The 57,288-nt window shown below is 71.9% G+C and carries 47 protein-coding genes, 2 tRNA genes, 1 other RNA gene and 1 pseudogene (2 of these 51 running past the window's edge); 26 read left to right on the forward strand and 25 right to left on the reverse strand.

Annotated elements, in window-relative coordinates; all coding sequences use genetic code 11:
• From ACPEH2_RS12090 to ACPEH2_RS12105, 4 genes are all read left to right on the forward strand, one after another.
• A protein-coding gene (locus tag ACPEH2_RS12090; protein WP_359919438.1) for a transglycosylase domain-containing protein crosses the window boundary here: on the forward strand, positions 1–1,145 show its 3' end. It extends 1,507 nt beyond the left edge of the window; only the last 1,145 of its 2,652 coding nucleotides appear in the window; its start codon lies off the left edge, out of view; the stop codon is at positions 1,143–1,145.
• A complete protein-coding gene (locus ACPEH2_RS12095; RefSeq protein WP_359919439.1) occupies positions 1,142–2,110 on the forward strand; it encodes a metallophosphoesterase in 969 nt (322 codons plus the stop codon). Before ACPEH2_RS12090 ends, ACPEH2_RS12095 begins: the two co-directional genes overlap by 4 nt.
• Before the next feature lie 16 nt (positions 2,111–2,126).
• Positions 2,127–2,200 (forward strand) — tRNA-Pro (locus ACPEH2_RS12100).
• 86 nt (positions 2,201–2,286) lie between these two features.
• Positions 2,287–3,051, forward strand: coding sequence for an HAD-IIB family hydrolase (locus ACPEH2_RS12105; protein WP_423718813.1), 765 nt, complete (start codon positions 2,287–2,289; stop codon positions 3,049–3,051).
• A gap of 6 nt (positions 3,052–3,057) precedes the next feature.
• Here ACPEH2_RS12105 and ACPEH2_RS12110 read toward each other — a convergent pair whose 3' ends face one another.
• The 4 genes from ACPEH2_RS12110 to sigJ form a co-directional block, all read right to left on the reverse strand.
• Complete coding sequence (locus ACPEH2_RS12110) at positions 3,058–3,696, reverse strand: thymidine kinase (RefSeq protein ID WP_423718814.1); 639 nt, start codon at positions 3,694–3,696, stop codon at positions 3,058–3,060.
• 9 nt (positions 3,697–3,705) lie between these two features.
• Positions 3,706–5,256, reverse strand: coding sequence for a malate:quinone oxidoreductase (locus ACPEH2_RS12115; RefSeq protein ID WP_359919445.1), 1,551 nt, complete (start codon positions 5,254–5,256; stop codon positions 3,706–3,708).
• A gap of 135 nt (positions 5,257–5,391) precedes the next feature.
• Entirely contained in the window at positions 5,392–6,462 is a 1,071-nt protein-coding gene (locus tag ACPEH2_RS12120) for an aspartate-semialdehyde dehydrogenase (protein ID WP_359919447.1), read from the reverse strand.
• Between the two features lie 121 nt (positions 6,463–6,583).
• The gene (sigJ, locus tag ACPEH2_RS12125; RefSeq protein ID WP_359919449.1) at positions 6,584–7,486 is read right to left on the reverse strand and encodes an RNA polymerase sigma factor SigJ; all 903 of its coding nucleotides are present in this window, start codon (positions 7,484–7,486) and stop codon (positions 6,584–6,586) included.
• Positions 7,487–7,550: 64 nt separating this feature from the next.
• Here sigJ and ACPEH2_RS12130 point away from each other — a divergent pair, with 64 nt between their 5' ends.
• Positions 7,551–8,294, forward strand: coding sequence for an SDR family oxidoreductase (locus tag ACPEH2_RS12130; RefSeq protein ID WP_359919450.1), 744 nt, complete (start codon positions 7,551–7,553; stop codon positions 8,292–8,294).
• 18 nt (positions 8,295–8,312) lie between these two features.
• On the opposite strand, the gene ACPEH2_RS12135 is transcribed toward ACPEH2_RS12130, so the two are convergent.
• Positions 8,313–9,599: an aspartate kinase gene (locus ACPEH2_RS12135; RefSeq protein WP_064003044.1), complete on the reverse strand. Its 1,287-nt coding sequence runs from the start codon at positions 9,597–9,599 to the stop codon at positions 8,313–8,315.
• 141 nt (positions 9,600–9,740) lie between these two features.
• Here ACPEH2_RS12135 and ACPEH2_RS12140 point away from each other — a divergent pair, with 141 nt between their 5' ends.
• Together ACPEH2_RS12140 and ACPEH2_RS12145 are read left to right on the forward strand one after the other, a co-directional pair.
• Entirely contained in the window at positions 9,741–11,132 is a 1,392-nt protein-coding gene (locus ACPEH2_RS12140) for a threonine/serine ThrE exporter family protein (protein WP_253035893.1), read from the forward strand.
• Positions 11,133–11,153: 21 nt separating this feature from the next.
• Positions 11,154–11,552: a DMP19 family protein gene (locus tag ACPEH2_RS12145; RefSeq protein ID WP_217530878.1), complete on the forward strand. Its 399-nt coding sequence runs from the start codon at positions 11,154–11,156 to the stop codon at positions 11,550–11,552.
• Here ACPEH2_RS12145 and recR read toward each other — a convergent pair whose 3' ends face one another.
• Both recR and ACPEH2_RS12155 read right to left on the reverse strand, forming a co-directional pair.
• Positions 11,553–12,146 carry a recombination mediator RecR gene (gene recR, locus ACPEH2_RS12150; RefSeq protein ID WP_064003041.1) on the reverse strand — a complete coding sequence of 198 codons (594 nt, stop codon included), beginning with the start codon at positions 12,144–12,146 and terminating at the stop codon, positions 11,553–11,555.
• Between the two features lie 3 nt (positions 12,147–12,149).
• Positions 12,150–14,288 carry a DNA polymerase III subunit gamma and tau gene (locus ACPEH2_RS12155; RefSeq protein WP_359919453.1) on the reverse strand — a complete coding sequence of 713 codons (2,139 nt, stop codon included), beginning with the start codon at positions 14,286–14,288 and terminating at the stop codon, positions 12,150–12,152.
• A 93-nt stretch (positions 14,289–14,381) separates the two neighbouring features.
• Between ACPEH2_RS12155 and ACPEH2_RS12160 the strand changes: the two genes are divergently transcribed.
• Positions 14,382–15,488, forward strand: a complete 1,107-nt coding sequence (locus ACPEH2_RS12160) for an FAD-dependent oxidoreductase (protein ID WP_423718815.1) — start codon at positions 14,382–14,384, stop codon at positions 15,486–15,488.
• Positions 15,489–15,490: 2 nt separating this feature from the next.
• On the opposite strand, the gene ACPEH2_RS12165 is transcribed toward ACPEH2_RS12160, so the two are convergent.
• The 5 genes from ACPEH2_RS12165 to ffs all read right to left on the reverse strand — a co-directional run bounded on the left by ACPEH2_RS12165 (position 15,491) and on the right by ffs (position 22,413).
• Positions 15,491–18,109 carry a glycoside hydrolase family 65 protein gene (locus tag ACPEH2_RS12165; RefSeq protein ID WP_423718816.1) on the reverse strand — a complete coding sequence of 873 codons (2,619 nt, stop codon included), beginning with the start codon at positions 18,107–18,109 and terminating at the stop codon, positions 15,491–15,493.
• 46 nt (positions 18,110–18,155) lie between these two features.
• Positions 18,156–18,878, reverse strand: coding sequence for an HAD family hydrolase (locus tag ACPEH2_RS12170; RefSeq protein ID WP_217531024.1), 723 nt, complete (start codon positions 18,876–18,878; stop codon positions 18,156–18,158).
• 31 nt (positions 18,879–18,909) lie between these two features.
• Entirely contained in the window at positions 18,910–20,133 is a 1,224-nt protein-coding gene (locus tag ACPEH2_RS12175) for an acetate kinase (RefSeq protein WP_423718817.1), read from the reverse strand.
• Positions 20,130–22,265 (reverse strand): phosphate acetyltransferase, encoded by a 2,136-nt coding sequence (pta, locus tag ACPEH2_RS12180; RefSeq protein WP_423718818.1) that lies wholly within the window; start codon positions 22,263–22,265, stop codon positions 20,130–20,132. Before pta ends, ACPEH2_RS12175 begins: the two co-directional genes overlap by 4 nt.
• Positions 22,266–22,316: 51 nt before the next feature.
• Positions 22,317–22,413: signal recognition particle sRNA small type (gene ffs / locus ACPEH2_RS12185), an RNA gene on the reverse strand.
• A 91-nt stretch (positions 22,414–22,504) separates the two neighbouring features.
• Here ffs and ACPEH2_RS12190 point away from each other — a divergent pair.
• From ACPEH2_RS12190 to ACPEH2_RS12200, 3 genes are all read left to right on the forward strand, one after another.
• On the forward strand, positions 22,505–23,536 hold the full coding sequence (locus tag ACPEH2_RS12190) for an AAA family ATPase (RefSeq protein WP_366213894.1): 1,032 nt from the start codon (positions 22,505–22,507) through the stop codon (positions 23,534–23,536).
• A gap of 76 nt (positions 23,537–23,612) precedes the next feature.
• Complete coding sequence (locus ACPEH2_RS12195; RefSeq protein WP_423718819.1) at positions 23,613–24,797, forward strand: DUF58 domain-containing protein; 1,185 nt, start codon at positions 23,613–23,615, stop codon at positions 24,795–24,797.
• Positions 24,787–27,027, forward strand: coding sequence for a transglutaminase TgpA family protein (locus ACPEH2_RS12200; RefSeq protein ID WP_423718820.1), 2,241 nt, complete (start codon positions 24,787–24,789; stop codon positions 27,025–27,027). The genes ACPEH2_RS12195 and ACPEH2_RS12200 overlap by 11 nt, the downstream gene beginning before the upstream one ends.
• 55 nt (positions 27,028–27,082) lie before the next feature.
• Here the strand turns inward: ACPEH2_RS12200 and ACPEH2_RS12205 are convergent.
• The 3 genes from ACPEH2_RS12205 to ACPEH2_RS12215 form a co-directional block, all read right to left on the reverse strand.
• Positions 27,083–27,174: transfer RNA gene (locus tag ACPEH2_RS12205), tRNA-Ser, on the reverse strand.
• A 60-nt stretch (positions 27,175–27,234) separates the two neighbouring features.
• Positions 27,235–28,011: an isocitrate lyase/PEP mutase family protein gene (locus tag ACPEH2_RS12210; RefSeq protein ID WP_423718821.1), complete on the reverse strand. Its 777-nt coding sequence runs from the start codon at positions 28,009–28,011 to the stop codon at positions 27,235–27,237.
• A gap of 73 nt (positions 28,012–28,084) precedes the next feature.
• Positions 28,085–28,531: an SRPBCC family protein gene (locus ACPEH2_RS12215; RefSeq protein WP_064003028.1), complete on the reverse strand. Its 447-nt coding sequence runs from the start codon at positions 28,529–28,531 to the stop codon at positions 28,085–28,087.
• A gap of 148 nt (positions 28,532–28,679) precedes the next feature.
• On the opposite strand from ACPEH2_RS12215, the gene ACPEH2_RS12220 reads away from it, so the two are divergent.
• Positions 28,680–29,480 carry a hypothetical protein gene (locus ACPEH2_RS12220; RefSeq protein WP_423718822.1) on the forward strand — a complete coding sequence of 267 codons (801 nt, stop codon included), beginning with the start codon at positions 28,680–28,682 and terminating at the stop codon, positions 29,478–29,480.
• 19 nt (positions 29,481–29,499) lie between these two features.
• Here ACPEH2_RS12220 and ACPEH2_RS12225 read toward each other — a convergent pair whose 3' ends face one another.
• Positions 29,500–30,018 (reverse strand): N-acetyltransferase family protein, encoded by a 519-nt coding sequence (locus tag ACPEH2_RS12225; RefSeq protein ID WP_423718823.1) that lies wholly within the window; start codon positions 30,016–30,018, stop codon positions 29,500–29,502.
• 92 nt (positions 30,019–30,110) lie between these two features.
• Between ACPEH2_RS12225 and ACPEH2_RS12230 the strand changes: the two genes are divergently transcribed.
• From ACPEH2_RS12230 to ACPEH2_RS12250, 5 genes are all read left to right on the forward strand, one after another.
• Positions 30,111–31,343 carry an ROK family transcriptional regulator gene (locus ACPEH2_RS12230; protein ID WP_423718824.1) on the forward strand — a complete coding sequence of 411 codons (1,233 nt, stop codon included), beginning with the start codon at positions 30,111–30,113 and terminating at the stop codon, positions 31,341–31,343.
• A 109-nt stretch (positions 31,344–31,452) separates the two neighbouring features.
• Positions 31,453–32,814 carry an extracellular solute-binding protein gene (locus ACPEH2_RS12235; RefSeq protein WP_217530850.1) on the forward strand — a complete coding sequence of 454 codons (1,362 nt, stop codon included), beginning with the start codon at positions 31,453–31,455 and terminating at the stop codon, positions 32,812–32,814.
• 4 nt (positions 32,815–32,818) lie between these two features.
• Positions 32,819–33,763 carry a carbohydrate ABC transporter permease gene (locus ACPEH2_RS12240; protein ID WP_423718825.1) on the forward strand — a complete coding sequence of 315 codons (945 nt, stop codon included), beginning with the start codon at positions 32,819–32,821 and terminating at the stop codon, positions 33,761–33,763.
• The gene (locus ACPEH2_RS12245) at positions 33,760–34,650 is read left to right on the forward strand and encodes a carbohydrate ABC transporter permease (protein ID WP_311285461.1); all 891 of its coding nucleotides are present in this window, start codon (positions 33,760–33,762) and stop codon (positions 34,648–34,650) included. Before ACPEH2_RS12240 ends, ACPEH2_RS12245 begins: the two co-directional genes overlap by 4 nt.
• Positions 34,651–34,693: 43 nt before the next feature.
• Positions 34,694–37,690 carry an alpha-mannosidase gene (locus ACPEH2_RS12250; RefSeq protein WP_423718826.1) on the forward strand — a complete coding sequence of 999 codons (2,997 nt, stop codon included), beginning with the start codon at positions 34,694–34,696 and terminating at the stop codon, positions 37,688–37,690.
• 12 nt (positions 37,691–37,702) lie between these two features.
• Here the strand turns inward: ACPEH2_RS12250 and ACPEH2_RS12255 are convergent, their stop codons facing one another.
• The 4 genes and pseudogenes from ACPEH2_RS12255 to ACPEH2_RS12270 all read right to left on the reverse strand — a co-directional run bounded on the left by ACPEH2_RS12255 (position 37,703) and on the right by ACPEH2_RS12270 (position 40,902).
• Positions 37,703–38,782 carry a DNA glycosylase AlkZ-like family protein gene (locus ACPEH2_RS12255; protein WP_423718827.1) on the reverse strand — a complete coding sequence of 360 codons (1,080 nt, stop codon included), beginning with the start codon at positions 38,780–38,782 and terminating at the stop codon, positions 37,703–37,705.
• A 32-nt stretch (positions 38,783–38,814) separates the two neighbouring features.
• Entirely contained in the window at positions 38,815–39,546 is a 732-nt protein-coding gene (locus ACPEH2_RS12260) for a sulfurtransferase (protein WP_423718828.1), read from the reverse strand.
• Positions 39,547–39,587: 41 nt separating this feature from the next.
• Entirely contained in the window at positions 39,588–40,526 is a 939-nt protein-coding gene (locus ACPEH2_RS12265; protein WP_359919480.1) for an aldo/keto reductase, read from the reverse strand.
• Between the two features lie 65 nt (positions 40,527–40,591).
• Positions 40,592–40,902, reverse strand: a pseudogene (locus ACPEH2_RS12270) (winged helix-turn-helix transcriptional regulator).
• Positions 40,903–41,030: 128 nt separating this feature from the next.
• On the opposite strand from ACPEH2_RS12270, the gene ACPEH2_RS12275 reads away from it, so the two are divergent.
• From ACPEH2_RS12275 to ACPEH2_RS12285, 3 genes are all read left to right on the forward strand, one after another.
• Complete coding sequence (locus tag ACPEH2_RS12275; RefSeq protein WP_359919483.1) at positions 41,031–41,891, forward strand: NmrA family NAD(P)-binding protein; 861 nt, start codon at positions 41,031–41,033, stop codon at positions 41,889–41,891.
• Between the two features lie 75 nt (positions 41,892–41,966).
• Positions 41,967–43,007, forward strand: coding sequence for an LLM class flavin-dependent oxidoreductase (locus ACPEH2_RS12280; RefSeq protein WP_311285455.1), 1,041 nt, complete (start codon positions 41,967–41,969; stop codon positions 43,005–43,007).
• 48 nt (positions 43,008–43,055) lie between these two features.
• Positions 43,056–43,880, forward strand: coding sequence for an HAD-IIA family hydrolase (locus tag ACPEH2_RS12285; RefSeq protein ID WP_217530835.1), 825 nt, complete (start codon positions 43,056–43,058; stop codon positions 43,878–43,880).
• Positions 43,881–43,893: 13 nt separating this feature from the next.
• Here the strand turns inward: ACPEH2_RS12285 and ACPEH2_RS12290 are convergent, their stop codons facing one another.
• Complete coding sequence (locus ACPEH2_RS12290; protein WP_359919486.1) at positions 43,894–44,391, reverse strand: DUF427 domain-containing protein; 498 nt, start codon at positions 44,389–44,391, stop codon at positions 43,894–43,896.
• 72 nt (positions 44,392–44,463) lie between these two features.
• Here ACPEH2_RS12290 and ACPEH2_RS12295 point away from each other — a divergent pair, with 72 nt between their 5' ends.
• The gene (locus ACPEH2_RS12295; protein WP_064003012.1) at positions 44,464–45,093 is read left to right on the forward strand and encodes a helix-turn-helix transcriptional regulator; all 630 of its coding nucleotides are present in this window, start codon (positions 44,464–44,466) and stop codon (positions 45,091–45,093) included.
• A 7-nt stretch (positions 45,094–45,100) separates the two neighbouring features.
• Here the strand turns inward: ACPEH2_RS12295 and ACPEH2_RS12300 are convergent, their stop codons facing one another.
• The gene (locus tag ACPEH2_RS12300; protein ID WP_359919488.1) at positions 45,101–47,311 is read right to left on the reverse strand and encodes a serine hydrolase; all 2,211 of its coding nucleotides are present in this window, start codon (positions 47,309–47,311) and stop codon (positions 45,101–45,103) included.
• A 145-nt stretch (positions 47,312–47,456) separates the two neighbouring features.
• On the opposite strand from ACPEH2_RS12300, the gene ACPEH2_RS12305 reads away from it, so the two are divergent.
• From ACPEH2_RS12305 to cydC, 4 genes are read left to right on the forward strand one after another with little or no spacing between them, the layout of a single operon-like run.
• Positions 47,457–48,884 carry a cytochrome ubiquinol oxidase subunit I gene (locus tag ACPEH2_RS12305; RefSeq protein WP_359919489.1) on the forward strand — a complete coding sequence of 476 codons (1,428 nt, stop codon included), beginning with the start codon at positions 47,457–47,459 and terminating at the stop codon, positions 48,882–48,884.
• Between the two features lie 9 nt (positions 48,885–48,893).
• The gene (gene cydB, locus ACPEH2_RS12310; protein WP_217530831.1) at positions 48,894–49,928 is read left to right on the forward strand and encodes a cytochrome d ubiquinol oxidase subunit II; all 1,035 of its coding nucleotides are present in this window, start codon (positions 48,894–48,896) and stop codon (positions 49,926–49,928) included.
• Positions 49,929–49,950: 22 nt separating this feature from the next.
• A complete protein-coding gene (gene cydD, locus ACPEH2_RS12315) occupies positions 49,951–51,591 on the forward strand; it encodes a thiol reductant ABC exporter subunit CydD (RefSeq protein WP_423718829.1) in 1,641 nt (546 codons plus the stop codon).
• The gene (cydC, locus tag ACPEH2_RS12320; protein WP_423718830.1) at positions 51,588–53,243 is read left to right on the forward strand and encodes a thiol reductant ABC exporter subunit CydC; all 1,656 of its coding nucleotides are present in this window, start codon (positions 51,588–51,590) and stop codon (positions 53,241–53,243) included. The genes cydD and cydC overlap by 4 nt, the downstream gene beginning before the upstream one ends.
• Before the next feature lie 4 nt (positions 53,244–53,247).
• On the opposite strand, the gene ACPEH2_RS12325 is transcribed toward cydC, so the two are convergent.
• Positions 53,248–54,786, reverse strand: coding sequence for an SDR family oxidoreductase (locus ACPEH2_RS12325; protein WP_423718831.1), 1,539 nt, complete (start codon positions 54,784–54,786; stop codon positions 53,248–53,250).
• Between the two features lie 190 nt (positions 54,787–54,976).
• Between ACPEH2_RS12325 and ACPEH2_RS12330 the strand changes: the two genes are divergently transcribed.
• A complete protein-coding gene (locus ACPEH2_RS12330; RefSeq protein ID WP_423718846.1) occupies positions 54,977–56,407 on the forward strand; it encodes an MFS transporter in 1,431 nt (476 codons plus the stop codon).
• On the opposite strand, the gene ACPEH2_RS12335 is transcribed toward ACPEH2_RS12330, so the two are convergent.
• Together ACPEH2_RS12335 and ACPEH2_RS12340 are read right to left on the reverse strand one after the other, a co-directional pair.
• Positions 56,402–57,007, reverse strand: coding sequence for a GNAT family N-acetyltransferase (locus ACPEH2_RS12335; RefSeq protein ID WP_253036180.1), 606 nt, complete (start codon positions 57,005–57,007; stop codon positions 56,402–56,404). The two genes, ACPEH2_RS12330 and ACPEH2_RS12335, sit on opposite strands and share 6 nt — an antisense overlap.
• A protein-coding gene (locus ACPEH2_RS12340; protein ID WP_423718832.1) for a helicase HerA-like domain-containing protein crosses the window boundary here: on the reverse strand, positions 57,004–57,288 show its end. 1,626 nt of this gene lie beyond the right edge of the window; 285 of the gene's 1,911 nt are visible here — the last part of the coding sequence; the start codon falls outside the window, past its right edge — the gene reads right to left on this strand; the stop codon is at positions 57,004–57,006. Before ACPEH2_RS12340 ends, ACPEH2_RS12335 begins: the two co-directional genes overlap by 4 nt.

Raw genomic sequence — 57,288 nt, forward strand, 5'->3', positions numbered from 1 at the left:
ACCGGGGCTACACCGGCACCGTCGCCCGCTTCACGAAGGACTCGCTGAACTCCGGCTTCCTGACCATGGCGGAGAAGATCCCGGTCTGCACGACGAACAAGGTGGCCGGCGACCTGGGCGTGACGCTCGGCAACGGCCAGCCGCTCGACCAGAACAACAACCCCTACGACGTCCTCGGCTCGCAGGATGTCGCGCCCATCGACATGGCGAACGCGTACGCCGCGATCGCCTCGAACGGCACGCTCTGCGCCGCGAAGGCCATCGACCGCGTCGTCGACGCGGACGGCGAGGAGCAGCCGATCCCCGACACGAAGTGCGAGCGCAAGCTCAGCGAGGACGTCGCGGCAACTGCGGCCTACGTCCTGCAGAGCGTGATGACCGGGAGCGGAACCGGTAGCGGTGCCCGCACGTTCGACGGCGTGCCGATCTTCGGCAAGACCGGCATCCACCAGTTCCTCCACACCTGGATGATCGGCTCGAGCACCGAGGTCACCACTGCGGTCTGGGTCGGCAACGTCAAGGGCAACGAGCGCCTCGAGAACCACTACGAGAGCGGCTACCGACTCTCCCGTATCCGCAACTCGATCTGGCCCGCCATGCAGCGAGCCGCGAACGCGGAGTTCGGTGGCTCGAAGTTCCCCGAGCCGTCGAAGGAGCTCACCAAGCGCAGCTATGCGCGGCTTCCGAGCGTCATCGGTCTCGACGTCGATGCCGCGACCGAACGGATCGAGGACGCCGGCTTCAGCGTCGTCGTCGGCCGGCCCGTCTCCTCGCCGGAGGCCGAGGGCACGATCGTGTCGCAGACGCCCGGCGCGGGCCGCGTCGTCTCGGGCACCACGGTCACCATCAACCCGAGTGACGGCGAAGGCGTCGTGGTCCCGGGTGTGAGCGGCACCCCGGAGCAGGCGGCGCGGGCACTGTCCGACGCCGGCTTCCGCAACGTCGCGCAGACGTGCGAGGACAACGACGGCGCGCCCGCAGAGGGTGTCGTCACCGGCACGGATCCCGCCGCCGGCGAGACCGTGAGCCGCGACGCCACGATCACCATCGAGTACCAGTCCTCCGACTGCGACGGCAACGGTGACGGTGACGGCGGCGGCAACGGGGGCGGCGGCAACGGTCGCGGCAACGGCAACGGTCCGTGAGGCCCGCCGGTCACACCGCCCTCACCGCGCTCGGCGCGGTGGGTGCGGTCGGCGTCGCCGCCGGCATCTGGGGCGTCGGGATCGAGCGGTACCTCTTCACGCTCCGGCGTCATGAGCTGGCCGTCCTGCCGCCGGGGAGCCCCTCGGTCACCGTCCTCCACCTGTCCGACGCCCACATGGCGCCGTGGCAGCACCGAAAGCAGCGCTGGATCGCCGACATCGGGGACCGCATTCAACCCGACCTCGTCGTGAACACGGGCGACAACCTGGGGCACGTCGACGGTCTGCGCGGCATCCGGGCGGCGTTCGCGCCCCTCCGCGGCGTACCCGGGTTCTTCGTGCACGGGTCGAACGACAAGGTCGCCCCCAGCGCCCGCAACCCGATCAAGTACCTCTTCGGCCCGTCGGGACCGCAGAACCACGAGTCCTTCACTCCGTCGCTCGACACCGACGCCCTCGACGACTACCTGATTGGCCTCGGCGAGACGCTCATCGACAACACCGCCGCCAGCATCCGCGTCGGCGGTGTCCGCATCGACGGCTTCGGGGTCGACGACGCGCACCGCGACTTCGACGACCTCGACGCCTCCATCGACGCGCTCCGTGCCCTCGGCGCCGGCGCAGACGTCCGCCTGGGGGTCACGCACGCTCCCTACCGACGGGTGCTGGACGCGTTCACGGATGCCGGTGCCGACCTCCTCATCGGCGGGCACACGCACGGCGGCCAGGTCCGCATCCCCTTCTCGAAGAAGGCGCTCGTGTCGAACTGCGACATCCCGCTCGAGAAGGCGCGCGGGCTCAGCTCGTGGACGCACGACGGACGCACGGTGCCGCTGAACGTCAGCGCCGGCCTCGGCCACTCGATCTACGCACCCGTGCGCTTCGCGTGCCGACCCGAGGCATCCGTCCTCGTCCTCCGCGCCCGACGCGCCGACGATTCGCCCGAGGGGCGGTCGGCAGGGTAAGCTTGGAGGGTTGCCACGGGGTGTGGCGCAGCTTGGTAGCGCGCGTCGTTCGGGACGACGAGGCCGCAGGTTCAAATCCTGTCACCCCGACCGCAGAGAGGCTCCGCCGGATTCCGGCGGGGCCTTTCGCATCCCTCCTCGGAGGGGCCATCGCACCTCCCACCGAACGGAGTCCCATGACCTCTCCCCGCCTCGTGGCCTTCGACCTCGACGACACGCTCGCACCCTCCAAGAGCGCCATCGATCCGCGGATCGGCGAGCAGCTGCTGCGCCTCGCGGAGCGCGTCGAGGTCGCGATCATCTCGGGTGGCCAGCTGCAGCAGTTCCGCTCGCAGGTCGTCGAGCGCCTGCCCGAAGCGGATGCCGGCCTGCTGGCGCACATCCACCTGATGCCCACGTGCGGCACGCAGTACTACCGCCTCACCGCGGACGGCATCGAGACGGTCTACGCCCTCTCCCTCACCGACGACGAGAAGCAGCGCGCACTCGCGGCCGTCGAGGAGGAGGCGAAGCGCCTGGGCCTGTGGGCCGAGCAGACGTGGGGACCGATCCTCGAGGACCGCGGGTCGCAGATCACCTTCTCGGCGCTCGGTCAGTCCGCTCCCCTCGACGCCAAGACGGCGTGGGACCCGACCGGGGAGAAGAAGAACACGCTGCGCGACGCGGTGGCCGCCCGCATCCCGGACCTGGAGGTCCGCTCCGGCGGGTCCACCTCGGTCGACATCACGCACCGCGGGATCGACAAGGCCTACGGCATGAGCAAACTCGCCGAGCAGACCGGCATCCCGCTCGACGACATGCTGTTCGTGGGCGACCGCCTCGACGAGCACGGCAACGACTACCCCGTCCTCGCGATGGGCGTGACCTGCCACGCCGTCGAGGGCTGGGAGGACACTGCCGCCTACCTGGACGAGCTGATCCCGACCCTGCAGGCCCGCTGAGCCGCCTCAGCGCAGCCTGCCGCCCGACTCGCGCAGGTAGCACCGGGCGCACATCGACTCGTACGTGACGCGGTCGGCGGACAGTTCGTCGATCGCGACCTGGTCGCCGTCGAAGACGAACCGGCCGCCCACCAGCCGCGCGTTGAACAGCGCCTTGCTGCCGCAGCGGCAGATGGTCTTCAGCTCTTCGAGACTGTGGGCGAGCTCCATGAGCCGCGCGGACCCCGGGAAGGCCCGGGTCTGGAAGTCGGTGCGGATGCCGTAGGCGAGGACGGGGATGCCGTCGTTCACCGCGATCCGCAGCAGGTCGTCGATCTGATCCGGCGCGAGGAACTGCGCCTCGTCGATGAGCAGGCAGGCGACGTCCGTCCGGGTGTCGGGCACGAGTGCCGCCTCGGCGTCGACCTGCACCCGCCGGCGATGCTCCGCGAACAGCGCGCGGGCGTCGTCCTCCGGCCCGATGAGGAAGTCGACCCTGCGCTCGACGCCCAGCCTGCTGGAGATCTGGTCGGCGCCCTTGGTGTCGATCTCGGGCTTGGCCAGCAGCACGTGCTGCCCGCGCTCCTCGTAGTTGAACGCAGCCTGCAGCAGCGCCGTCGACTTGCCCGAGTTCATCGCGCCGAAGCGGAAGTAGAGCTTCGCCACGGATGCGTCTCAGGCGTTGATCTTGAGGGCAGCCGCGGTCCTCTGCAGGACCTCGTGCGCCGTCTCCGGTGCGTCGTTGAGCGTCCGACCGTACGTGGGGATGAGCTCCTTGAGGGTCGGCTCCCAGGCCGGCAGGCGGTCGGCGAAGCAGGTCTTCAGCAGACCCAGCATGATCGACGCGCCGGTGGAGGCGCCCGGCGAAGCACCCAGCAGTCCGGCGATGGAGCCGTCGGCGGAGCTGACGACCTCGGTGCCGAACTGCAGCACGCCGCCCTTCTTCGGGTCCTTCTTCATGACCTGCGCGCGCTGACCGGCCTGCAGGAGCTCCCAGTCCTCATCGCGAGCGCTGGGCATGAAGTCGCGGAGCGAGTCGACCTTCTTCGCGTGACCCTTGAGGAGCTCGCTGACGAGGTACTTGATGAGACCGGGGTTGTCGATCGCGACCTTGAGCATCGGGAGGATGTTGCCGGGGCGCACCTGGGCGATGATGTCGGTCATCCGACCGTTCTTGAGGAACTTCGGGCTGAAGGTCGCGAACGGGCCGAACAGCAGCGACGCCTCGCCGTCGACGACGCGGGTGTCGAGGTGCGGCACCGACATGGGCGGGGCACCCACCGATGCCTGCGAGTACACCTTCGCCTTGTGCTGCGCGACGAGCTCGGGTTTCGAGGTCTTCAGCCACTGGCCGCCGATCGGGAAGACCCCGTAGCCCGAGATCTCGGGGATGCCGGAGCGCTGCAGGAGCTTGATGGCCCAGCCGCCGGCGCCCACGAAGACGAACCGCGCCCGCACTTTGCCGGGAGTGCGCCCGACGGTGCGGCGGTAGGTGATTTCCCACGTGCCGTCCTTCTGACGCTTCAGGTCGCGCACCTCGCGGTTGGTCTCGACGTCGACGCCCTGCGCGGCGAGGTGCTCGAACAGCTGACGGGTGAGGGAACCGAAGTCGACGTCGGTGCCCGCCGGGACACGCGTGGCCGCGAAGGGCTCGCCCTTGCGGCGCTGCTGCATGAGCAGCGGGGCCCACTGGTTGATGACGCGGGAGTCCTCGGAGTACTCGATGCCGGCGAACAGCGGCTGCTCCTTGAGCACTTCGTAGCGCTTCTTGAGGAACGCGACATCCTTCTCGCCGCGGACGAAGGTCATGTGCGGGGTCGCGTTGATGAACGTCGACGGCTCGTCGAGCACGCCGCGCTCGACGAGGGCGCTCCACAGCTGCCGGGACTGCTGGAACTGCTCGTTGATCCCGATCGCCTTCGCCGGGTCGATCGTGCCGTCGGGTCCTTCGGGCGTGTAGTTCAGCTCGCAGAGGGCCGCGTGGCCCGTACCCGCGTTGTTCCACGCGTTGGAGGACTCCTGCGCGACCTCGGAGAGACGCTCGAACACGCCGATCTTCCAGTCCGGCTCGAGCTGCTGCAGCAGGGTGCCGAGCGTGGCGCTCATGATGCCGCCGCCGATCAGCAGGGCGTCGTACACCTCCGTCGGACTCACCGCGGCGGGGCTGCTCGCGGCGGCGTCCTCAACGGCGTGATCGTCTGCTCCGGGATTGTCAGTCACGGTCATCCAGTCTACGTTGCCCGACCACCGGCGATCTCCGTCGGGGCGCCCCCGGCGGTGCAGGAAACACGCTTCTTTCCCCAGGTGAAACACGGATGCCGGGTGCCGCCGCGCGGGGACGGGGGCACCCGGCATCCGTCCTCAGACGCGGGCGGCCAGGTTCGCGGCGACGAGCTCGGCGATCTGGACCGCGTTCAGAGCGGCCCCCTTGCGGAGGTTGTCGTTGCTGATGAACAGGACGAGGCCCTTACCCTCGGGCGCGGACTGGTCGGCCCGGATGCGGCCGACGAGGCTCGGGTCGGCGCCGGCGGCGGCGAGGGGAGTCGGCACGTCGGCGAGGGCGACCCCGGCGGCGTCGGCGAGGACGTCTCGCGCACGGGCGGGCGTGATGTCGCGCGCGAACTCGGCATGGATCGACAGCGAGTGGCCCGTGAAGACGGGGACGCGGACGCAGGTCCCGGCGACGCGGAGGTCGGGAAGCTCGAGGATCTTGCGGCTCTCGTTGCGGAGCTTCTTCTCCTCGTCGGTCTCGTCCTCGCCGTCGTCGACGAGGTTGCCGGCGAAGGGGATGACGTTGAACGCGATGGGGGCGACGTACTTCTGCGGCGCCGGGAACTCGACGGCGGCGCCGTCGTGGACGAGACCGATCGCGCCGCCCTGGCCGACCACCGACTCCACCTGGCCGAGCAGCTCCTCGGCCCCCGCCAGACCCGAGCCCGACACCGCCTGGTAGGTGCTGACGGTCAGGCGGACGAGCCCGGCTTCGACGTGCAGGGGCTTGAGCACGGGCATGGCGGCCATGGTCGTGCAGTTCGGGTTGGCGATGATGCCCTTGGGCAGATCCTCGATCGCGTGCGGGTTGACCTCGCTGACGACGAGCGGGACCTCGGGGTCCATCCGCCAGGCGCTCGAGTTATCGATGACGACGGCGCCCGCCTCGGCGAACCGCGGCGCGTGGGCGCGCGAGCCCGTCGCGCCGGCCGAGAACAGCGCGATCTGGATGCCGGCGGGGTCGGCCGTCGTGACGTCCTCGACGACGATCTCGCGGCCGTCGACCTCGATCGTCGAGCCGGCCGAGCGGGCCGTCGCGAACAGGCGGAGCTCACGGATCGGGAACGCGCGCTCGACGAGGATGTCGCGCATCACCGTCCCGACCTGGCCGGTGGCGCCGACGACGGCGACGGAGAATCCCGAATCGGAGAAGACGGTCATGGTGCGGTTCCTCGGGGGTGCGGCGCCGCGCGACGAGGCGTCGCGACAAGGCGCAGGAGAGCGGGTTCCGGCGATTCTACCGGCGCCGCGGGTGCCGTGATCCGCATGTGTCGCCCGGGCGTCACACCCAGGCGCGCAGCTTGCCGGGGTGGCGCATCATCCAGACGTCCGTGATCCGCTGGCCGTCGGTCGCGAACGTCACGACCGCGGCGACGGCGCCGCCCAGGCGTATGACGAAACCGAGGCCGTCGCCGGTGACCGCCGGCTCGTACACCGCCGCGGGCTGCTTCTGAGCCAGCCCGAGCAGGAACCGCGCGACGTGGTCGGCACCGCGCACCGGCCGCCTGGCCGCGGAGACGACCCCGCCGCCGTCCGAGACGAGGACGACGTCGGGCGCGAGCACGCGGACGAGGGCGTCGAGCCGCCCCGTCGCACTCGCGGCGGCGAACGCGGCCACGACCTCGTCGTGCCGGCTGCGCGGGACGGTGGCCCCCGGGCGGCGGCCGACGTGACGACGAGCGGATGCCGCCAGCTGTCGGCACGCGGCGGGCGAACGCCCCAGCACCTCGGCGATCTCCCCGAACGGCACCGCGAACACCTCGTGCAGCACGAACGCCACGCGCTCGGCCGGGGTGAGGGTCTCGAGGACGAGCAGGAGCGCCGTCGAGACGCTCTCCGCCCCGGCGGCGGCATCGGCGGGGTCGCCGCCGGCGGACTCGGCGGGGACCGGCTCGGGGAGCCACTCCCCCACGTAGATCTCATGGCGCGCCCGCGCCGAGCCGAGCACGTCGAGGCAGATCCGACCCGTCACCCGCATGAGCCAGCCCGCGGGGTTCGCGATCTCCGTCCGCTCGGTGTCGCTGAGGCGCACCCAGCGGACGTACGCCTCCTGCACGGCGTCCTCGGCCTCGGCGAGCGTCCCGAGCATGCGATGGGCCGCGGCGACGAGGATGCGGCGGTGCGCGTCGACCTCGCCGGCCGCGGCATCCGGTCGCGTCGCGGCATCCGTCATCGCGATCTCCATCCCCGGCCTCACATTCGCGGAGGCTGCGTCGTCACCACAGTGACACACCTTCGGAAGGGGAGAGATGAAGATCGCAGTGGCAGGCGGAACGGGCACCGTCGGACGACTCGTGGTGGAGCGGGTGCGCGCGGCGGGGCACGAGCCCGTCGTCCTCTCGCGGGCGGCGGGGGTCGATCTGCGCGACCGCGCGGCGACCGATCGCGCACTGGTGGGCGTCGACGCCCTGATCGACGCGGCCAGTGTCGGGACCACCCGCGCGGCGACGTCGACGGAGTTCTTCCGCGCCGCCTCCGGGACGCTCCTCGCGGCGGCCCGGGCGGCGGGTGTGCCGCACGCGGTGCTGCTGTCGATCGTCGGGATCGATCGCAACCCGAACGGTTACTACGCCGGCAAGGTCGTGCAGGAGGAGCTGTTCGAACGCGACACGGTGCCCTGGACGATCCTGCGGGCGACGCAGTTCCACGAGTTCGCCGGGCAGGTGGCGTCGCAGGCACGACTGGGGCCGCTACAGCTCGCTCCGCGCGCCCGCGTGCAGCCGGTCGCTGCCGTCGAGGTCGCGGCACGACTGGTCGCCCTCGCCGTCTCGGGACCGCAGGGACGTGCGGCGGACCTCGCGGGGCCCCGCGAGGAACGCCTCGAGCGCATGATCGGGGCGTGGGTGCGACGGGACGGCTCGCGGACCCCCGTCATCCCCGTCGGCATCCCGGGGGCGCAGATGCGCGGCATGCGCGCCGGGCTGAACCTGCCGGCCGCGGGGGCGACACTCGCCGGGCCGACCTTCGACGACTGGCTCGCCGCGCAGGGATGAAGCCCGGCGGGCTCGTCGTCAGCGGCCGGTGCCGGCGTGGACGACGGCCTCGGTGTCGCCGTCGAGACCGTACGCGGTGTGCACGACACGCGCCGCCTCGGCGAGGTCGTCACCGCGGACGACGACCGAGATGCGGATCTCGGAGGTCGAGATCATCTCGATGTTGACACCCGTCGTCGACAGCGCCTCGAATAGGGTCGCCGAGACGCCCGAGTGGGTGCGCATGCCGGCGCCGACGACCGACAGCTTGCCGATCTGGTCGTCGTGGACGAGCTTGTCGAAGCCGACCGAGCCCTGCTCGACCGACAGGGCGCGCAGAGCCGTCGACGCCTCTGCCTTGGGCAGGGTGAACGAGATGTCGGTGCGCCCGGTGGCGGCGGCCGACACGTTCTGGACGATCATGTCGACGTTCGCGCCGGACTTCGCGACGATCTTGAAGATCTCGGCGGCCTTGCCGGGGACGTCGGGCACGCCGACGACGGTGATCTTGGCCTGGCTGAGGTCGGTGGCGACACCGGTGACGATGGGCTCTTCCATCTCTTCTCCCTCTTCGTGGTCGGGGGCGGTCATCCCCGGACCGAGAACGTACGTGCCGACACCCGAGCTGAAGGTCGAGCGGGCGTGGATCATGACGCCGTGACGGCGGGCGAACTCGACGGCGCGGATGTAGAGCACCTTCGCGCCGTTGGCGGCGAGCTCGAGCATCTCCTCGGATTGGACCGTCGCGAGCTTGCGGGCCTTCGGCACGACGCGCGGGTCGGCGGTGAAGATGCCGTCGACGTCGCTGTAGATCTCGCAGACGTCGGCGTTCAGGGCGGCGGCCAGCGCGACGGCGGTGGTGTCGGAGCCGCCGCGGCCGAGCGTCGTGATGTCGCGGGTGTCGCGGCTGAACCCCTGGAAGCCGGCGACGATGACGATCGCGCCCTCGTCGAGCGCCTCACGGACCCGGACGGGGGTGACGTCGACGATGCGGGCGGCGCCGTGCGAGCTGTCGGTGATCATGCCGGCCTGGCTGCCCGTGAACGAGCGTGCCTCGAAGCCCATCGAGTTGATCGCCATCGCGAGCAGCGCCATCGAGATGCGCTCACCGCTGGAGAGCAGCATGTCGAGCTCGCGCGGAGCGGGCAGCGGTGAGACCTGCGAGGCGAGGTCGAGCAGCTCGTCGGTCGTGTCACCCATCGCGCTCACGGCGACGACGACGTCGTGACCGGCGCGGCGGGCGTCGACGATGCGCTTCGCGACGCGGCGGATGCTCTCGGCGTCGGCGACGGACGAACCGCCGTACTTCTGGACGATCAGGGCCATGGTCGGATACTCCCGGGTGGATGCCGGGCGCAGCCGGCGGGCGGAGACTCACGCCCGCCGTCCATCCTACGGAGCGGCCCGTACCGCGACAGCCATGTGACGCGGGCGGACCGCCGGGAGGGCTCATTTAGGCTGGATCCCATGGGACGACGCCAGCTCTTCACGTCGCTGCAGGCCCTCGTCCGCACTCCCGAGAGCTCGGCTCCGCACACCGAGATGCTGCCCGTCATCGACGACGCGTTCGCGGTCGGGGTGCTCGATCTGGCCATCCGTATCGGCGAGTCCATGCTCGCCTCGGGCGCCCCCGCGAGCGAGGTGACGCTCACGATCGTCCGGGTCGCCGGGGTGTACGGCCTCGACCCCGTGCACGTCGACGTCAGCTACAACTCGATCACCGTCGCGCATCACCGCAGCGGCGCCGACCGTCCGATCACGCTCATGCGCGTCGTGCGGAGCCAGGCCCCCGACCACGCCCGTTTGCAGCGGCTGCAGGCCCTCGTCGCGGCGATCCGGAACGGGATGCCGCTGGAGTCCGCGCGCGCCGAGTTCCGGATCGTGCGCCGCACCCCCTTCGCCTATCACCCGCCGGTCATCGTCGGGGCGCAGGCGCTGCTCGCCGTCGGCGTCGCCCTCATGTTCGGCGCGAACTGGCTGGTCATCCTGCTCTCCTTCATCGCGGCGGCGGGGGCGGCGATCACGCAGTTCCTCCTCGGCCGCGCGCACGTCCCGTTCTTCTTCAGCCAGGTCGCCGGCGCCTTCGTCCTGACCCTCATCGCCGCCGTCGCCCCGCGCCTCGAGGCGACGGGATGGATGGCGGCGCAGGACATCCGACCGTCGGTCATCGTCGCCTCCGGCATCGTGCTCATGCTCGCGGGGCTCACCGTCGTGGGCGCCGCGCAGGACGCGATCGACGGCTTCGCGCTCACGGCGACCGGCCGCATCCTCGAACTCACGACCCAGACCCTGGGTGTCGTCCTGGGCATCCTCGCGGGACTCGAGACGGCGCGCGTCGTCGGGGCGGGGATGGACGCCCCGAACGACCCGCTGCCGTTCGGGCCGATCCCCCTGCAGTTCGCGGGCGCCGCGCTTATCGCCGTCTCGGTCACGATTTACAACGGCGCCGGGCTCCGGGTCGTCGCGGTCAGCGTGGCCCTGAGCGTCGTCGCCTGGGCGGGCTACACCGCGGCATCCGCCCTCGGCTTCGAAACCGCGGCCGCCAGCGGCGTGGGCGCGTTCGTGGGAAGCCTCATCGGCATCCTCGCCGCCTACAAGCTGCACGTGCCGTCGGTGGCGATCACGACGGCGGCGATCCTGCCGATGGTGCCTGGCGCGGCCGTCTTCCGCGGCCTCCTCGGCGTCGTCGAGTCCGGGCAGAGCACCGTGACGCTGCTCATGGGCTTCACGACCCTCGCCTCGGCGGCGACCGTCGGGATCGCGCTGGCCGTCGGCGCGTCGCTCGGCATCTACGTCGGTCAGCCGCTGCGCGCGACGCTCGGCACCGTCATCCGCGCCCGCGCGCGCGAGCGGTCCTGAGCTCTCCCCTAGGCTCTTCGCATGAGCTCTGCGAGTGACGCGATCTGGAACCGGGCCGTCGATTTCGACGCCGCCGCGACGCTGGCGGGCGACCTCGCCGCCCGACGGGTCCTCACCTTCCACGGAATGGTCCAGAACGGCGGATTCTGGTACGCGATCGAGGTGCACTCAACCGATGACGAGTTCCCCCTGAACGCGATCGCCGACGGCTACCGCACCCTCGGACTCGAAGCGACCGCCGAGGCCGTGGACCGAGCAGCGTCCGAGTACGACGAGACGGCGGGGGTCGGCGACGAAGAGGCGTGGGGCGAGGCCGAGGAGCGTGTGAACGGCGAGTACCGCCTCGAGGACGAGGACATCCTCGCGGCCATCGAGCGCACGCTCGCCCAGGAGCCGGAGCTGTTCGCCCCGACCGACTGACTAGACCGCGCGACGGCCTTCGAAGGCACGCCCGAGGGTGACCTCGTCGGCGTACTCGAGGTCTCCGCCGACCGGGAGTCCCGACGCGAGCCGGGTCACCCGGATCTCGAGGGTGTGGAGCAGGCGGCTCAGGTAGGTCGCGGTCGCCTCGCCCTCGAGGTTCGGGTTGGTCGCGAGGATCACCTCGGTGACGGTGCCGTCGGCGAGGCGCTGCATGAGCTGCGCGATGCGGAGGTCGTCGGGACCGATACCCGCCATGGGGCTGATCGAGCCGCCGAGCACGTGGTACAGCCCCCGGAACTCGCGGGTGCGCTCGATCGCCGAGACGTCCTTCGCGTCTTCGACGACGCAGATGAAGGTGCGGTCGCGTCGGGGGTCGCGGCAGATGGAGCACTGCGTCTGCTCCGACACGTTGCCGCAGATCTCGCAGAACCGCACCCGCTCACGCAGCTCGGACAGCAGCTGCGCGAGCCGGGAGACGTCGAAGGACGGCGTCTGCAGGATGTGGAAGGCGATGCGCTGCGCCGACTTCGGGCCGATGCCAGGAAGGCGCCCGAACTCGTCGATCAGGTCTTGGACGATGCCGTCGTACATGGGTCAGTTGAACCTCGTCGGCGGCGTGTACGGCTCCTCGCGGATGAACCGGGCGCCGAGCAGTTGGCGGACCGCCGCCTCGCCGACCCGCTCGATGCCGCCCGGACGCGGCGCGCGCGGCGGCTCGGCGGCGAGCCGCGTGGGCGGCGGGGTGTGGACCGGGACGGGCGCGTCGGCATCCACCGGCGGCGGCACGTCGTCCTCGTCGTCGTCGGGTGCCTCGGCGGGCAGAACATCGCCCTCCCGCGGCGCGGTGAGCGTGCGGACCGGCGCGGGGGCCGCATCCTCGGGCTCCTCGTCGACGGCGAACTGCGCGGCGGGCGCACCGTCGTCGGAGGGGATGGGAGCGACCGCCCACTCGGTGACGGGCGCGGCGGCTGCGGGGGCGGTCCGCGGGGCGGCGGACGGCGGACGGGATGCCGCGGGTGCAGCGGCGCCGCCGGGGCCGGACGAGGGCGTCGCGGCCGGCGGGGCCGTCGGGGCGGGCGGGACGTCGGGTCCGACGCCGCCGGGCGGCGGCGGGGTCGGGTCGGTGTCGTGCCGCGTGAGGTACTTCACCCGCACGCCGAGCACCGACAGGATCGCGGTGCGCAGATCCTCGCTCGGACCCTTGCCCGCGCTCAGCTTCTTGAACGACTGCACGTCGGCGTGGCTCTGGAACGACAGCGTGAGGATGTCACCCTCCGCATATGCCACCGGCCGGGACGCGCTCGCGATCATCCACGACGTGCGGCTGAGGTCTTCGAGCCGGCGGAGGATCTCGGGCCACGAGTCGCGGATCTGCGCGAACGTCACCGGCCCGGTCGGGACGGGCGGCTCGGGCAGGGCCGCCGGGGCCGGCTCGGGCGCCGACGGGGCGGGCGCCGCGGCGGCCCCTGCGCCGGGAGCGGCGGGAGCGGATACCGGGGGCGTCGCGCGGGGTTCCACCGCGGCGGGCGCCGGCGCCGCAGGTACCGGCGCCGCAGCGACCGGCGCGGAGGCGACCGGCGCGGAGGCGACCGGCGCGGGCGCCGAGGGCGCGGCCGCGGCGGGCGCACCGGCATCCGTCGCGGCGAGGACACGGGCCACGAGAAGCTCGAGCTGCAGGCGGGGCGAGGTCGTGCCGGTCATGTCGTCGAGCGCGGTGACGACGAGGTCGGCGATCCGCGAGAGCCGGTCGGTGCCGAACGCAGCAGCCTGGCGCCCCATGCGCTCGAGCTCGTCGGCCGGCACACCGCGCAGCACGGCGCGGGCGCCCTCGCCGGTCGCCGCCACGATGATGAGGTCGCGCAGGCGCTCAAGCAGGTCGTCGACGAAACGTCGCGGGTCCTGACCGGTCTGAACGACGCGGTCGACGGCGCCGAAGGCCGCGGCGGCATCGTGCGACGAGAACGCGTCGACGACCTCGTCAAGCAGTTCGGCGTGCGTGTAGCCGAGCAGGGCGACCGCGCGCTCGTAGCCCACGGCGCCGTCCTCGGAGCCGGCGATGAGCTGGTCGAGGAGCGAGAGGGTGTCGCGCGGCGATCCACCGCCGGCGCGGACGACGAGGGGCAGGACACCGGGCTCGACCGTCACGCCCTCGCTGGCGCAGAGCTGCTCGACGTACTCGAGCATGGCGGCGGGGGCGACGAGGCGGAACGGGTAGTGGTGGGTGCGCGAGCGGATCGTGCCGATGACCTTCTCGGGCTCGGTCGTCGCGAAGATGAACTTCACGTGCGCGGGGGGCTCCTCGACGAGCTTCAGGAGCGCGTTGAAGCCCTGCGCCGTGACCATGTGCGCCTCGTCGAGGATGAAGATCTTGAAGCGGTCGCGCGCGGGGGCGAAGACGGCGCGTTCGCGCAGGTCGCGCGCATCGTCGACACCGTTGTGCGAGGCGGCGTCGATCTCGACGACGTCGAGCGAACCGCCGCCGCCGCGGCTGAGCTCCTTGCAGGAGTCGCACTCGCCGCACGGGATGTCGGTCGGGCCCTGCGCGCAGTTGAGGCAGCGCGCGAGGATGCGGGCCGAGGTGGTCTTGCCGCAGCCGCGGGGACCGGAGAAGAGGTAGGCGTGGCCGACCCGGTCGCTGCGCAGCGCCGTCATGAGCGGCTCGGTCACCTGGCTCTGCCCGATCATCTCGCCGAAGGACTCCGGGCGATAGCGGCGGTACAGAGCGGTGGTCACCACAACAGACTACGGCGTGGCGCCGACATCCGATCCGGCGCCGAGGCTCCGGGCACCGGGAACAGCCGGGGTCGGTCTCACGTTGCAGCCGTCATGTCCCCCGAGCCCGTCGACGTCGCCGTGATCGGCGCGGGGCAGGCCGGGCTCAGCGCCGCCTACCATCTGCGTCACCGCGGTTTCGTCCCACTCGGGGACGCCCAGGCGGAGGCGCCCACGTTCGTCGTCGTGGACGCCGAGACGCATGCCGGGGGCGCGTGGCAGCACCGGTGGCCGTCGCTGCGGATGGGCACGGTCAACGGCATCCACGAGCTCCCCGGCTACGCCGTGCCGCCGGCGGATCCGCGGGCGGCCAGCCGGGAGGTCCTGCCGGAGTACTTCACTGCCTACGAGGCGCGGTTCGAGCTCGCGGTCCGTCGCCCCGTGCAGGTGCGCGCCGTCCGACGGGCCGACGACGACCCGCGCGGCCGGCTGATCGTCGAGGCGGACACCAGCGACGGCGCCCACGCCTGGGCGGCGCGGTACGTCATCAACGCCACGGGCACGTGGCGGAAGCCCTTCTGGCCGACCTACCCCGGGCAGGCGACGTTCACCGGCCGGCAGCTGCACGTGCACGACTACCGCTCGGCCGAGGAGTTCCGCGGTCGACGCGTCGTCATCGTGGGCGCCGGGGTCTCGGCGATCCAGTTGCTCGACGAGATCTCCGCCGTCACGGACACGTTCTGGGTCTCGCGCACCGAACCGCAGTGGGACGCGACCGCCTTCGACACCGCCGCGCGCATCCAGGCCATCGCCGGAGTCGAGGAGCGCGTGCGGCAGGGGCTGCCGCCGGGAAGCGTCGTCTCGGTCACCGGCGCGCACTGGTCGCCGTGGGCGCAGGCGGCGAAGGACCGGGGCGCCCTGGTGTGGCATCCGATGTTCCGCGCGATCGAGCCGGATGGGGTGCGGATGCCGGACGGCACCCTCGAGCGCGCGGACGTCATCCTGTGGGCGACCGGCTTCCGCGCCGACATCGCCCACCTCGCGCCGCTGGGCCTGCGCACCCCCGCCGGCGGCGTGAGGGTGCGCGACACCCGCGCGATCGACGAGCCGCGGCTGTTCCTCATCGGCTACGGCCCGTCGCAGTCGACGATCGGCGCGAACCGCGCCGGTCGCGACGCCGTCCGCGCGATCGTTCGCGAGCGCGCCACCGCGACGGTCTGAACTCAGACCGTCGCGGTCACATCACCCGCGTCGATCGCCGGGAACTGCTGCGTCCGGATGTCGGGCTCGAACGCCTGCTGCGCCGCGGCATCCGCCTGGTCCTCGTCCGCCGTCACGATCGGGATCGTGCCGGTGTGCACCGGGACCGAGGTCGCGGCCGTCGCGTCGGGGACGGATGCCGACAGCAGCGTGCCGTCCTCGCGCAGTTGCTCGCCGATCTGGCGGAGGGTGGGGCGTCCCGGGATCACCGGGCCCTGGCCGTCGAGGTGCACGGTCACCGTCTCGCCGCCGGCGACCGTGTACCCGGCGCCGCGGACCGTGAACGACACGGCGTCGCCGTCGTCAGCGGTGACCGTCATCTCGTCGCGGCGGACCGTGATCCGCAGGCGCGTGCCGTGCCAGTGGAGCGTGTACGACAGCGACGGCCAGTCGGCGGGCAGGCGCGGGTCGAAGCTGAGCGCCCCGCGGTGATCGCGCATGCCGCCGAACCCGGCGACGAGCGCCGTCCAGACGCCGCCGGCGGAGGCGACGTGGACGCCGTCGGACGCGTTGCTGTGCAGGTCGCCGAGGTCGACGAACGCCGACTCGCGGAAGTACTCCAGCGCGAGGTCCTGGTACCCGACCTCGGCGGCGAGGATCGCCTGCACGACCGCCGAGAGCGTGGAGTCGCCCGTCGTCAGCGCGTCGTAGTACTCGAAGTCGGCGAGCTTCTCGGCCGGGGTGAACTGGTTGCCCTGCAGGAACAGGGCGAGCACGACGTCGGCCTGCTTGAGGACCTGGTACCGGTAGATCACCAGCGGGTGGAAGTGCAGCAGGAGCGGGCGCTGCTCGGCGGGGGTGTTCTCGAGGTCCCACACCTCGCGCTCGAGGAAGACGGCGTCCTGGGGGTGGATGCCGAGGGCCTCGCTGTACGGGATGTGCATCGCCTCGCCGGCGCTCTGCCACGCGACCGGCTCGGCCTCGTCGAGATCGAGACGGTCGACCATCGCGCGGTAGGCCTCGGGCTGGTCGACGGCCATCTCGCGCACGACGCGCGCGGCGTAGCGCAGGTTGTACCGCGCCATGACGTTCGTGAACAGGTTGTCGTTGACGACCGTCGTGTACTCGTCGGGACCGGTCACCCCGTGGATGTGGAAGCTCTCGGGCTCGCCCGTCTCGGTGAACCGCCAGAACCCGAGGGTCGCCCACAGCCGCGCCGTCTCGACGAGGATGTCGACGCCCTCGCGGTGCAGGAAGTCGGTGTCCCCCGTCGCGCGGACGTACTTGCCGAGCGCGAAGGCGACGTCGGCGTTGATGTGGTACTGCGCGGTGCCGGCGGCGTAGTAGGCCGAGGCCTCCTCGCCGTTGATCGTGCGCCACGGGAACAGGGCGCCCGCCTCGTTCAACTGCCCCGCGCGCTTCCGGGCCGCGGGGAGCATGAGGTACCGCATCCGCAGCGCGTTCCGCGCCCAGAGCGGCGTCGTGTACGCGAGGAACGGCAGGACGTAGACCTCGGTGTCCCAGAAGTAGTGGCCGCTGTAGCCCGAGCCGGTCAGACCCTTCGCGGGCACGCCGAGCGAGTCGGCGCGCGCGGCCGCCTGGGCGAGCTGGTACAGGCACCACCGGGTCGCCTGCTGCAGGTCGTCGTGCCCCTCGATGAGCACGTCCGACCGCTCCCAGAACGCCTGCACCCAGGCCTCCTGCCGCTCGAACAGCCGCTCGATGCCCTCGTGCTCGACCCGGTCGAGCGTGCGGCGGGCGCGCTCGACGAGCTCGCGCGCGGGGACGCCGCGGGAGGTGTGATACGCGACGGCCTTCGTGATCGTCACCGGCACACCCTGCTTCGCCTGCACCCGGAAGACGTTCTTGGCGACGTCGGGCTCGACGAGCGAGCGCGACGAGTACTCGTTCTCGGTCTCGACGAGGTGGTCGGCGACGACGGCGACCGTCATGCCGGAGTCGGTGACCTTGTACGACAGCGCGGCGCGATTGCCGTCCTGCCAGTGGTCCTCGGGCTGCAGCACCCGGTTCGCGAAACCGTCGGCCTTGCGGGGGTCGAACCCGGCCTCTGCCTGCTTGCCGAGCCCCGGACCGCCGTACACGTCCTGGCCGTCCTGCCGGTTGATCATCTGGCAGTTGACCGTGACCGGGGCATCCGCGTTCAGCACCGTGACCGAGACGCGCATGACGGCGACGTGGCGCTCCTCGAAGGAGACCATGCGCTCGTAGTCGATGACGACGTCCTTGCCGCTCGGGGTCATCCACCGGATGTGGCGGGTCAGTACTCCCCGGCGCATGTCGAGGGCGCGCTCGTATTCGCGCAGGTCCGCGATGTCGAGCGAGAGCGGCTCGTCGTCGACGTAGACGCGCATGACCTTGCTGTCGGGCGCGTTGATGATCGTCTGCCCGACCTCGGCGAAGCCGAAGGCGCGCTCGGCGTGCCGGATCGGGAACACCTCGTGGAAGCCGTTCAGGAACGTGCCGTGCTCGTGCGCGTGGCTCCCCTCGGGGTGGTTGCCCCGCAGGCCCAGGTAGCCGTTGCCCTCGGCGAACAGCGTCTCGGTGACGCCGACGTCGTCGATCGAGAACGAGGTCTCGACGAGACGCCACGGGTCCACGGGGAAACGATGACGATCGATCATGCGGGGGTCCTTCTTCGGGTGTCAGGACGACAGGGGATGCCGCGGGTCAGGCGAAGACGGCGAGGTCGTCCACGACGACGTGCGCCCCGGCGTCACGCAGCGCCTGGGCTCCAGCGCCGCGGTCCACACCCACCACGAGACCGTACCCGGCGGAGGCGGCCGATCGCACGCCCGAATGCGCGTCCTCGACGGCGGCGCTGCGCGCGGGGTCCACCCCGAGCAGCTCGGCGGCGCGCGCGAAGACATCGGGCGCGGGCTTGGAGGCGAGGTGCTCGGACTCGGCCACGACGCCGTCCATGATGACCGGGAAGCGGTCGATGATGCCGGCGACCGTGAGGACCTCGCGGGCGTTCTTCGAGCTCGAGACCACGGCGATGGGGACGCCGGCGGCCTGCAGCTTCTCGACGAGGGCGAGCGAGCCCGGGTACGGCGCGATGCCGTCGGCGCGCAGCACGCGCTCGAAGACGACGTTCTTGCGGTTGCCGATCCCGCAGATCGTGTCGACCGACGGGTCGTCGGACGGGTCGCCCCACGGCACCTCGACGTCGCGCGAGCGCAGCAGGCTCGCGACGCCGTCGTACCGCTTCTTGCCGTCGAGGTGCTCGAAGTAGTCGCTCTCGCGGTAGGCGGGCTCGACGCCCCACGAGGCGAACAGCTCCGTGAACATGCTCTGCCAGGCGTGCATGTGGACCTCGGCCGTGGGGGTCAGCACACCGTCGAGGTCGAAGAGGACCCCGTCGAAACGGGTGAGGTCGGGAAGCTCAGCCATCGTCACCGGACCAGCGTAACGGCCGCGCACGTCAGGCCGTCGCGACGGCGTGGGCCTGGCGCGCGATCTCGAGCTCCTCGTCGGTGGGCACGACGAGGACCGTCACGGGAGAGTCGTCGGTGGAGATGACGCGGATGCCGCGTTCGCCCGACGTGTTGCGCTCGGCATCCAGGTGGACACCGGCGAAGCCGAGGGTCTCGAGGGCGGCGGCGCGCACGACGGCGGAGTTCTCGCCCACGCCCGCCGTGAACGAGATGACGTCCACGCCGCCGAGCTGCGCGAGGTAGGCGCCGAGGTAGGCGCGGAGCCGGTGGATGTAGACGTCGAAGGCGAGCTGCGCGTCGGCATCCCCCTCACGTCGGCGGGTGTCGATGTCGCGCATGTCGGACGCGCCGGCGAGTCCCAGGAGGCCGCTGCGCTTGTTGAGGAAGGCGTCGAGCTCACCGGGGCCCATGTCCTCGCGCCGGGCGAGCACCCCGAGCACCGACGGGTCGATGTCGCCGGAGCGCGTGCCCATCACGAGCCCCTCGAGTGGTGTGAGCCCCATCGAGGTGTCGACCGACTCGCCGCCGCGGATGGCCGTCGCCGACGCCCCGTTGCCCAGGTGCAGCACGATCTGCGAGAGCTCAGCGAGCGGCCGCCCGAGGAAGGCCGCAGCCGCTTCGCTCACGAACTTGTGGCTCGTGCCGTGGAAGCCGTACTTGCGGATGCGGTGCTTCTGCGCCGTCTCGCGGTCGATCGCGTAGGTGTATGCCGCGGCCGGCATCGTCTGGTGGAAGGCCGTGTCGAACACCGCGACGTGGGGGACATCGGCGAAGGCGGCGCGCGCCGCGCGGATGCCCTGCAGCGCCCCCGGGTTGTGCAGCGGCGCGAGGGCCGACAGCTCGTCGATGTTGATCTCGACGAGGGGGGTGACGAGGGTCGGCTCGAAGAAGCGGGCGCCGCCCTGGACGACCCGGTGCCCGACGGCGACCGGGCGCGCGTTTTGGAGGGAGGGACCCTGGACCGCGAAGGCCTCGAGCATGACGGCGAACCCGGCGGTGTGGTCGGGGATCGCGCGCTCGATGCGCGAGGTGGCCTTCGTCGCCGTGACCGCGGTGCCCTCCCCGCCGAGGAAGACCGTGTGGGTCGCGATGCCCGACTCCTCGCCGATCCGCTCGACCAGGCCGGAGGCGAGGGGACGCTCGGTGGCGACGTCGACGAGCTGGTACTTGAACGAGGACGAGCCGCTGTTGATGACGAGGACGGGGGTCATGCGCGGGCCTCCGGGGACGCGGCATCCGCGTTCTGCGCCTGGATCGCGGTGATCGCGATCGTGTTGACGATGTCCTCGACGAGGGCACCGCGGGAGAGGTCGTTGATGGGTTTGTTCAGGCCCTGCAGGACCGGACCCATCGCCACCGCGCCGGCCGAGCGCTGCACGGCCTTGTAGGTGTTGTTGCCCGTGTTGAGGTCGGGGAAGACGAAGACGGTCGCCCGACCGGCGACATCCGACCCGGGCATCTTCGTCGCCGCGACGGCCGCGTCGGTCGCGGCGTCGTACTGGATCGGACCCTCGACGAGGAGCTCCGGAGCACGCTCGCGCACGAGCGCGGTCGCCTCCCGCACCTTCTCGACGTCGGCACCCGACCCGGACTCGCCGGTCGAGTACGAGAGCATGGCGACGCGCGGCGAGATGCCGAACTGCTCCGCCGTGGCCGCGGACGAGACGGCGATGTCGGCGAGCTGGGCCGCCGTCGGGTCGGGGATGACCGCGCAGTCGCCGTAGACGAGCACGCGGTCGGCGAGCGCCATGAGGAACACGCTCGAGACGACGTCGACGCCGGGTTTGGTCTTGATGATCTCGAACGCCGGACGAATGGTGTGCGCCGTCGTGTGCGCCGCGCCCGACACCATGCCGTCGGCGAGCCCGAGGTGCACCATGAGCGTGCCGAAGTAGGAGACGTCGGTGACCGTGTCGGCGGCTTGCCGGAACGTGACGCCCTTGTGCGCGCGGAGGCGCTCGTACTCGCGGGCGAACTTGTCGACGTGGACGGCGTCGAAGGGGCTCAGCACCTCGGCGGCGCGGATGTCGAGACCCAGCTCGAGGGCACGCGCGTGCACCTCGATGGGCTCGCCGAGGATCGTGATGTCGGCGATCCCGCGCGCGAGCGCAGTGGCGGCCGCGCGCAGGATGCGGTCGTCGCCGCCCTCGGGCAGCACGATGCGGCGACGCTCGCGCCGGGCGCGTTCGATCAGCCCGTACTGGAACATGAGGGGCGTGACCACCTGCGAGCTCGCGAGGCCGATGCGTCGGAGGAGGTCGCCGGTGTCGACGTGCTGCTCGAACAGCGCCAGGGCCGTGTCGTACCGGCGCTGCGAGTGCGCGGCCAGCCGGCCGCGGGCGCTCATGATGCCGCGCACGGTCTCGTACGTGCCCTGATCGGTCGCGAGGATCGGGAGGTTCGAGTCGAGGCCGTCGATGAGGCGCTCGACGTGCTCGGGGAGCTCGAACGGACCGTAGAGGACGATGCCCGACAGCGAGGGGAACGTCCCCGACGCGTTGGCCAGGAGCGCCGCGAGCAGCACCTCGGTGCGATCGGCCGCCACGGCGAGGATCGCGGCCTCCTCGAGCCGCGGAAGGACGTTGTTGAGCGACATGCCCGCGACGACGACGTGCAGCACCTCGCGGTCGAGCAGCGCCTCGTCGCCCTTCACGAGCGTCGCGCCGAGCGAACGGGCGACGTCGCCGACCGACGGGGCCACGAGGTACGCGTCCTCGGGGATCGCCCAGACCCCGATGTCGCCCGCTGCGGCGGGGACGGCGCGGACGGCTGCGACGATGTCGTCGAGGTGCGCCGGGTCGGCGCGGTTGACCACGACGGCGAAGATGCCGGCGCGCTCGTGCGTGATCTCGGACAGCGCGAGGGTCGCGAGGTTACCGACCTGGGCGGGTGTCAGCCCACCGGCATCCGTCTGCCGCTCACCGTCGGCGGCCTGCCCCGACAGCACCACGAGGACGGGCGCCCCCAGGTTGGCCGCGATGCGCGCGTTGTAGCCGAGCTCGGCGGGACTGCCGACATCGGTGTAGTCGCTGCCGACGATGACGACCGCGTCGCACTGGGCCTCGACCGCCTTGTACCGCTCGACGATGCGGCCGAGGGCCGCCTCGGGGTCGGCGCGGACCTCGTCGTAGGTGGCCCCGATGCACTCGTCGTAGCCTAGGTCGACGCCGTCGTGGTCGAGGAGCATCTCGAGCACGTAGTCGCGCTCCTCGGTCGAGCGCGCGATCGCGCGGAACACCCCGACGCGAGGCGACCGGCGGCTGAGGGTGTCGAGCACGCCGAGGGCGATCGTCGACTTGCCCGAGTGACCTTCGGCGGAGGTGATGTAGATGCTCTGAGCCACGCTCCCAGCCTAGGGTCGCGGCCGATGGACGGGCTGGGAGGCGCCGGGCAAAAGAAAGACTCTCCGCGAACCCGGCAGAGCCTGGTTACCCTTGCTACGTTTCCGTCCTGGGGGAGTTGGCCTGGATGCCGTCTCGCGGAGAGCTGCTGCAAGTCTACCCGACGTCGGGCGCCCGCCCGTGACGGGCGGGTTAGCATCGGGTCGGGTGCGCTGATGCGCCGACCGCGTGAGGGGGACGGATGACCGACGACCAGACGACGATGACGGCGCCGGGGGGCGCTTCCACGTCATGGGCAGCGACCGGAGTGGATGCCGCGGTGTTCGCCGAGACCACCGATGCCCTCATCGCCTCGGTGTCGCAGGTCATCGACGGCAAGCCGGACGCCGTCCGCGCCGCGCTCGTGTGCCTGCTCGCCGAGGGGCACCTCCTCATCGAGGACGTCCCGGGCGTCGGCAAGACGATGCTCGCCCGCGCGCTGGGCGCGTCGATCCGGGCGACGGTACGCCGCATCCAGTTCACTCCCGATCTGCTGCCGAGCGACGTCACCGGTGTGAGCGTCTACGACCAGTCCGAGGGCAGGTTCGAGTTCAAGCCGGGGGCGATCTTCGCCCACGTCGTCATCGCGGACGAGATCAACCGCTCGTCGCCCAAGACCCAGTCGGCCCTCCTCGAGGCCATGGAGGAGCGCCAGGTCACGGTCGACGGCACGAGCCGCGTCCTCCCCGACCCGTTCCTCGTCGTCGCGACGCAGAACCCGCTCGAGATGGAGGGCACCTACGCCCTTCCCGAGGCGCAGCGCGACCGCTTCATGATGCGCATCTCGATGGGATACCCGGATGCCGCGAACGAGGCGCTCATGCTCCGCCAGCGCGACAGCGGCAACCCGCTCGAGGCGATACGCCCCGTGATCTCGGCCGAACGCGTCGCCGCCCTCATCGCCTGGGCGCGCTCGGTGCACGTCTCCCCCGCCGTCGAGGAGTACGCCGTCGCGCTCTCGCGGGCGACGCGCGAGCACAGCGACCTGCGGCTGGGGGCGAGCCCGCGCGCGACGCTGCAGCTCGTCCGCGCCGCGAAGGTGTGGGCGGCGCTCGAGGGCCGTGAGTACGTGATCCCCGACGACCTCGTGACGCTGCTCGAACCCGTCTTCGCCCACCGCCTCATCGCCGCCCGCGGCGGTGCGATGGCGCGCGGCCGGGGCGGCGCCGACCTCGTGACGTCGGTGCTCGACTCGGTGGTGCGTTCGGTGCGCGTCCCCGTCGCCGCGCGCTGAGCGGTCCGACGACATGACGCGATGGCCCCTGACCCCTCGGGGCACAGGAACGGTCCTGGTCGGACTCGCTTCGTTCGTGTGCGCCCAGATCTTCTCCGTGCCGGCGCTCGTCTTCTTCGGCGTGCTGCTGCTGGCGGCGGTGGGCGTCTCGTTCGCGTCGCTCTGGCTGGGACACCGCGACGACGGCGTGCGCCGCTCGTTCGCGCCCGCCGTGGCGAGCGTCGGGGGCGACGTCGACGTCCGCACCCACGTCGAGGCGCGCACCGTCCTCCCGACGGGGGTGGGCATGTGGCAGGACCGACTGCCCCGCGGCGTCGACGGGGAACCGAGCGGCGTCTACCCCGCGCTGCGGTCGGGTCTCGTCTCGGGCGGGCACAGCGTCGACATCTCGTACCGGGTGCAGGCCCGGCGCCGGGGCGTGCGCCCCATCGGCCCCCTCGTCGTCGAGACGACCGATGCGTTCGGACTGAGCCGGCGGCGTCAGCAGCTCGGCGGCACCGTCCCTCTGACCATCGCGCCCGCCGTCGTTCCGCTCGAGGCCTTCGAGGAACTCCCGGGAGCCGCCGGGGGCACGATGCAGTCCGTCACCGACAAGCTCGGGCAGGGCGCCGACAACCTCATCCCGCGCGTGTACGCGCCCGGCGACTCGATGCGCCGCATCCACTGGCGCGCCAGCGCGCACCGCGGTGAGCTCATGGTGCGTCAGGAGGAGCGCGAGTCGAACCCGGAGGCCGTGATCGTCTTCGACCGGAGCGTGACGCGGTGGAGCGGCGACGCCCTGCGCTCCCCCGGCGAGGACGCGGGCTTCGAGGCGGCCGTCTCGATCGTGGTCTCGGCCGCGCACCGCTTCGTGCAGGAGGGGTACAGCGTGACGATCGTCGACGTGGACGGCTCGGAGATCGCCGAGCCGCTCGAGGGCGGCGACACGACGGCGCTCGAGGCGCTCACGACGGGCTTCGCCACGCTCACCGCGCGACGGGACGGGAACCTCCGCACCCTCTCGACGCTGTTCGCCGGGACGACCCTCGGCCCCGTGGTCGTCGCGACCGGCGAGATCGACGCGGAGGATGCCGCGGCCCTCCTTCCGATCGTCACCCACAGCAGCCTCCCGGTGCTGTTCGCGCTCGGCGGGTCCGCCGAGGCGATGCGGATCGCCCGCGACGGCGGCTGGCGCGTCCACCGGCTCGAACCCGAGGACGAGATCGACACCCTGTGGTCGGGCATGGCGGGGTTCCCCGAAGGCCGCGGTCATGTCGACTGACCGGATCGAGGCGGAACGGCCCCGCCACGACGGTCCGTCGACGATCGCCCTGCTCCTGGCGATCGTCGCGGCGCTCATCCCGCTCTTCTCGGTGATCGCCGGCGGTGCGTGGGCGGCGCTCGCCTTCGTGCTCTCGGCCCTCCTCCTCGGCGCCGGTTACCTCCTGCGGCGCCTCCGGCTCGTGGCCGGCGTCGTCACCCTCGCCCTCCTGGCGCTGTGGACGGCGATCATGACGGCGGTGTTCTTCTCCGACGTCGCGTGGCTGCTCGTCATCCCGTCCGGTGAGGCGTTCGCGCGGGTGCCGCGGCTGCTCGAGATCGCGAGCTCCGACATCGCCGTCGGCGTCGCGCCCCTCGAGGCCTCGGCGTCGCTGACGTTCCTCATCGTCGGCGCCGTCGGAGTGCTGACCATCGCGCTCGACCACGTCGTCCTGACGGCGCGGATGCCGCTCCTCGGCGGTATCGCACTGATCGCCGTCTGGCTCATCCCGACGATCGCCGTCCCCCGCGCGGTCGACCTGTGGGCGTTCGCGCTCCTCGCCCTCGCGCTCCTGTGGCTCATGCGCACCGAGACGCGCGCGCGGCACCGCGCGCTGCATCCCGCCGCGCCCCGGGGCGGTGTCGGCGGCGTGGCCGCCGTGATCGCGGCATCCGCTGTCGTCATCGCCGTCATCGTCGCGCCGGTCCTGCCGACGGCCGTCGCCCCCGCGGGCGGGTTCGGCGGCGGCACGAGGATCGACGCGAGCCTCAACCTCGGCGACGATCTGCGGCGCCCGGCCGAGGTCCCCGTCGTGCGCCAGTGGAGTGCGAGCGGCGGACCCTCGTACCTGCGGGTCGCCACCCTCACCGAGCTCGAGGGCGGGTCGTGGCGTCCCGACCGCGCCCGCACCGTGCCCGTCGAGGAGTGGGCACCCGAGGATTCCGCGGCGGAGGGAATCGAGATCGTCGAGTCCTCGCGGACCGTCGAGGTGCTCGACCTGTCCTCGGCGCAGCTGCCCGTCCCGGCCGATGCGGTGTCGTTCGAGGGCCTGAGCGGCACCTGGCGCATCGCGGCGGAGAACGGCACGGTCGTGTCCCCCTCCTCGGCGGCGCGCGGTCAGCGTTTCGACGTCGTGACCCGCAGCCCCGCGCCCACGATCGAGCAGGCCCGCGCGGCCCAGGCGCGCGGCGGCCCCGACGGCGCGCGGGGGCTCCCGGCCGAGACGCCCGACGACATCGGCGCCCTCGCCGCCGAGGTGACCGCCGACGCCGGCACCGACTACGACCGGCTCCTCGCGCTGCAGTCCTGGTTCCGCGGACCGGAGTTCGACTACTCGCTCGAGGCGCCTGTCGAGGACGGGTTCGACGGACCGGGTGTCGAGGCCGTCTCGCGGTTCCTGCAGGTGCGATCGGGCTACTGCGTGCACTTCGCCTCGGCGTTCGCCCTCATGGCACGGTCGCTCGACATGCCCTCGCGGGTCGTCGTGGGGTTCCTCCCGGGCCTCGCCACGGGCGACGTCGTCGACGACGAACGCGTCTACCAGGCGACGACCGCGCAGCTGCACGCCTGGCCGGAGGTCTTCTTCGAGGGCATCGGCTGGGTCGGGTTCGAGCCGACGAAGAGTCTCGGCACCGCGCAGCGGTTCGCCTCCGACGACGACGGCTCGAACGAGCCCGAACCCGAACCGACGGCGAGCTCGACGCCGCAGCCGACCTCGAGTGCGTCGGCGGCACCGCGGCCCGAGGACGACCCCACCGCCGGCACCACGCCCACCTCGACCGCCTCTATCACGCAAGCGCTCCCCGTCGTCGGCATCGTCGCGGCGATCCTCGTCGTGCTGGCCCTGCCGGCCCTCGTGAGCGCCACGGTCACCCGTCGCCGCGCCGCGCAGGCCCGGGGCGGCAGCGCGGTGGCGGCCTGGCGTCTCGTGCAGGACGCCGCGATCGATCTCGGCATCCCGGTGCCCGACTCCGAGTCGCCCCGCGCGTTCGGCTACCGCCTGCGTCGTCACCACGGCGCCCCCGCCGACGCCGTCGAGCGACTCGTCGACGCGGTCGAACGCGCCAGCTACGCCCCGCTGGGATCGTTCGGCGACGAGGGCGCGGCGATGGCGACGGATGCCGCCGCCGTCCGCGCCGGGCTGTACTCGGCCGTCGCGGCGCCGCGGCGTCGGATCGCGCGCCTCCTGCCGCGATCGCTGGTCATCCGCCCGGGGTCGACGTTCGCCGAGGAGACACCGGTGCGCCGCTGAGCCGCCCCGGCGGGAACGCCGAAGCCCCGCACCACTCGGGTGCGGGGCTTCGTTGTGGCGGAAGCGACAGGATTTGAACCTGCGAGACGAGTTACCCCGCCTACATGGATTCCAGCCATGCTCCTTCGGCCGCTCGGACACGCTTCCAACGGAAGAGCCTACCACGCGGGGGTCGTCCGGCCCGCGCGCGGGGCGCGGCATCCGTCGTCAGTTCAGGGCGCGGGTGCCCTCGGGGATCACCCCGTCGCGGTAGAGATCGGCCGCGACGTCCTGGAACGCGGTCAGCGCGACGCGCTGGGTCAGGGGGCCGTAAGAGATGCGGGCGACGCCGAGCTTCTCGTACTCGCCGGCGGTGAGGGCGCCGGGCAGCCCGATGACGCTGATCCGGCCGATGCCCTCCACGAGGCGGGAGGTGGTCTCGGCGTCGAGGACCCCCGGCACGAAGACGACATCGGCGCCGGCGTCCAGGTAGGCGCGTCCGCGCGCGATCGCGTCGGCGATCGACTCCTCGACGGGGCGGCCTCCGCCGCGGACGAACGCGTCGGTGCGGGCGTTCAGGGCGAAGGGCACACCCTCCGCCTCGGCGGCGGCGACGACGGCCGCGACGCGCGCGACCGACTCGTCGAACGGGCGCAGCCGGTCCTCCATGTTGGCGCCCACGATGCCCGCCCCGATGGCGCGGCGGGTGGTGTCGCCGGTGTCGTCGTAGCCGTCGTCGAGGTCGGCGGTGACGGGGATGTCGCCGGCGACGGCGACGATGCGGCCCACCATATCGAGGGTGGTCTCCAGCGGGATCGTGCCGTCGTCGTAGCCGAAGGATGCCGCGATCGAGTGCCCCGCCGTCGCGATCGCGCGGGTGTCCGGGAGGGCGAGGACGGCCTTGGCCGAGACGACGTCCCACACGTTGACGACACGGAGGATCTCGGGGGCGGCGTGGAGTTCGCGAAGGCGGCGAGCGCGGCCTTCGACGGAGAGGGTGGTCATGCCTCCACCGTGCCACGACGGCCCGGTGGAATGCACCACCGGGCCGCCGCGAGCGGAAGGACGGGCCGTCCACTCACCCCACGTCGCCTCGCCAGGCACCGGTCTCAGCGCCGCGGGATTCGATGAACTCTTTGAACTTCTGCAGATCCTTCTTGACCGCGTGGTCGTCGATGCCGATGGCGGCGCCGACGGTCTCGACGAAGCCCTCGGGCTTCCAGTCGAGCTGCACCGTGACGCGCGTCTCGGTGTCGCTCAGCCGGTGGAAGGTGACGACCCCGGCGTGATCCTCGTCGACGCTCTTCCACGCGACACGCTCGTCGGGATGCTGTTCGGTGATGTGCGCGGTGAACTCGCGCTCCACGCCGCCGATCTTCACCTTCCAGCGGTTCGTCGTGTCGTCGATCTGCGTGATCGATTCGACGTAGCTCAGGAAGTGCGGGAAGGACTCGAACTGGGTCCACTGGTTGTACGCGGTGGACACCGGCACACTGACATCGACGGTCTCGATGATGCTGGCCACGGTTTTCCTCTCGTCGTGATCGTGCCGCCCATCGTGCTCCCGATGCGTTCGTCCTCTCCAGGGGCTTGCACGAGCGACGGAGGAACGGATAGAAGCGGCGATAGGCTCGTCCGCGACTGCCGACCCGTCCCCCGCAAGGAGCCGCATCGTGCGCACCCCCGCCCTGCCCCTGCTCGCCGCGACCGCCGTGCTCGCTCTCGCGGGGTGCTCGGCCGCCGAGACCCCCGCCCCGAGCACGTCGCCGACCGCCTCGGCATCCGCATCTGCGGCACCGCCCGCCTCCGCGTCCCCCACCCCCGACGCGACGGCCGGCGCGCCCGTCGTCGAGACGCCCGTCGAGTGCGAGACGCTCGACCTCGCCTCCGGGACGGTCGCCGGGTCGGACCTCGGCCCCTGCCTGCAGGCGGTCCTCGTGCGCTACGACACCGGCACGCTCACCATCTCCGGCGACGAGCTCGCCGGAGAGATCTCGTACCACTACGACCCGATGTTCGAGTTCCGTGGCGACCTCGAGACCGGCGGCGGGCCGGTGGCCATCAGCTTCGTCGACGGCGACATGCTCATCGACGAGGGCGACGGGCCCGTCGTCGCCGATCCGGACTCCGCCGATCCCACCGAACAGGCAGCCGGAGCCGCGGCGGAGGCGTACCGCGTGTTCTCGGACCCGGGTTTCATCGGCGACCTCATCGGGGGCGGCGACACCTGGTCGGTCTCGGCCGCGCCCGAGCCGGTCGAGACGCCCGACGGGTCCGTCGAGGCCTACCGCCTGGAGAGCACGGCGGCGTACGACTGGTACGGCATCCCGATCGACGCCTACACGCTGTGGCTGACGGAGGACTTCCGCCCCGTCGCGGCGGAGTCGACCACCGGATTCCTCGGGCGGACGGCGACGCTGACGCAGCAGCTGTCGGGCCTCGGCGAGCCGGTCACGATCTCGCCGCTGAGCTGAGTCGGCGAACGCGTCGCGATCAGCGCCGCGCGAGGGCGGCGAGCGCGTCGCCCGTCATCCGCTGCGTCGTCCACTCGTCCATGGCCTCGGCGCCGATGGACCGGTAGAAGCCGACGGCGGGCGCGTTCCAGTCGAGCACCGTCCACTCCAGTCGCGGATAGCCACGCTCCAGTGCGACGGCGGCCAGGGAGGACAGCAGCGCCGTACCGTACCCGCGGCCCCGGTCCGCTTCATCGACGAAGAGGTCCTCGAGCCAGATGCCGTGGCGTCCGGTCCAGGTCGAGTAGGTGAGGAACCACACGGCGATCGCGCGGATCCCCCCGTCCCGCTCGACGACGTGGGCGAAGGCCTTCGGATCGTCGTCGAACAGGGTGGCGGTGAGATCGTCCGTCGTCGTGCGGACGGCATCCGGCTCGCGCTCGTACACGGCGAGCGCATGGATCGCGGTGAGGATGCCGGCCTCGTCGCCGGGCGCCGCAGCGCGCAGGACGGCGCCGTCGTCGAGCGTGCGGGAAGGAAGCGCGGAGGGAGATGCCATGCCTCGAATGTAGCGGCGGCGTCGGATCGCCGCCGTGAACGCGGCGCGCTACGCTCAAGCCACCGCACACCCGGAGCAAAGCAGGTTCACCCATGGCCAGACGCGGCGCCAATCAACCCAGCGTCGGTGGTTACAACGAGGCTGTCGTCCTGGACCAGATCCGCCGGTCCCGCGGACACAGCCGCGTCGAGCTCGCCGACGCCACCGGGCTGTCCGCACAGACCGTGTCCAACATCGTCCAGCGCCTGCTGGATGCGGGGATCGTCGAGGAGGCCGGCCGCACGAGCTCGGGGCGCGGCAAGCCGCGTACGACCCTGCGACTGGTCGGAAGCAGCCGCTACGCCGTCGGCGTCCACCTGGATCCGGGACTCATCACGGTGGTCGTCCTGTCGATCGACGGCGAGGTCGTCGCCCGCCACGCCCGCGCCACGCCGCGCGCACAGGACCCGGCCGACACGGTGGCCGTCCTCATCGAGGACATCCACGCCGTGCTGTCCGAGTCGGGGATCGACCGCAACCGGATCGTCGGCCTCGGGATCGCCGCGCCCGGACCGATCGACGCCGACCGCGGCATCGTCGTCGACCCGCCCAACCTGCTCGGCTGGGACCGCGTCCCCCTCCGCGACGCGATCGCCGAGGCCACCGGGCTGGCGGTCGTGCTCGACAAGGACGTGACGGCGGCGGCCGTCGCCGAGAAGTGGGTCGCCGCTCCCGGTGGGGCCCCGAACTTCGCGTTCCTGTACCTCGGCACCGGGCTCGGCGTGGGACTCGTCGTCGGCGACGAGGTCGTCCGCGGCGGGTCGGGCAACGCCGGCGAGATCGGGCACATCGTCGTCGACCCCGAGGGTCCGTCGTGCGCGTGCGGACTCCGCGGATGCATCGCGGTCACGTGCGCGCCGCTCCCCCTCGTCGAGGAGGCCGAGCGCCGCGGCGTGCTCGAGGCGGACCGCGAGTCCGACGACCCGACGCGGGTGGATGCCGCGCTCACCCGGCTCGTCCGCATGGCCGAGGACGGCGATGAGCGCGCCCGCGACCTGCTGCAGCGGTGCACGGTGCACGTCGCCCGCGCCCTCGCCGTCGTCTCCAACCTGCTCGACGTCGACCGCATCGTCATGGGCGGTCCGCTCTGGGACCGCGTCGGACCGACCTTCACCGAGGCGATCCCCCCGCTCCTCGACGAGATGCGCGTCGCACGCGGGGTCCATCGCCTCTCGATCGCGGGCACCGCACTCGGGTCGGATGTCGGGGCGATCGGCGCCGCGTGCCTCATCCTCGACGAGGCCCTGACGCCCCGGCCGACCTCGCTTCTGGTGCCGTCTGCGTGAGCCCGGCGCCCGACGCCGCAAGGCGTCTTGACTCCGCTATGTCCATCGGTTTGACTTACCGTGTCCCGCCGTCGCGCGTGGACGCCACGATCCGGAGCAAGGGGGCACCGTGAAAGCTCGCACCGTCGTCACATCCATCGCCGCAGCGACCGCTGCCGCCCTCCTCCTCGGCGGGTGCTCCGCTGAGGGAGGCGAAAGCAACGGTGACACCGTCACGGTCGTCTACGCGAAGACCGACTCGTTCGAGGTGCTCGACACCCTGATGAAGACGGCGAAGGAGGAGTTCGAGGCATCCCACGAGGGGATCACCGTCGACCTGCAGCCGATCACCGCCACGGACGACGACTACAAGACCCGGTTGCAGCTCTCGCTCGCCTCGCCCGACACCGCCCCCGACGTCTTCTACGAGGACACCTTCACCGTCCGCAGCGACGCCGAGGCCGGCTACCTCCTGAAGCTCGACGACAAGCTCGCAGACTGGGCCGATTGGGAGATGTTCGACGAGGCCGGCCGGAACGCCGGCAAGGGCGAGGACGGCGGGACCTACGCCCTGCCGCTCGGCACCGACACGCGGGTCATCTGGTACAACAAGGACGTCCTCGAGAAGGCCGGGATCGCCACGCCCTGGCAGCCCGAGAGCTGGGACGACATCCTCGCCACCGCCGCCGCGATCAAGGAGAGCCAGCCGGACGTCGTGCCGTTCAACATGTACGCGGGCACCGGGACCGGCGAGGGCACCGTGATGCAGAGTTTCTACGAGCTGCTCTACGGCACCGGCGAGGGCACCGGCCTGTACGACGACGACGCGGGCAAGTGGGTCGTCGGATCGCAGGGCTTCATCGACTCGCTGACGTTCCTGCAGACCCTCTACGACGAGGGCTACGCCGTGAGCGCCGATCAGGCCCTCGACCCGAACGTGTGGCAGGCCGTCTTCGGCGAGTGGTTCCCGAAGGGCACCCTCGGGGCGACCGTCGAGGGCTCGTACACCCCGTCGTTCTGGGCCGAGGGCGGTCAGTACCCGTGGCCCGAGTACACCGACACGATGGGGGTCGCCCTCTTCCCGACGCAGGACGGACAGGCGCCCGGCGGCGTCAGCATGTCGGGCGGGTGGACCCTCGCGGCATCGGCGCAGACGGACGTTCCCGACCTCGCCTTCGACTTCATGACGACGGTCCTCAACAAGGAGAACGCGCTCTGGTACGCGATCAACAATGCGCAGATCGCGGTGCGCTCCGACGTCGCCGAGGACCCGACGTATCTCGAGGCCAACCCGTTCGTCGGCGCTGTGACGGATGCCGTCTCGGTGACGCACTTCCGACCCGCGAACAGCGACTACCCCAAGATCTCGGTCGCGGCGCAGCAGGCCACGGAGGCGGTCATCACGGGACAGCAGTCGCCCGCCGAAGCAGCCGCCGCCTACGACGACGCCGTCCGCGAGATCGTCGGCGACGACGGGGTCATCACCGGATGACCCCGTGAGCACGACGCTCGCGCCGCAGCAGGACCGCCGCGCGTCGCCCCGCCGCCGCGGCCACGGTCGGGTCGACATGCGCCTCTCCCCGACGCGCGCGCTCCCGCTCCTCCCCGCCGTCGGCCTCCTTGTCGTCTTCCTGGCCGGCCCCATCGTCTGGGCGACGGTCGGTTCCTTCACCGACCGCGCCCTGACGGGAGTGGGGGCGGCGAAGCCGGAGTTCATCGGCCTCGACAACTACGCCCGGCTGTTCACCGATCCGGTGCTGCCGTTGTCGGTCCTGCTGACCGTCGTCTTCGTCATCGGCTCGGCCATCGTCGGGCAGAACGTCCTCGGGCTGCTGCTCGCGGTCCTGTTCCGCGCCGGCAGCAGGGTCGTCGCGGGCACGGTGGGCGTCCTGGTGGTGACGGCGTGGGTCCTGCCCGAGATCGTGGCCGCCTTCGTGGGCTACGCGTTCCTCTCCGCGGACGGGACACTCAACGGCGCGCTGTCGCTCGTCGGGATCGAGGGACCCAACTGGCTCTACGCCCTGCCGCTGCTGGCGGTCATCCTCGCGAACACCTGGCGGGGCACCGCGTTCTCGATGATGATCTACCGCGCGGCGCTCGACGACGTGCCGCCCGAGGTCACCGAGTCGGCGATGATCGACGGCGCCGGTACATGGCAGCGGCTGCGCTACATCACGCTGCCGATGATCTCGGGGACGATTTTCACGAACCTGCTGCTCACGACGCTGCAGACCCTGTCGGTGTTCACCCTCATCTGGGTCATGACCAAGGGCGGCCCGGGCGACCTGTCGCGCACCCTCCCCGTGCTCGCCTACAGCGAGGCCTTCTCGTTCGGCGACATCGGGTACGGCAACGCGATCGCGATCGTCATGCTCGCCCTGGGCGCCGTCTTCTCGATCGCGTACGTCGTGTCGCTGCGGCGCCGAGGGGGTGTCGCGTGACCACCGCCACCGCGACCGTCGCCACCGCGACCCGGCGCACCCCCCGTGCGCCCAGCGTCGCCTCACCGCGACGCGGCGCGACGCGGTTCTGGGCGAACCTCGTGCTCGTGATCATCGGGATCGTGTTCGCCGCGCCGCTCGCGTGGGTCGTCCTCGCCTCGATCGACTCGGCGGCGACCTATCGCGTGGCGTGGCCGACCGACCCGACCCTCGACAACTTCGCCGACGTCCTCACCCCCGAGCTGACGCTCCGCCCGCTCGTGAACAGCCTGCTGCTCTCGACGGGTGCGGCCGCGGTGACGGTCGTGGCATCCGTCCTCGCCGCCTACCCGCTCTCGCGGTACCGGTCGCGGTTCCACGCACCGTTCCTCTACTCCGTGCTCTTCGCGAGCTGCCTGCCGATCACCGCGATCATGGTGCCCGTCTACAGCCTGTTCGTGCAGGTCCGGCTGATCAACCAGCCGTGGGCGGTGGCGCTGTTCCTCGCCGCGAGCGCCCTTCCGATGGCGCTGTGGATGACGAAGAACTTCATGGACTCGGTGCCGGTGAGCCTCGAAGAGGCCGCCTGGGTCGACGGGGCGAGCGCGATGCGCGCGCTGTGGACGATCGTCGTGCCGCTCATGCGCCCCGCCCTGAGCGTCGTCTTCGTCTTCGTCTTCCTGCAGGCCTGGGGCAACTTCTTCGTGCCGTTCGTCCTCCTGCTGACGCCCGACTGGCAGCCCGCCGCGGTATCGATCTACGCCTTCTTCGGGCAGTACGGCACCGTCGCCTACGGACGCCTGGCCGCCTACTCCCTGCTCTACTCGCTCCCCGTCCTCGGGCTCTACCTCCTCGTCACCCGCGGCCTCGGGGGCTCGTTCGCCCTCTCGGGCGCCGTGAAGGGCTGACCCGTCCCGGCTCCCGCGCCGCACCGACCTCGAAGGAACCCGCATGCACCGCAACGACCACCTGGCCCTGCAGCGCATCGAACGGCTCGTGCGCGACCGGCTGCCCCCGGCCCTCCACCGCGAGACCGCCCCCGTGACGATCGAGGCGTGGGAGGTCCCCGACGAGCCCGTGCCCTTCGCCGAGGCGATCCGGCAGGAGTACGCCCCGTTCGCCGTCGGCACCGAATGGGGCAAGCCGTGGGGCACGGTGTGGTTCCACGTCACCGGCCGCGTGCCCGACTCCTGGCGAGACGTGCCGGGCACCCGTTCCGAGATCGTCGTCGACCTCGGCTTCGACGGCTCCGGTCCGGGGTTCCAGGCCGAGGCGCTCGTGTTCCGCCCCGATGGGTCGATCGTGAAGGCGATCGAGCCGCGCAACACCGCCGTCCCCGTCGAGGGCGACGAGATCGACCTCTGGATCGAGGCGGCGGGCAATCCCAGCGTCGCCGGGACGTTCACCTTCGCCGCGACCCCGCTCGGCGACAAGCGGACCGCGGGCGCGGAGCCCATCTACCGACTGCGGCGCCTGGAGCTGGGGCTGCTCGACCAGACGGTGTGGGAGCTGCAGCAGGACATCTGGACCCTGCGCGGACTCGTCGAGCAGCTCGACCCCGACCGCACCCGTCACGCCCGCGTCCTGGCGGCGCTCGGCCGCGCGGTCGACGCGGTGGACCCCGACGACGTCGCCGGTACGGTCGCCGCGGGGCGCGCCGAACTGCGCGACGCCCTCGACGCCCCGGCATCCGCCACCTCGCATCAGCTGACCGCCGTGGGGCACGCCCACATCGACTCGGCTTGGCTGTGGCCGGTCCGCGAGACCGTCCGCAAGGTCGCGCGGACGTTCTCGAACGTGCTCGACCTCATGCGTACCGAGGACGACTTCGTCTTCGCGGCGTCGTCGGCGCAGCAGTACGCGTGGATGAAGCAGCACTACCCCGAGCTGTTCGAGCGGATGCGGCGGGCCGTCGCCGAGGGCCGGTTCGCGCCCGTGGGCGGCATGTGGGTTGAATCCGACACGAACATGCCGGGATCGGAGGCCCTCGCCCGCCAGTTCGTCGAGGGCAAGCGGTTCTTCCTCGAGGAGTTCGGCGTCGAGCCGCTCGAGGTCTGGCTGCCGGACTCGTTCGGGTACTCGGCCGCGCTCCCCCAGATCATCGCCGCGGCGGGCTCGCGCTGGTTCCTCACGCAGAAGATCTCGTGGAACGAGACGAACCGGATGCCGCACCACACGTTCCTGTGGGAGGGCATCGACGGCACCCGCGTGTTCACCCACTTCCCTCCCGTCGACACGTACAACTCCGACCTGTCGGCGGCAGAGCTCGCCCGCGCCGAGCGTCAGTTCGCCGAGAAGGCGCACGCGACGCACTCGCTCGTGCCGTTCGGCTGGGGCGACGGCGGCGGCGGACCCACCCGCGAGATGATCGCCGCCGCGCGCCGCACCGCCGACCTCGAGGGGTCCCCCAAGGTGCGCCTGGGCTCGCCGGCGCAGTTCTTCGCCGACGCCGAGGCGGAGTACGCGGCGCCGCCGGTGTGGTCCGGGGAGCTCTACCTCGAGTACCACCGGGGCACCTACAGCGCGCAGGCGCGCACGAAGCGCGGCAACCGCGAGAGCGAGCACCTGCTGCGGGCGGCCGAGCTCTGGGCGACGCTCGACACGGTCCGCACCGGCGCGGCCTACCCCGCCGAGCGGCTGCGCGCCCTGTGGCAGACGGTCCTGCTGCACCAGTTCCACGACATCCTGCCCGGCACCTCGATCGCGTGGGTCCACCAGGAGGCCGAGGCGACGTACGCCCGCGTCGCGGACGACCTGCGGGAGATCATCGACACCGCCCTGCGCTCGCTCGTGGGTGAGGGCGAGCGGGCGCTCGCGGCCAACGCCGCGCCGGTGGCGCTCGGCGGCGCACCTGCGCTCGGCGTCGGGGCCGCGGCATCCGCTCCCGTCGTCTTGCCCGAAACGGACGGCGACGGCTGGCGGTTCCGGCATTCCCGGTTCGACTGGGCGATCGACGCGCGAGGACTCGTCGTGGGCGCCGTCGACCTCGCCACGGGCCGCGAGCTCATCGACCCCGCGCACCCCGGTGGCGCGCTGCACCTGTTCCGCGACACCCCGCGGGACTGGGACGCGTGGAACATCGACGTCGAGGACGGCGCGCTCGGGACCGTCCTCGAGGCGGCCGACGAAATCACGGTCGACGGGGCCGACCTCGTGGTCCGACGCCGGTTCGGATCGTCGTCGGCCGAGCAGCGCTACCGCGTCGACCCCGCGTCCGGCGCGCTCGAGGTGGCGCTGCGGCTCGACTGGCGCGAGCGGCAGAAGATGCTGAAGATCGCCTTCCCGCTGCGGGTGCGGGCCGAGCGCGCGGAGTCCGAGATCCAGTTCGGCCACGTGTCGCGGCCCGTCCACATGAACACGACGTGGGATGCCGCCCGGTTCGAGACCGTCGCGCACCGCTGGATCCGCGTGGCCGAGGGCGAGTACGGCGTGGCGATCGCCAACGACGCGATGTACGGCCACGACGTGCAGCGCGCGCCCGGCTCGGACGGGGGTGCGCGGACGGTCGCACGGGTCACCCTCGTGCGGGCGCCCCTGTTCCCGGACCCCGAAGCCGACCAGGGCGCGCACACCTTCCGCCTGTCCGTGCTGCCGGGCGCCACCGTCGCGGCGGCCGTCGCGGAAGGGCTGCGACTGAACCTCCCGGCCGTCCCTCTGCAGGGGGCGCGCGAGGTCGACCCGCTCCTCGAGCTCGACGACCCGGGCGTCGTCGTCGAGGCCGTCAAGCTCGCCGACGACGGGTCGGGCGATGTCATCGTGCGGCTCTACGAGGCGCTCGGCTCGACCCGGACCGCGCACCTCGTCCCGGGATTCCGGGCGACCGGCGTCGTTCAGACGGACCTGCTCGAACGCCCGATCGCGGCGACGGCGCTGCGGGATGCCGCCGGCGACGCGGTCCGCCTCGAGCTGTCGCCGTTCCAGCTGGTCACGCTGCGCCTGGCGCGCTGAGCGGCGCCGGACTCAGTCGAGTCCGCGGACCGGGACCCCGAGCCACTCGCCGAGGTCCCGGACCTCGGCGTGCACCATCTCGCGCTCGTCGTCCTCCAGGGGGACGAGCTCGTGCACGGCGGAGACCACGAGGTTCTCCTTCTTCTTGTCGAGCGCCGCGTCGAGCAGACCCACGAAGCGGTCGCCGACGAGGATCGGATGCGCGAAGTAGCCGTAGACCCGCTGATGCTTCGGTTTGAACTGCTCGAGGACGTAGGTGAACTCGAACAGCTCGGTCAGGCGCGGGCGGTCGAACAGCATGCGGTCGTACGGGTTGAGGATCGCCGCCCGCCCGCCCGGATCATCGCCCAGCGCGGCGAGCGCCTCGGGGTCGACCCGCCAGCGCCACGCGCTGCCCTCGACCTCGGCCGGCTCGCCCGCCGTGCCGACACCCGACCACGACGACTTCTCGCGCGCGATGCCGAGCGCCTGCAGCCGCCGTGCTGCCGGAACGTCCTCGGCGTCGGCCGGGTCCATCTCGGCATCCCGTGCACCGTAGACACGGTCGGGCAGGTCCCACACGCGCTGCCGGCCGATCCGCCCGCTGATGGCGACGTCGCCGAGGTAGGACATGAGCTCGAGCATGCGCGGCACCTGGTTCGCGCCGTACCAGCCGCTCTCGTTCTTCGCCTGGACGACGCTCGTGTCGGGGATCTCCGAGGCCGGCAGCGGCCCCTTCCGCTCGAGGCGTCGCAGGATCTCGGCGCGGAAGGCGGCGTTGGCCTCGAGGTACTGGCGCGTCGAACCGCCGAGGCGGCGCCCCGGCATGACGGCCCGCAGGGCGGGGAGGAGGGATGCCGGGCGGAAGTGCCCGTCGTACTCGAACAGCAGCCGGTCCCCCTCGACCGCCTTCGACAGCTGCCCCGGCTCGTAGGCCCAGCCGATGCGCGACCAGCAGATCGACTGCTCACTGGGGGCGATGACGGCCGTCGGGTCGATCTTGATCGCGGCGATCTGCTCGGCGACCTCGACGACGTCGCCGGGTCGGTCCGCATCGAGCAGCTGCGCGCGCACCGCGATGCGGCGGGCCTCGTCCCTCGTGAGCCGGTGCATGGGTCGAGGCTAGCGCCCGCCTCGGACGCTGCTCAGCCGGTGGGCTGCAGGCGTGCGTCGACGGTGCGCCGCTCGTCGAAGACGAAGCAGTCGCCGTCGAACCCGTCGCCGCCGACGTGCTCGAAATACCCGAGGATGCCGCCGTCGAGCTGACGCGCGTCGATGCCGTCCTCCCGCAGGACGAGAGCCGCCTTCTCGCAGCGGATGCCGCCGGTGCAGAAGCTCACGACGGTCTTGCCGACGAGCTCGTCGCGGTGCGCGGCGGCGGCGTCCGGGAACTCGGTGAACTTCTCCAGGCGCCAGTCCAGTGCACCGGCGAACGTCCCGTGGTCGACCTCGAAGGCGTTGCGCGTGTCGAGCAGGACGACCTCGCGGCCGTCGTCGTCGCGGCCGGATTCGAGCCACCGGCGGAGCGTCACGGGGTCGACCGCAGGGGCGCGTCCGGCCGCCGGTCGGATCGCGGGGCGGTCCATCCTGATGATCTCGCGCTTGTGCTTGACGAGCATCTTGCGGAACGGCTGCTCGGCCGACCAGCTCTCTTTCGTCGTGAGCGCGGCGAACCGCTCCTCGGCCCGCAGCTCGTCGACGAACCCGCGGACGTCCTCCGCCGGTCCCGCGAGGAAGAGGTTGATGCCCTCCTCGGCGAGCAGGATCGTGCCGCGCAGCGAGCGTGCGTCGGCCCGTTCCTGCAGCTCGGAGCGCAGCGACGCGGGGTCGTCGATCGGCGTGAAGAGGTAGGCGGAGATGTTCAGGACGGATGCCACCGGTCCAGGCTAGGCGACCGGCGGCATCCGTCCCGGGTCGGTCAGCCGACGAACGGTGCCGAGGCGTCGTCGAGCGCGGCGACCTCGTCGGGTGCCAGCTCGAGCGTCGCGCCGGCGATGAGGCCCTCGACCTGGTCGACGCGCGAGGCCGAGGCGATCGGGACGGCACCCTTCGCCCGCAGCCACCCGAGGGCGGCGGAGGCGACCGAGACGCCGTGGGCGGCCGCGACGTCATCGAGCGCGGAGAGCACGGCGAGCCCGTCGGGCGTCGCGTACTTCGCCGCCGATCCCGCACGGGGCGAGGACTGCCCCGAGGTGTCGGCGGAGCGGTACTTGCCGGTGAGGAATCCACTCGCGAGGGCGTAGTACGGCACGACGGTCAGTCCGAGCTCGGCCGCCATCGGGACGACGTCGCGCTCGACGGCGCGGTCGACGAGGTTGTAGGCGGGCTGGGTCGCGATGGGTTCGGCGACCCCCTGCTCGCGGGCCAGGCGCACCCACTCGCGGGTGCGCTCGACGGAGAAGTTCGACACGGCCGGGTAGCGGATGAGTCCGTCGGCGACGAGGGAGCCGAAGGCGGCGACGGTCTCCTCGAGCGGGGTGTCGGGGTCTTCGGCGTGCGCGTAGTACACGTCGATGGTGTCGACGCCCAGCCGGGCGAGCGATGCCTCGGCGGCCGCGCGCACGTTGTCCGCCGACAGGCCGGGGAACTCGGGGTGCTTCGACACCTTGGTCGCCACGACGACGCCTTCGGGCCGCCGCGAGGCGATCCACTCGCCGATGATGCGCTCGCTCTCGCCGCCCGAGTTGCCGGGGACCCACGCGCTGTAGACGTCCGCCGTGTCGATGAAGTCGCCGCCGGCGGCGGTGAAGGCGTCGAGGACGGCGAAGGACGTGTCGCGGTCGGCCGTCCAGCCGAAGACGTTGCCGCCGAGCGACAGCGGGAACACGGTCAGATCGCTGGTACCGAGAACAGTCATGATCTCGATCCTGACACGGCCGCGGATGCCGGGGCTCAGCGCGCGACGATCTCGTCGGCGTTCGCCTAGATCCACGTCATGAGGGGCGTCATCCGCTCCATCAGCTCGACGCCGCGCGGGGTCAGGGAGTACTCGACGCGGGCGGGACCTCGGGGTAGGACGTGCGCGCCACGATCCCGTCGGCGGCGAGGGTGCGCAGCGTCGTGGCCAGCATCTTCTCGCTGATCCCGTCGACGCTGCGACGCAGCTCGCCCCACCGGCGTGTGCCATCGGTGAGCGCGAGGAGGACGAGGACGCCCCACTTGCTCATGACGTGGTCGAGGACGACACGCGACGGGCACGCCTCGCCGAAGATCCCGGGCGACTCCTGCCGCATCCGCTCGAAACTCACCGACACGTCAGCAGCTTACCTGAAAGTGGGTACCCTCCGCTCGAAATGCATGGGGGTCCGGTGGGGTTGTCCCGGCTGTCGCACGCATCGCGCGATCATCGAAAGGACTCGCCATGACCATCCTCGTCACCGCCGCCGGCGGCCAGCTCGGACACCTCGTCGTCGACGCACTGCTCGCCCGCGGCGCCGCCCCGGAGAGCATCGTCGCCGGAGCCCGCACCGTCTCGAAGGCCGCCGACCTCGCCGGCAGGGGCGTCCGCGTCGTGCCGCTCGACTACACCGTGCCCGAGTCGGTCGACGCCGCCCTCGAGGGCGTCGACAGCGTGCTGCTCATCTCGGGCTCGGAGCCGGGCGGGCGCCTCGCCGGCCACCTGACCGTCATCGACGCCGCCGCCCGCGCCGGTGTCACGAAGCTCGTCTACACGAGCGTCTCGCACGCCGACACCGTCGACCTCGTCCTCGCCCCCGACCACAAGGCGACCGAGGAGGCGATCGCGGCCAGCGGCATCTTCGCCGTGATCCTGCGCAACAACTGGTACATGGAGAACTACGCCGGCGACCTGGCCGGCGCGGCGCAGACGGGCGTCTTGTCGGCCGCCGTCGGCGACGCCGCCGTGGCCGCCGCCGCGCGGGCGGACTACGCCGAGGCCGCCGCGGTCGTCCTGCTCGAGGACGGGCACCTCGGCCGCACGTATGAGCTCGCGGGACCCCGCGCCACCTACGCCGACATCGCCGCCGCCATGGGCGAGGTGCTCGGGCGCGAGGTCGTGTACGCGCCGGCGACCCCCGACGAGCTGGCGGCGCGGCTGGCGTCGTTCGGGCTCGACGAGGGCACCGTCGGGTTCGTCGTCGCCCTCGACGGCGGCATCGCCCGCGGCGCCCTCGACGTCACCTCGTCCGACCTGACCGACCTCATCGGGCGTTCCGTGACCCCTTGGAAGGACGCGCTGCGCGCCGTGGCTCCTGCGAGCTGATCCCTCGCACGCTCCCGCGGCCGCGGCATCCATATTCATCGGAATGGATACCGCGGCCGCGGCGTTGTGCCCGGTATGCAACGCTTCGGAACGCTGTCCTTCGGCCATTACGGTCCCCTCGGCGGGGGTCGCGAGCTCACCGCCGGCGACTCGATGCTGCAGGCGATCGACCTCGCGCAGGGCATGGACGAGCTCGGGGTGAACGGCGCGTACTTCCGCGTGCACCACTTCGCCCGTCAGCAGGCCTCCCCCATGCCACTGCTCGCCGCGATCGCGGCGCGCACCTCGCGCATCGAGGTCGGCACGGGCGTCATCGACATGCGCTACGAGAACCCGCTCTACCTCGCGGAGGAGGCGGCCGCGGTCGACCTCATCAGCGACGGACGGCTCGCGCTCGGCGTGAGCCGCGGGTCACCCGAGAGCGTCATCCGCGGCTACGAGACCTTCGGCTACACCGGGTCGACGGACCCGCGCGGCGCCGACATCGCCCGCGAGCACTTCGAGCTGTTCCTGCGCGCCGTGGAGGGCGACGGACTCGCCGAGAGCGACCCGCACAGCCCGTTCGGCGGCGGCCACGGGCTGCAGCGCATCGAACCGCACTCCCCCGGGCTGCGCTCGCGCATCTGGTGGGGCGCCGGCAACCGCGACTCGGCCGAATGGGCGGGACGCATGGGGGTCAACCTCATGTCGTCGACGCTGCTGACCTCGGCCGACGGTCGCCCCTTCGACATCCTGCAGGCCGAGCAGATCGACGCGTTCCGCGCGGCCTGGCGCGAGGCCGGTCACGCGGGGACCCCGCGCGTCTCGGTGAGCCGCAGCATCTTCCCCATCACGACCGCGGAGGACGCCATGTACTTCGGCGGCCGCTCCGACGGCGACCAGATCGGGATCATCGACGGCATGCGGTCGACCTTCGGCAAGACCTACGCCGGCACCCCCGACGAGCTCGTCGAGCAGCTGCAGCACGACGCCGCGGTCCGCGAGGCCGACACGCTCATGCTCACCATCCCGAGCCAGCTCGGTGTGGCGTTCAACCTGCGCCTCGTCGAGTCGTTCGCCCGCTACGTCGCCCCGTCGCTGGGGTGGACGCCGACGCACGAGATCGCCACGGCGTAGCGCTCGGGTGCGCCGGGCGAGCGGCGCACGCGGGCATAGGGTGGACCCATGCGGACCCGCGCGGACATCGAGTGCTGGCTGACCGACATGGACGGCGTGCTCGTGCACGAGAACACACCGATCCCCGGCGCTGCGGAGCTGCTCGAGCAGTGGCGCGACGAGGGCACCCCGTTCCTCGTGCTCACGAACAACTCGATCTTCACGCCGCGCGACCTCAGCGCCCGGCTGCGCGCGTCGGGACTCGTCGTGCCGGAGGAGTCGATCTGGACCTCGGCCCTGGCGACCGCGGACTTCCTCGCCTCGCAGATGCCGGGCGGCACCGCGTTCGTGATCGGTGAGGCCGGTCTCACGACGGCCCTCCACGAGGCGGGCTTCATCATGACCGAGACCCGCCCCGACTACGTCGTCGTCGGCGAGACCCGCAACTACTCGTTCGAGGCGATCACCAAGGCGATCCGCTTCATCGGCGCCGGCTCCCGTTTCATCGCCACCAACCCCGACGCGACCGGCCCCTCGACCGAGGGCGTCCTGCCGGCGACGGGCGCCATCTCGGCGCTCATCACGAAGGCCACCGGCAAAGAGCCCTACGTCGTCGGCAAGCCCAACCCGATGATGTTCCGCTCGGCACTCAACCGCATCGGCGCGCACTCCGAGAACACCGGCATGATCGGCGACCGCATGGACACGGACGTCGTCGCCGGGATCGAAGCGGGCCTGCACACCGTGCTCGTGCTCACCGGCATCAGCGACACCGCCGAGATAGAGCGCTACCCGTTCCGCCCCGACGAGATCCTCGGCTCGGTCGCCGACCTGGTGCGCACCGAACCGCGCGAGAGCGACTCCCCCGACGTGCAGGCGGCGCTCGGCCTCTGACGGTCGGCGCCGGTCACCAGCCCATAGAGCCCGGCACGCCCTTGAACGGTCCCACGACCTGCGACGTGACCCACCCGCCGTAGAAGCGCCCCGGCTGCGGGGTCACGACCTCACCGGCGACGGTGCACTCGTCCATCTGCTGCGCGTACACCGCCACCCGGTCCGCCAGCTCCTCATAGCCCGGTTCGGGATGCGGGTAGTTCCACGCCGCCGCAGGGCGGGACACGCCGCCACCGTGGACGTCGAGGTAGCGCGCGGCGCCCTTGAACTCGCAGAACGACGACCCCTGACCGGGCGTCAGCGCACCGGGGACGAAGTCGTCGATCGGCAGGTAGTAGACGGGCGGGTGGCTCGTCTCGAGCACGCGCAGGGCACGGCTCGTCGAGGCGATGCGTTCGCCGCCGAGGGTGATCGTGACGGTGCCGGCGACCGGTTCGACGCGGGGAGGCCGGGGGTAGTCCCAGACGCTCTCCTGACCCGGTCCGACGGGGTCGGGGGTGGGATGCCGCATGGTCTCAGATTACGGGCGGAATCATAGGCCAGGGCCGCCCCGCGGCATCCGTCATCCCGCCATAATGAACTCATGACGGCCCGGCGCCCGACCGCCTACAACGCGATCTCCACGTCATCGCGCGTGGAGATCCTCCACCTGCTGCAGACGACTCCGCAGCAGACGGTCGGCGAGCTCGTCGCGGCGACGAAGCTGCATCCGAACACGGTCCGCGAGCACCTGCAGCGGCTCATCGAGCGCGGATTCGTCGCGACCGAGGTGGAGAAGCGCACGACGCGCGGCCGACCCCGTGTGTTCTACCGCGCCGTCGACGGCGTGAGCGTCTCGAGCCCGGAGCACCGTCGCAAGGTGCAGGCCGCCGCCGAGCGCGGCGACCTCATGCGCCGGGTCATGCCCGAGACCGCCGGGTCGCTGACGGGCGAGGAACAGCATCAGCTCGACGCGCTCGTCGAGCAGCTTCTCGACGGCGGCTTCGACCCCGACATCGACGAGGACGCCCTCACGATCGACCTGACGCCCTGCGCGCACGCGGCCGATCAGGCGGACAACCGCGAGACGCTCTGCGACGTGCACCTCGGGCTCATGCAGGGCGCCCTCAGCGAGGCGGGCGGGCCCTTGGCGGTCGACGGCATGCGCTCGTCGTGCGATCCGCAGCAGTGCGTCATCCACCTCCTGCGGCGGCGCCCGGACGCCTCCGCGTGAACCCGCCTCAGTAGGCGAGGTTGGTGCGCAGGGACGAGTACCAGACCCAGGCGTATCCGCCCCGGTAGTGGAGCTTGTACCAGTGACGCTTCGAATCCGAGACCCGCAGCGGCGTGCCCTTCGGGATCGTCCCGCCGACCGCGCCGCCTGCGGACTTCCGCCACGTCGCGTTCTTCGTGGTCCGCACGTGCAGGTCGGAGTGCTTCGCCGCCGCCCCGAACGAGCCGTTGAAGTGCGTGTAGACGGTGCGCGCGATGTCGCGGATGCCGGCCTTGGACGACCCGGCGTCGCCGATCACGGTAAGCACGAAGGTCGCCTTCGGCCCGCGGATGATCGCGGTGTCGGCCTGAAGCAGACCGCCCTTGACCCAGAGCGAGCCCGGCTTGGAGGCCTGGTAGGCGGAGGCCGGGATGCCGTTGGGAATGCGGGAGCGGAACAACTGCGTGTGCATGAGATCCCGCAGCAGCGTCGTGTGCGTCTTGTTGAGGATCTGCCCCTTCTCGAGGCGTGCCACGAGCAGGCTCAGATCGTTCGAGGTGGTGCGGTTGCCGGCGTAGAGGACGTCCTGTCCCTTCAGCACGCGCCCGTAGGAGGTCTGCGAGTAGCCGGCGGCGGCGATCTGCTTGTTGAGGTTCGAGACGCCGATCCAGTGCACGAGGTCGGTGTGGCAGTAGTTGTCGGACATCCAGATGAGCTCGCGCAGGCATTCCTTGACGGTGAGACCCGACGACAGCTTCGTCGACAGCGACGCCTGCTTCTTCTCCACCCGCTTGAGCGCCGCCCAGGCGACGAAGAGCTTCATCATGCTGGCGGGTTCGCGTCGCGTGGCGCCCGTCTTGCCCGTCAGCACCTCGAGACCGCCGATCTGCCGCACGGTGACGGCGTACGACGAGGAGGGATGCCGCTTCATGGTGGCCGTGATCTTGTCGCGCAGCGTGTTCGCCGCCGCGGTGCGGACGACGGTGCAGCCGTCGCCCGTCAGCACGGCCGCCTGCAACCGGCTGGTCGGACCGACGGCGAGGACGGTGTCCTTTCGCGTGTCGAGGAGGGCGGCCGTGGCATCCGACACGCACTCGGTGCGTGAGTAGAGGAAGGGCTGGCGGAGGGCGCCGGCGACCGCGGCCGCCGTGCCGGTCTCGTGGTTGGGGATCGCGACGCCGGAGACCACGACACCGCGGGTGGTCGTGCTCGGGTAGTCGGCGGCCGTGGAGATCGCCACGGCCTCGCTGGTGCCGCCCGCCATGCGACGCACGCTGATCCCGGCGGAGCGGATGCGGTCGACGAACCCCTTCCCCATCATCGAGGCGATGTTCATCATGACCACCTCCTTCGCACCGACGTCCTCCAGCGCCGCCATCGTGGCGTCGGAGGCCGTGCCGCGACCGTCGACGGCCATGAAGCCGCCTCCCGTCGCGGCGGCGGCCGCCGCGGCGATCGGAGCGGTGTCCATCGTGCGCCCGTCGGCGACGTACACGCGGTCGACGGGGCCCAGGAAGCGCAGGACCGCGCGCGAGAGCGCGTAGGTGTCGGCGCCGGAGATCCGCTCGACGGGGGCCGTCTGACCGAGCACCCGCGCGACCGTACTGTTCACCGACGCCGTCGAGCCGACGACCAGGATGCGCGTCGGCTTCAGCCGGGCGAGTTCGGTCTTGACCGCGGCGGGGATCGAGTCTGGTGCGACGTACAGCATCGGCGCCCGGCGGGCGCCCGCGAGCCCCGCGGCGATCTGCGCGTCGTGGCGTTTGGCGGCGGCGATCACGACCTCGGCGCTCCCGTTCGGGAAGAGGGCGCGGCTCACGGCGATGGTCTGGTCGGCGGCGGTCGCGGCGCTGAGGCGACCCGTCGACGGCATCCGCGGGGCGGGCGGGGCCGCCAGGCGCGCCCCGGCATCCGGCGTCGGAGCGGGTGTCGGGGTCGGCGTGGGTGTCGGGGTGGGCGTCGGAGTCGGGGTAGCCGTGGGCGTCGGCGTCGGCGTCGGCGTGGGCTTCGATGTCGCCGTCGGTGTCGGAGTCGGGGTAGCCGTCGGCGTCGGCGTGCGAGTCGCCGTCGGGGTCGGTGAGAAGGTCGGCGACGGTGACACGGCCGGCGTCGGCGAGGGCGTCGTGCCGGCCGAGGCGGGCCCCGCGGTCAGGACGAGGACCGCCGCCAGCCACGCCGCGGTGAAGGCTGTGGTCCGCCGCACCATCGCGGGAACCCGGGACGAATCACCGCGAGTCATGAGCCCCACCGTAGGCGGCGGAGACCGCTCCCACCATGGGGGGCGTCCGGCGCGGCGGCATCCGGGTATTTTGCACGGCCCGATCGGATGCCGCGATCAGCCGGCTGTCGTAGCGTCGGAGCATACCCGTGGAAGGACCAAGCCCGTGGACTTTCTGGACCCGCTCATCCTGGCTCGCCTGCAGTTCGGACTGACGACGCTCTACCACTATCTGTTCGTGCCGTTGACGCTCGGCATGGCGCTCACGGTGGCGATCTTCCAGACGATCTGGCACCGCACCGGCGACGTGAGGTGGCTGCACCTGACCCGCCTGTTCGGCAAGATCTTCCTCATCAACTTCGCGATGGGCGTCGTCACCGGCATCGTGCAGGAGTTCCAGTTCGGCATGAACTGGTCCGCATACTCCCGCTTCGTCGGCGACGTGTTCGGCGCCCCGCTCGCCTTCGAGGGCCTCATGGCGTTCTTCTTCGAGGCGACCTTCATCGGCCTGTGGATCTTTGGCTGGGACAAGCTGCCCCGCCGCATCCACCTGCTCACCATCTGGGCGACGGCGTTCGGGTCGATCCTGTCGGCGTACTTCATCCTGACGGCCAACGCGTTCATGCAGAACCCGGTCGGCTACACGCTGAACCCCGACACCGGCCGCGCCGAGCTCACGGACTTCTTCGCGCTGCTGACCAACCCGGTCGCCCTCGCTGCCTTCCCGCACACGATCTTCTCGGCGTTCATGTTCGCCGCGGCGGTCATCATCGCCGTCGCCGCCTGGCACCTGCGCCGCGGGCAGCACGTCGAGACGATGCGTCCGGCCCTCCGCTACGGCATGTGGTTCATGATCATCTCCTTCGCCGGCACCGCCATCAGCGGCGACCAGCTCGGGCTCGTCATGGTGCAGACGCAGCCGATGAAGATGGCGGCCGCCGAAGCCCTGTACGAGAACGCGTGCGGCGCCGACGCATCCTTCTCCATCTTCTCGATCGGCACACCCGACGGCTCGGAGGAGATCTGGTCGCTGCGCGTTCCCTACCTGCTCTCCTTCCTGTCCACCCAGACGCTCGACGGCTGCGTCGAAGGACTGAACGATCTGCAGGACCTCTACACGCAGCGCTTCGGCGCCGGCGTCGACTACCGTCCCGAGATCTGGGTCACCTACTGGTCTTTCCGCTGGATGATCGGCTTCGGCGGTCTCGCCACCCTCATCTCGGTCGCCGGCCTCTGGGTCACGCGGAAGAAGGCGACCCGTCCCGTCGCCGACTGGATGTGGCGCATCGCGATCTGGTCCGCCCCGCTCCCCCTGCTCGGCAGCCTCGTCGGCTGGGTGTTCACCGAGATGGGCCGCCAGCCCTGGATCGTGTTCAGCCTCATGCTCACCGAGGACGGCGTCTCGCCCAGTGTCCCCGGCTGGACGGTGCTCATCTCCCTCGTCGCGTTCACCGCGATCTACGCCTCGCTCGCCGTCGTCGAGTTCCGCCTCATCCTGAAGGCCGCGCAGAAGGGTCCCGACCCCCTGCCCGGGCCCGACGACCCCGACCCACGCGGCCTGCCGGTCGACCAGACCCCCTCGACGGTCTACTAGGAGCACGCCATGGATCTCGCCTACCTCTGGTTCTTCGTCGTCGGTGTGTTCTTCGTCGGCTACTTCGTGCTCGATGGCTTCGACTTCGGCGTCGGGATGAGCCTGCCGTTCCTCGGCCGCGACGAGGTGTCGCGGCGCCAGGTCATCAACACCATCGGGCCGGTGTGGGACCTCAACGAGACATGGGTCATCGTTGCGGGCGCCTGCCTGTTCGCCGCGTTCCCGGAGTGGTACGCGACCCTGTTCAGCGGGTTCTACCTGCCGCTGCTGCTGATCCTGCTCGCCCTCATCCTCCGCGGCGTCTCGTTCGAGTACCGCCACCAGCGCGAGGGGCTCGCGTGGAAGCGCGGTTTCGACCGGATGATCGTCATCGGCTCGGTCGTCCCGGCCCTGCTCTGGGGGGTCGCGTTCGGCAACATCGTCCAGGGGGTGCCGATCGACGCCGACAAGGAGTTCACCGGGTCGCTCCTCACCCTCCTGAACCCCTACGGACTGTGGGTCGGCGTCACCACCCTGCTGCTCTTCTTCCTGCACGGTCTGTACTTCGTCGGGCTGAAGGCCGACGGCCGGGTGAAGGAGGACGCCCACGCCCTGGCCCGTCGCGTGGCGATCCCGACGATCCTCTTCGCGGCCGGGACGGTCGTCTGGACCACGGCGATCGCGATGGACCGCGACGCCCCCGCACTGGCGGCGGTGATCGGATGCGGCGTCGCCGCCGCGCTCGCCCTGATCGGCTCCGCCGTGGCCAACCTGCGGGAGCGCGACGGGTGGGCCTTCGCGCTGGGCGCCGTCACGATCGTCACGGCCGTCCTCACCCTGTGGTTCGCGCTGTTCCCCTTCGTCATGCCGTCCTCGACCGACCCGGCGTTCTCCCTCACGATCGAGAACGCGTCCAGCACCGACTACACGCTCGGGGTCATGACGTGGGCGGCGGTCATCTTCCTGCCGGGCATCCTGGCCTACCAGGCCTGGACGTACTGGGTCTTCCGCAAGCGCATCTCGCGTGCGCAGATCGAGAAGGCGGATGCCGCGCCCGCCCACTGAGACAGCGGAGGAGGATCGACCCATGGCCCCCGAGCTCGAACGGCGGCAGCCGCCGCCGGTGGACCCCCGGCTGTGGCGGTACGCGACGGCATCCCGATCCTTCCTCCTGCTCATCGGACTGCTCGCGCTGGCGCAGACGGCGGTGGTCGTCGGCTTCGCCTTCCTGACGACGCGAGCGGTCGTCGATGCGATCGCGGGACGCGAGATCGCGGGAACCCTCCTCGCCCTGGCGGCCGTCGTCCTCCTCCGCTCGGTGCTCTCGTTCGCGCGCGAGCGGGTGGCCGCCCGCGCGTCGGCGCGCGTCGAGTCGCAGCTGCGGGCGGCCGTGCTCGACGCGATCGCCCGCCTCGGGCCGGGGTGGACCGCGACCCGCAGCACGGCGCAGCTCGCCCTCGTCGCCGGGCGCGGACTCGACGCGCTCGAACCCTACGTCGGCCGCTATCTGCCCCAGCTCGTGCAGACCGTGGTCGCCACGCCGATCCTGCTCGCGGTGATGGGGACCGCGGACGCGGTCTCGGGCCTCACCGTCCTGCTCACCCTGCCGCTCATCCCGATCTTCATGGTGCTGATCGGACTCGCGACCCGCAGCGTCCAGCGCCGCCAGTGGGCCACGCTCACCCACCTCGCCACCCGCTTCGCCGAGACGGTGCAGGGACTGTCCACCCTCACCGTCTTCGGGCGGCAGCATCGCGCCGCGGACTCGATCGAGCGGGTCACCGACGACTACCGGCGCGAGACGATGACCGTGCTGCGGGTGTCGTTCCTGTCGGGGTTCGCCCTCGAGTTCCTGGCATCGATCTCGGTCGCCATCGTCGCCGTGACGATCGGGTTCCGGCTGCTCGACGGGTCGCTCAGCCTGACGGTCGGGCTCTTCGTCCTCCTGCTCGCGCCCGAGGCGTTCCTGCCGATCCGCCAGGTCGGGGTGCAGTTCCACGCGTCGAGCGAGGGCGTCGCGGCGACCCGCGATGTGTTCGCCGTCCTCGACGAGGCCGCCGCGGCGACGCCGTCGGCACCTGCGGCGGCAGCAGTGGGCCGGGGCGCGCACGTGCTGCGGCTGACGGACGTCCGGGTGCGCGACCTGCCGCCGGTGGACCTCGAGGCGCGGTCGGGCGAGATCGTCCTCATCGAGGGGCCGAGCGGCGCGGGCAAGTCGAGCCTGCTGCACGCCCTCCTGGGCTTCGCGCCCGCGACGGGCCGCATCGAGCTCGACGGCCGCGACGTCCGCATCCTCCCGCCGTCGGCGTGGCTCGCGTGGGCGGGGCAGCGGCCGGGGCTCGCGGCGGGGACGGTCGCGTCGAACGTCTCGCTGGGGGATGCCGACCTGTCCGCCGCGACGGTCGCCGAGGCGCTGTCGCTCGTGGGGCTCACCGACGTCGAGCCGGAGCGGGTCCTCGGCGTCCAGGGTGCCGGACTCTCGGGCGGGCAGGCGCAGCGGGTCGCCGTCGCTCGCGCGGTCGCCCGCCACCTGCGCGGGCACGCACCCGTCCTCGCCCTCGACGAACCGTCGGCCGCGCTCGACGCCGCCGCGGAGGCGCACCTCTGGCGGTCGCTGCGATCGATCGCGGATGCCGGGGCCCTCCTCCTGCTCGTCTCGCACCGCACGAGCGCCCGCGCGATCGCGGATCGCGTCGTGCGGCTGACCGGTGCGGGGGTGTCGGTGTGACGACGACCCGTGACGTGCTGCGCGGCGCCGTGCCGCCTGTCCGCCGCCTCTGGCCCGCCCTGGCCTCGGGCTTCCTCTCGGAGGCCTCGGCGGTGGCCCTGCTCGCCGTGAGCGCCTGGCTGATCGTGCGCGCCGCCGAGCAGCCGCTCGTCCTCTACATCACGACCGCTGTCGTGGGGGTCCGGGCGTTCGCCCTCTCCCGCGCCGTGTTCCGCTACACCGAGCGCCTCGCGGGCCACGACGCGGTGCTGCGCCAACTGGCCCGCACGCGGACCGACCTCGTGCGCCGCCTTCTCCCCCACGCGCCCGCGGGGCTCGCCACGGCCGGCCGCGGCGATGCGGCGACCGCTCTCGTCGACGACGTCGACGAACTGCAGAACCTGCCGCTGCGCGTCGTCCTGCCGCTCGTGTCGTCGGCCGCCGTCGCCGTCGGCGCCGTCGTGCTCGTCGCCGTCGTGTGGTGGCCCGCCGCCCTCACCCTCGCGGCGTGCCTCGTCGGCGCGGGGGTCGCGGCGACCGCGTGGGGCTGGACGGCGGGCGCCCGCGCCGAGCGCTCGATCGCCCCCCTGCGCGCACGACTGCGCGGTGCGATCCTCGACCACCTCTCGCGCCTCGACGTCCTCGTCGCCTACGGCGCGGAGCACGACTCGCGTGCCGACGTCCGCGCCGCGGACGCGGCGTTGCGGCGCGCCCTCCTCCGGCGCACCGCGGCGCAGGCGGGGACGGCGGCCCTCGTGTCGCTCGCCGCCGGCGCCGCGACCGTCCTCGCGCTCGTCGCCGCCGCCCCGGCCGAGGGTGCGCTCTCGGGCCCGTCCCTCGCCGTGGTCGTGCTCGTGCCGATGGCGGTGTTCGAGGTCTACACGTCCGTGCCGCTCGCGGCGTCCGCGTGGCGGCAGGTCCGCGCGGCCGCGACGCGTGTCGCGGGCGTCGTCCCCGCCGCGGTGCCGGCGGAGATCCCTCCCGCGGGCGCGCCGACGGGGCAGGCACCGCCGCTCGGCGACGGCCTCCGCCTGCGCGGCGTCACGGTCCGCTGGCCGGGCGCCGACCGCCCCGCGTTGACCGACGTGGACCTCGACGTCCGCCCCGGCGAGCGGATCCACGTCGTCGGTCCGAGCGGCGCGGGCAAGTCGACCCTCGCCGCCGCCCTCGTGCGCTTCCTCGCCGTCTCCGGCGAGTACACGATCGGCGGGCGCCCCGTCGAGGCGATCGCCCCCGACGACCTGCGACAGACCGTGGGACTGTGCGAGCAGCATCCGATGCTCTTCGACGAGGACATCCGCCAGAACCTGCTCTTCGCCCGCGACACCGCGACCGACGACGAGCTCGTGCGCGTCCTCGAGCGCGTGGGCCTCGGCGACTGGCTCCGCGCGCGCGGCGGACTCGACGCGCGGGTCGGCGAGCGCGGCGCGCTCGTCTCGGGCGGTCAGGCCCAGCGCATCTCGCTCGCGCGCGCCCTGCTGCGCGGCTTTCCCGTGCTGATCCTCGACGAACCGACCGCCGGCGTCGACCCGTCCGCCGCCGATGCGCTGCTGACCGACTTGCTCGGCGCGGTCGACGGGTCGCACGCGGTCGTGCTCATCTCGCACGCCGAGGTCCCGGCATCCCTCGTCGACCGCACCGTCCGCGTCGCGAACGGTCGCCTCACGGCCTGAGACCTCAGGCGGCGGGCGCCTCGCGCTCGGCGGCGGCCGCGATGCGGTTCGCCATGCCCTGGAAGATGAAGCCGTGGAAGGGCAGCACGGCGAACCAGTAGAGCCGTCCGGCGAGCCCCTTCGGGAAGAAGACGGCGCGCTGGTCGTACCGTGAGCCCGACCCCTCGGGGCTCGCGCGCAGTTCGAGCCACGCGAGGCCCGGCACCTTCATCTCCGCACGCAGGCGCAGCAGTCGCCCTTCCTCGACGGCCTCGACGCGCCAGAAGTCGATCGCGTCGCCCGCCGCGACCTTGCCGCGGCTGCGGCGCCCGCGCTGCAGGCCCACACCGCCCACGAGTCGGTCCATCCAGCCGCGGACGGCCCACAGGAACGGCGACGAGTACCAGCCGTTCTCGCCGCCGATCCCGACGATGACGCGCCAGAGCTGCTCGGGGCTCGCCGACGTCGTCGCGCTCTGCTCGTCGGTGAACACGAGCCGGCCGGCCCACTCGGGGTCGCTCGGCAGCGGGTCGCTCGGCACCGACGAGACCTCGGCGTCCTGCCAGCTCGTCTCGACGGCGTCGGCCTCGACCTTGCGCAGCGCCAGCCGCACCGCCTCGCGGTAGGGGGTGAGTCCGCCCTCGGGCCGCGGCAGCAGCTCGTCGACGGCGTGGTCGTCCATGATGCACTCGTTCTGCAGCGACGCGATGAGCGGCCGGGCGATCGCGCGCGGAACGGGGGTCACGAGGTTCACCCAGTGCGACGCGAGACCGGGGGTGAGCACCGGCAGCGCGGCGATCGCGCGCTGGCGCAGTCCCGCCTCGACGGCGTACCCGTTCATCATCTGGCCGTAGCGGAGCACGTCCGGCCCGCCGATGTCGACGGCCCGGTTGACGTCCGAGTCGACCCGCGCCGCCGCGAGCAGGTAGTGCAGCACATCGCGCACCGCGATCGGCTGGATGCGGTTGCGCACCCACTTCGGCGCCGGCATGTACGGCAGCACGTCGGTGAGGTGACGCACCATCTCGAACGAGGCGGACCCCGACCCGATGACGACACCGGCCTGCAGGACGAGGGTGGGGACGCCGCTGTGCAGCAGCACCTCGCCCACCTCGACGCGCGAGCGCAGGTGCGGGCTCAGCTCCACACCGGCCGGGTGCAGACCCCCGAGGTAGACGATGCGACCGACGGATGCCTCGGCCGCCGCATCCGCCGCGGTCTCCGCCGCCCGCAGGTCCTTCGTCTCGAAGTCGCCGCCGCCGCCCATCGAGTGGACGAGGTAGTAGAGCACGTCGACGTCGTCGACGGCGCGGGCGACGGCGTCGGCGTCCTCGGCGGCGCCCTCGACGACCTCGACCTCGCTCCCCCACACGAACGCCCTCACCCGGGCGGGCGTGCGGACGAGCACCCGCACCCGGTACCCCGCCGACAGGAGTCGCGGGACGAGGCGTCCGCCGAGGTATCCGGTCGATCCGAGGACCAGCGCACGCGGCGCGGAGCCGTCGGCGCGGGGCTGGGCGACGAGGGCGGATTCGCGGCCGGTGGGGGCGGAGAGCTCGCTCATGTCGCCACGATAGACCGGCCGCGGAGGGGTGCGGCCCCCGCTCGACGGACGGGTTTTGTCAAGGGACAGCCGCACGGATGCGGGCCGCGGACCACGCGCGTACCGTGGAGAGATGGCCAGGTCATCCCGTCAGCCGGTACCCCCGTCCTCCGATCCGATCACCCGCTCGGCGCCCCCGCCACGCCTCGACGTGGACGATGTGGTGGTCGTCGACACGAAGCGCGTCCGCACCGCGATCAGCGGCACGGTCGTCGGCAACTTCATGGAGTGGTTCGACTTCGGCATCTACGGCTACCTCGCCGTCACGATCTCCGTCGTCTTCGCGGACGATCTGCCCGAGCCGTGGAACCTGCTCGTCACCCTCCTCGGGTTCGCGATCTCGTTCCTCGTGCGCCCCATCGGCGGCCTCGTCCTCGGCCCGCTCGGCGATCGCATCGGTCGGCAGAAGGTCCTCTTCTTCACGATGGCGATGATGGCCGTCGCGACCGCCCTCATCGGCGTCCTGCCCACGAGCGCGCAGATCGGGCTCTGGGCGATCGTGCCGCTGTACCTGCTCAAGATGGTGCAGGGGTTCTCCACCGGCGGCGAGTACGCCGGCGCCACCACGTACGTCGCGGAGTTCTCCCCCGACAAGCGACGCGGCTTCTGGTCGTCGTGGCTCGACCTGGGCTCCTACGTCGGCTTCGCCGCCGGCGCCTCGGTCGTCGCCCTCACCACCGTCATCACCGAGTCGGTGTGGGGCGAGACCGCGATGACCGACTTCGGGTGGCGGATCCCGTTCCTCGTCGCGATCCCCCTCGGCATCGTCGCCATCTGGTTCCGCCTCAAGATCCCCGAGACCCCCGCCTACGAGAACGCCGCCGAGACCGAGAACGAGCCGGACCGCGACGACCCCCTCGCACGCCACGGGATCGGCGGCATCCTCCGTCACCACTGGCGCGAGGTGCTCATCGGCATCGCGATCGTCGCGGCGACGAACACCGCCGGCTACGCCCTCACGAGCTACATGCCGACCTACCTCGAGACCGAGGTCGGGATCTCGAACCTCGGCGCGGCCGTGGCGACCGTGCCGGTGCTGCTCGTGATGTCGGCCTGTCTGCCGTTCATCGGGATGCTGAGCGACCGGATCGGCCGGCGGCCGGTCTACATGATCGCCGCCGGCTCGACGATCGTGCTCATGATCCCGGCGTTCGCGATCATGCAGATCGGGCAGGAGTGGGCGGTCTTCGTCGCCCTCGGGATGGTGGCGATCCCCGTCGCCTTCTACGTCGCCGTGTCGGCGTCCACCCTGCCGGCCCTGTTCCCGACCGCGTCGCGGTTCGGCGCGATGGCGATCGCCTACAACGTCTCGGTCTCGCTGTTCGGCGGCACGACTCCGCTGTTCAGTCAGGCCCTCATCGACGCCACCGGCAACACCTACATGCCCGCGTTCTACATCATGTTCTTCGCGCTGCTGGGCGGGATCGCGCTGCTGTCGATGAAGGAGACCGCGAAGCGACCGCTGCTCGGCTCGGTGCCGACCGTCGAGACGCGCGAGGAGGCGATCGAGGTCGTCGAGCGTCAGGACGACGACCCGCTCATCGACACGTCGACGATGCCGATCCCGGTGCACCGCTCATAGCTTCACGCCGTAGGCGCGGGACCCCGGCGACGAGGGCAGTGGCGCGAGCCCGAGGCGGGTGTAGAAGGCCATCGCGCCGGTGTTCCCCGCCGACGCCACGAGGTGCAGTCCGGAGACACCCCGCTCTCGGAGCGCGTGGAAGAGCGTCTCGATGAGGCGGCGCCCCGCGCCCTTGCCCTGGGCCTGCGGCAGCAGGTCGATGTGCAGGTGCGCGGGGAACTCCTCGGCGTACCGCTCGGGCTTCTCCCCGCGGCTGTGGGCGTAGAGCAGGGTGCCGTCCTGACGCGTGACCTCGCGCTCGGGCTTCGGCCAGCGGTGCGCGTGGCGCGGCCACCACTCGTCGCGGAACCACCGCTCGAACGCGTCGGTGTCGGGCGTCGCGACGACGTACCCCGTGACGGTGCCGTCCTCGTCCTCGACGAGGAAAGCCACGTCGGGGTGGCGTTCGACGTAGGGCAGGACCCAGATGTGGGCCCAGATCGCGTCGTCCTCGAAGATCCCGGTCGCGTCGCCGCCGCCGTCGGCGGTCCGCAGGCAGATCTCGGCGAGGGCGGGTTCGTCCCCGGGACGGAACGGACGGATGCGGGATGCCGCACTCACCGCCGACCGTTCCCGAACACGCCGCGGATGACGCTGCCGATGATCGACTGCGTCGCCTTCGATCCGAGGATCTGCTCGAGCGGCGAGGACTCGACGCGACGCGAGGTCCGGGTGCGGCCGCCGGTGCTGCGGAGGATCCGGTCGTATTCGCGCTGCGCGTCGGCTTCGGCCTTCTTCTGCGCCTTGTCCATCGCGGCCTTCTGCTTCGCGTACTCCGCGTCGGCCTTCGCCTTGTCGGCGGCGGCCTTCGCGGCATCCGCCTCGGCGTCCGCCGCCGCCAT

The sequence above is a fragment of the Microbacterium sp. NPDC064942 genome (genome assembly GCF_049545525.1).
Lineage (GTDB): Bacteria > Actinomycetota > Actinomycetes > Actinomycetales > Microbacteriaceae > Microbacterium > Microbacterium gawkjiense.

Bases quoted from the DNA above. Each gene is read 5' to 3' on its own strand.
- ACPEH2_RS12105 (WP_423718813.1), top strand. From the start codon at position 2,287: ATGACCTCTCCCCGCCTCGTGGCCTTCGACCTCGACGACACGCTCGCA.
- ACPEH2_RS12115 (WP_359919445.1), bottom strand. From the start codon at position 5,256: ATGACCGTGACTGACAATCCCGGAGCAGACGATCACGCCGTTGAGGAC.
- ACPEH2_RS12120 (WP_359919447.1), bottom strand. From the start codon at position 6,462: ATGACCGTCTTCTCCGATTCGGGATTCTCCGTCGCCGTCGTCGGCGCC.
- sigJ (WP_359919449.1), bottom strand. From the start codon at position 7,486: ATGGAGATCGCGATGACGGATGCCGCGACGCGACCGGATGCCGCGGCC.
- ACPEH2_RS12130 (WP_359919450.1), top strand. From the start codon at position 7,551: ATGAAGATCGCAGTGGCAGGCGGAACGGGCACCGTCGGACGACTCGTG.
- ACPEH2_RS12135 (WP_064003044.1), bottom strand. From the start codon at position 9,599: ATGGCCCTGATCGTCCAGAAGTACGGCGGTTCGTCCGTCGCCGACGCC.
- ACPEH2_RS12140 (WP_253035893.1), top strand. From the start codon at position 9,741: ATGGGACGACGCCAGCTCTTCACGTCGCTGCAGGCCCTCGTCCGCACT.
- ACPEH2_RS12145 (WP_217530878.1), top strand. From the start codon at position 11,154: ATGAGCTCTGCGAGTGACGCGATCTGGAACCGGGCCGTCGATTTCGAC.
- recR (WP_064003041.1), bottom strand. From the start codon at position 12,146: ATGTACGACGGCATCGTCCAAGACCTGATCGACGAGTTCGGGCGCCTT.
- ACPEH2_RS12160 (WP_423718815.1), top strand. From the start codon at position 14,382: ATGTCCCCCGAGCCCGTCGACGTCGCCGTGATCGGCGCGGGGCAGGCC.
- ACPEH2_RS12165 (WP_423718816.1), bottom strand. From the start codon at position 18,109: ATGATCGATCGTCATCGTTTCCCCGTGGACCCGTGGCGTCTCGTCGAG.
- ACPEH2_RS12170 (WP_217531024.1), bottom strand. From the start codon at position 18,878: ATGGCTGAGCTTCCCGACCTCACCCGTTTCGACGGGGTCCTCTTCGAC.
- ACPEH2_RS12175 (WP_423718817.1), bottom strand. From the start codon at position 20,133: ATGACCCCCGTCCTCGTCATCAACAGCGGCTCGTCCTCGTTCAAGTAC.
- ACPEH2_RS12190 (WP_366213894.1), top strand. From the start codon at position 22,505: ATGACCGACGACCAGACGACGATGACGGCGCCGGGGGGCGCTTCCACG.
- ACPEH2_RS12200 (WP_423718820.1), top strand. From the start codon at position 24,787: ATGTCGACTGACCGGATCGAGGCGGAACGGCCCCGCCACGACGGTCCG.
- ACPEH2_RS12210 (WP_423718821.1), bottom strand. From the start codon at position 28,011: ATGACCACCCTCTCCGTCGAAGGCCGCGCTCGCCGCCTTCGCGAACTC.
- ACPEH2_RS12225 (WP_423718823.1), bottom strand. From the start codon at position 30,018: ATGGCATCTCCCTCCGCGCTTCCTTCCCGCACGCTCGACGACGGCGCC.
- ACPEH2_RS12230 (WP_423718824.1), top strand. From the start codon at position 30,111: ATGGCCAGACGCGGCGCCAATCAACCCAGCGTCGGTGGTTACAACGAG.
- ACPEH2_RS12250 (WP_423718826.1), top strand. From the start codon at position 34,694: ATGCACCGCAACGACCACCTGGCCCTGCAGCGCATCGAACGGCTCGTG.
- ACPEH2_RS12255 (WP_423718827.1), bottom strand. From the start codon at position 38,782: ATGCACCGGCTCACGAGGGACGAGGCCCGCCGCATCGCGGTGCGCGCG.
- ACPEH2_RS12265 (WP_359919480.1), bottom strand. From the start codon at position 40,526: ATGACTGTTCTCGGTACCAGCGATCTGACCGTGTTCCCGCTGTCGCTC.
- ACPEH2_RS12275 (WP_359919483.1), top strand. From the start codon at position 41,031: ATGACCATCCTCGTCACCGCCGCCGGCGGCCAGCTCGGACACCTCGTC.
- ACPEH2_RS12280 (WP_311285455.1), top strand. From the start codon at position 41,967: ATGCAACGCTTCGGAACGCTGTCCTTCGGCCATTACGGTCCCCTCGGC.
- ACPEH2_RS12285 (WP_217530835.1), top strand. From the start codon at position 43,056: ATGCGGACCCGCGCGGACATCGAGTGCTGGCTGACCGACATGGACGGC.
- ACPEH2_RS12290 (WP_359919486.1), bottom strand. From the start codon at position 44,391: ATGCGGCATCCCACCCCCGACCCCGTCGGACCGGGTCAGGAGAGCGTC.
- ACPEH2_RS12295 (WP_064003012.1), top strand. From the start codon at position 44,464: ATGACGGCCCGGCGCCCGACCGCCTACAACGCGATCTCCACGTCATCG.
- ACPEH2_RS12300 (WP_359919488.1), bottom strand. From the start codon at position 47,311: ATGACTCGCGGTGATTCGTCCCGGGTTCCCGCGATGGTGCGGCGGACC.
- cydB (WP_217530831.1), top strand. From the start codon at position 48,894: ATGGATCTCGCCTACCTCTGGTTCTTCGTCGTCGGTGTGTTCTTCGTC.
- cydD (WP_423718829.1), top strand. From the start codon at position 49,951: ATGGCCCCCGAGCTCGAACGGCGGCAGCCGCCGCCGGTGGACCCCCGG.
- ACPEH2_RS12325 (WP_423718831.1), bottom strand. From the start codon at position 54,786: ATGAGCGAGCTCTCCGCCCCCACCGGCCGCGAATCCGCCCTCGTCGCC.